Here is a 54706-nt window from a genome sequence, read left to right as displayed (position 1 = left end):
CGGAGCGTCCGGTCGTCGGCCTGTGCACGGCGTCGGATCCTGAGGATCCCGCCGTGCTGGACTCGATCGACAGCGATGATGCGGGCGCAGCATCAGCCCTCACCCGGCACCTGCAGCGGATCCATCATCATGACGTGGTGCTGCTGGGCCGCGAGGCGGAGCTGCCCGACACCTTCCTCGACGAGCTCGCCCGTTCCTTTCCCGACGCGCCCGTGCTCCGCCCCGAGGCCCGTCCCGGATCTCGCTCCACCCACGTCGCCGATCGCGCGGCCGGTCGGGCGCTGGCAGCACTCGCCCTGGAGCGGCATCCCTGGGCCCGGGCACTGGTCTGCGCCGATGACGAGCTCGCGATCGGCGCTCTGTCGCTGCTGCATGACAGGGCGCTCGAGGTCCCAGCCCAGGTCGCTCTGACCGGTTACGGCAACATCGACGACGGACGGTTCTCCACCCCCTCCCTGACCACTGTCGACCTCGACCTGCCCGAGATCGCCCGACGCGCCATCGAGCTGATCTCCCGGCGCACCGCCGGGGATCGCAGCGCGCCGCAGCGTGCCGTGGTGCCGACCACCCTGCTCCGTGCGGAGTCGACCCTCGGGGCCAGCCATGTCGAGCACTGGGGGTCGAGATGACGCAGGTGACCCTCGCCGATGTCGCCGCGGCCGCGGGGGTCTCCACGGCGACCGTCTCCCATGTGCTGCGTGCACCGGAGCGCACCGACGGGACGATCCGGGTCTCCGCGAGGACTCGGGAGACGGTGCATCGCGTTGCGCGCGAGCTGGGTTATGTGCCCTCGGCCGCAGGGCGCGGACTGGCACTGGGCACGGCCGAGCGCATCGCGATCATGGTGCCCAATCTGGTCCAGCCGTACTTCGCGAGGATGGCCGAGGCGCTGATCCTCGCACTCGAGGAGCGCGGCCTGAGCACCACCCTGCGGCTCGCCCTCGATGCCGCGGCGGAACGGGATGCAGTGCTGGGCCGCACCACCCAGGATGTCGCCGGCGTGATCATCTGCCCGCATTTCCTCTCCGGGGAGCTTCTCGCCGGCGCAGCCCCCGCGCTGCCGACGGTCCAGGTGGGAGGCGCGCCCACCCCGGGGATCGATGCCGTGGTGATGGCAGAGCAGGAAGGGTTCCTCACGGCGACCAGGCATCTGATCGATCGCGGCCGGCGACGGATCGCCTATGTGGCCGACCCCTGGCTGCCCTCCCACGAAGGGCTCCGCTATCTCGGATATCTCGAGGCCCACACGGAGCGTGGCCTCGAGGTCGACGATGCCCTGGCCATCCAGGGCACGGACTGGGACCGCCGCGAGACCGGGCTGGAGGCGATGGTCGGCCTGCTGCGCTCCGGCGCCCCGTTCGATGCGGTCATGTGCATCAATGACGCGGCCGCCGTCGGCGCGATGCGCGCCGCCTCGCTCGCCGGCCTCCGGATCCCGCAGGACGTCGCCTTCACCGGCTTCGACAACACGGAGGAAGCCGCCTTCACCACCCCTCCTCTGACCTCGGTGGACCCGGGGGTGCCGGAGATGGCGCAGCGGGCGGTCGCGATGCTGCTCGCACGGTTGGAGGGCGAGAGCGGTCCGGCCCGGCGCGAAAGCGCACCGCTCGAGCTGATCGTCCGCGCATCCACCGGCGACTGACCCCGCCCTCCGGGGCCCGCGACCCCGAGGAGCGGATACCGACCGGACAGGATCTCTTTTCAACGTTGTGTCTCCTATTGACATCGCTTAATCTCGCGTTCAGGATGGCCTGCATCACATCTCGATGAGGAGTCCTCCGTTGCCTGTCCTTCCCCCGCGCTCCACCCGTCGTCCGGCGCCCGCCCTCCCTCGTGCCGAACGCCATGAGGGGCTCCGCCCGCTGGATCTCTCCGAGGTGGTGCTGCACCCGCGAGGCAGCCTCGGCGCCTGGCAGGAGCTGAACGCCTCCGCCACCATCCCCCACTGCATCGAGCAGCTCGAGAGCTCCGGGGTGATCGACAACTTCCGGCGGCTGGTCGGGGAATCCGGCGCGAAGCATCGCGGCTTCGTCTTCGCCGACTCGGACCTCTACAAGGTCATCGAAGCCGTCGCCTGGGAGATCGGCCGCTCCGGCACCACCGCGCACAACGCCTGGCTCGACGAGATGATCGCGCTGATCGCCCGGACCCAGGAGCCCAGCGGCTACCTGCACACCTGGATCCAGGGCGTGCAGCCGGAGAAGAAGTTCTCGGAGCTGCACTGGACGCACGAGCTGTATGTGCTCGGCCATTGGCTGCAGGCGGGGATCGCGCTGGCCCGCACCACCGAGCGCACCGAGCTGCTCGACCTCGCGGTGCGCTTCGTGGACCTGGTGGACCGTCGCTTCGGGCCCGGCCGCGAGGACGGCATCCCGGGTCACCCCGAGATCGAGACCGCCCTGGTGGAGCTGTACCGCCACACCGGTGAGGAGCGCCATCTGGAACTCGCCCAGCACCTGGTGGATCAGCGCGGACGCGACATCCTCCCCGGCGGGGGCTTCGGCTCCCACTACTTCCAGGACCATCTGCCGGTACGGGAGGCCGTGGATCCCACCGGTCACGCAGTGCGTCAGCTGTACCTGAACGCGGGCGTGAGCGACCTCTTCCTCGAGACCGGCGAAGCCGCACTGGGTGAGGTCATGGACGAGCAGTGGGATCGGGTCCACACCCGCAAGATGTACCTCTCGGGGGCCTTCGGGTCGCGTCACCGCGATGAGTCCTTCGGCAACGACCACGAGCTGCCCTCGGACCGTGCCTACGCGGAGACCTGCGCGACCATCGCGGATCTCCACTGGACCTGGCGCATGATGCTCTCCGGCGACGATCCCCGCCACGGAGACGTCATCGAGCGGGAGATCCACAACGCGCTGGCCGCCTCCCTGGACGCGACCGGCACCCGCTTCTTCTACTCGAATCCGCTGCAGCGCAGGCCGGACCGGTTCGACGAGGAGAACGCACCGGCCGAACGACGCCCGTGGTACTCCTGCGCCTGCTGCCCGCCGAACATCGCCCGCACCATCGCCCAGCTCGGAGCCTATGTCGCCGCCTGGCGCTCAGGGGACGCGGGGCCGAGCCTCGAGTTGCTCCAGCTCACTGACATGTCCATCACCCTCCCTGCCGAGCTGGGTACCGGCACCCTCCACGTGGAGACCGACTATCCCGCCTCCGGCGTCCTCGGCCTGCGCCTGTCGCCGCTGACCGCCGCCGCTGGCGCGCGCCTCGGGGTGCGGATCCCGGGCTGGGTGCGCAGCGGCTCGGTCTCCTCGGCCGACGGGGTTCAGCGCCCTCTGCGCGACGAGGAGCTCTCGGCCCAGCGACTCGAGCTCGCCCTCGAGGACGTCGACGGCATGACGCTCACCCTGGATATGCCCCCGCGCTGGACGACCTCGCACCCCCGCGTGGATGCCACCCGTGGATGCGTGGCTCTCGAGCGAGGACCGATCGTCCACTGCCTCGAGCAGGTCGATCTGCCGAACGGGATCGGGGTCGATGACCTCGTCGTCCCCGCCGAGGCGACGGCGAGCGCGAGGGATGACGGGAGCCTCGAGATCTCGCTGCTGCACCGGCCCGACGGCGGGGAGCTCTACCGCTCCGCCGACGGCGCGCACCTGCCCCGCCCCGGCGAGAAGCAGATCACCGTCGCCACGACGCCCTTCTCCCGCTGGGGCAATCGCGGGTCCGGCGCCATGCGCATCTGGCTCCCGCGCGAGCACTGAACCCCTCCGTCCCATCCATCCCACCCCACCCCACCCCTTCAGGAGACAAAGATGTCGATCCACCGCCCCACCCCTGCCCGTCGCGGCCCCCGTCGGCGCACCGTCCTCGGCGGGCTCGCCGCCACCGCTGCCGTCGGCAGCACGCTCGGTCTGAGCGCCTGCGGCGGGAATGCCAGCAGCAAGGAGGGTGAGCTGCGGATCCTCGTCGTCAAGCACGCCCTGACCAAGCCCATGGCCGAGATGGGCTGGACCGCCGCCCTCGAGGAAGCCGCCGGGATGCCGATCGTGTGGGAGGAGGTCTCCGCGGACTGGGACCAGAAGAAGTCCACGATGCTCGCCGCCGGCGACATCCCGGATCTGGTCGTCGGCACCCAGGCCATCAACGACACAGATCTCGCCACCTACGGCTCACTCTTCGCGAATCTCGCCGAGTCTCTCGACGCCCTCCCCAATGTGACCGCCATGCTGGAGGAGAAGCCGGAGCTGAAGGCACTGGCCACCCAGCCCACCGGCGAGATCTGGTCGGTACCGGGATACAAGCGGTTCTGGCCGCCCACCGTGCAGCACCAGTACATCAACGCGCAGTGGTTGGACACGCTCGGCCTCGAGATGCCCACCAGCTGGGATGAGCTGTTCGACGTGCTCGTCGCCTTCAAGGAGGGCGATCCGACCGGCACCGGCGCCGAGGTGCTGCCGATGGACTGGAGCCCGGTGGGCACCGGCGGCTTCGGCTACTTCCAGTCGATCCTGCTGCTGGGCAGCATGGGCCTTCCCCTCGCCGGCGGCGGTGGCCAGGGCTACTACCTGCAGGACGGTGTGGTCGGCAACTTCCTCACGGATGATCGCTACCGCGAGGTGGTCACCTTCCTCGCCCGCTGCCAGGAAGCCGGACTGCTCTCCAGCGAGGTGATGACCCAGGACTACTCCGCGTATCAGTCGGTGGCCCGTGGCCCCGGTGATGGCGTGGCGAGCGTCGGCTTCACCTGGGGCTGGACCCGCTCGGACAGGTTCGGACCCGAGATCTACGAGCAGTACGAGGCGATCGGGGTGCTCGAGCACGCGGCAGGCCAGTCCGAACCGGTCACCTGGAGCTTCGACCAGTACGGCGAGAATTTCCCGGGCAACCAGGTGGCGCTCTCCGCGAACTCCAAGAACAAGGATGCCGCGCTCAAGGTCATCGACACCTTCTACGACCAGGAGATCTCGATCCAGGTCCTGTTCGGGGACATCGGCCCGAACATCGAGAAGACCGGTGAGAACTCCTACAAGGTGCTGCCTGCGGCTGATGGCACGGACCCGTCGACCTGGAAGTGGACCTCGACCCTCGCCGACAACGGGCCCCTGTGGATCCGGGACACGATCGAGGTCGAGCTGCCCACCGACCTCCAGGAAGCGGTGGACGAGTCCGTGCCGCTGCAGCCTGCGATCGACAACATGGATCTCGAGGCCGACGTCTACCCGGGCCTGTTCATCAAGATGAGCAAGGAGGACCTCAATGCCATGAGCTTGGTGGACACCACGCTGATGAACACCGCGATGACCCGATTCGCCGAGTGGGTCACCTCAGGCGGCATCGACGAGGGCTGGGACGAGTACGTGGCCACGATCGAGGAGACCGGCGTGGCCGAGAACATCGCGACGCGGCAGAAGTACTACGACGACTACATGAAGTCCACGTCGTGAGCGCCCGGACCACCATGGATGCGGTGTCGGAGTCGGCCGGCCCGCGCAGGCAGCGGCCCGACGGCGCCCCGTCCTCCGCGGAAAGAAAGTCCCGAGCGCGCTCGAAGGTGCGTCGCCACCTGGGCCGGTACTGGCAGTTGTGGGTGATGCTGGCGCCCGCGCTGGGGTTCCTCATCGTGTTCGCCTATGTGCCGATGTACGGGATCCAGCTGGCATTCCGTGAATTCGACTTCGCCAAGGGGCTCACCGGTGGAGAGTGGGTGGGGCTGAAGTACTTCATCCAGTTCTTCGAGAGCCCGCTGTTCGGTGACCTCATGCGCAACACGGTCATGATCAGCTTGGCCACGCTGGTGCTGGGCTTCCTCACGCCGATCGCGCTGGCGCTGGTGATCAACCAGATCCTCCACTCGCGGCTGAGAAGGATCGTGCAGACGGTGACCTACCTGCCGCACTTCATCTCGATCGTGGTGATCGTGGGGATGCTGCAGGTGTTCCTCTCCCCCAGCACCGGCCTGATCACCCGCTTCCTCGCCTTCTTCGGCCTGGAGGACGTCAACTTCCTCGGGAGCACCAGCGCCTTCGTCCCCGTGTACGTGCTCTCGGACATCTGGCAGCACACCGGCTGGAACAGCATCATCTATCTCGCGGCGCTGGCCGGGGTGAACACCCAGCTGTACGAGGCGGCACGCATCGACGGCGCCTCACGGCTGCAGATCATCCGCAATGTCGACATCCCGGCCCTGGTGCCCACGATGATCATCCTGCTGATCCTGAACATGGGCGGTGTGCTGAACACCGGCTTCGAGAAGGTGTTCCTGATGCAGAACACGCTGAACCTCCCGGTCTCGGAGGTCATCGCGACCTACACCTACAAGATCGGCATCCTCTCCAGCCAGTTCAGCTACTCCACGGCGATCGGGCTGTTCAACACCATCATCAACTTCGCGTTCCTGGTGATCGCCAACCAGATCTCCAAGCGCGCCTCCGACACGAGCCTGTGGTGAGGGGCCCCATGACCACCGAGACGACTGAGACGACTGAACGCGCTGCCGCCCGCAGCTCCCCGCGCCGTCTGGGCCGGCGCCTGACGGGCAATGACATGGTCTTCACCGTCGTGATCGCCCTGATCTGCGCGACGGTCCTGTTCGCGACGCTCTACCCGCTGTACTTCGTCATGATCGCCTCCATCAGCGATCCGACGGCAGTGGCAACCGGGAGGGTCTCCTTCCTGCCCAAGAACATCAGCTTCTTCGGGTACCAGCAGATCTTCGAGGACACACGGATCTGGGTCGGCTACCGCAACACACTGGTCTACAGCGTGGTCGGCACAGCGCTGAACCTGGTGGTGACCCTCCCTGCGGCCTATGCGCTCTCGCGGCGTGAGTTCCGGCCCCGGCGCCCGCTCATGCTGATCTTCGCCTTCACCATGTTCTTCAACGGCGGCCTGATCCCCACCTACCTGCTGTACCGGGACCTGGGCCTGCTGGACAACTGGCTGGTGTTCATCCTCCCCTCGGCCCTGAACGTGTTCAACCTGATCATCGCGCGGGCCTTCTTCGAGAATTCCCTGCCCGAGGAGCTCTTCGAGGCCGCCATGATCGACGGCGTGGACTACTTCCGCTTCTTCACCACCATTGCGCTGCCGCTGTCCAAAGCACTGATCTCCCTGATCGGCCTGTACTACCTGGTGCAGCACTGGAACGACTTCTTCACCGGGCTGATCTTCGTGCGGGACTACGACAAACAGCCGCTCCAGATCGTGCTGCGAGACATCCTGCTGTCCAACCAGGCCTTCTCCGGGGGCGCCGGGGGCGCTGGCGGCTCCGGCGGCGCCTACGGGCAGCGCTACGCGGATCAGATCAAGTACGGGGTCATCATCGTCTCTACGCTGCCCGTCATCATCCTGTACCCCTTCCTGCAGAAGTACTTCGAGAAGGGCGTGCTGATCGGGTCGGTGAAGGGATGAGCATCGCGACACCGGCGCGACCGGGGAGGCTGATGCCTCAGCTGGTGCGCTGGCACCTGGTGCTCGGGGAGCTGGCGCTGCGGCTGTTCCTGCTGCAGCTGCTGTGGGTGCTCGGCGCTCTGGCAGGCGCCGTGGTGTTCGGCGCGCTGCCCGCGACGGCAGCGCTGTGCACCGTGCTGCGGGAGGACCGGCTCGAGCAGATCGCCGAGGAGACCGGTGAGCGCCCTCGCGCCCGGCCCGGGCTCTGGACCGAGTTCTGGGGTGCCTGGCGCACGGAGTTCTGGCGGGCCCACCGCCTGGGCGGGGCGCTGCTGCTGGGATGGCTGCTGCTCGCCCTGGACCGCGCGGTGCTGACCGGCGTCGCACTGGGGTCCATCGCTCCGCTGGTGAGCGGGCTGGTGGTGGTGCTGACGGTGGTGCTGGTGCTGCTGAGCTCCGTGGTGTGGCCGCTGGCCGCCCATTTCACCGATCCGGTCGGTCGCCTGCTGCGGATGGGTCTGGTGCTGCTGGTGCGGCGGCCGACGGTCGCACTGCTCACCGCCATCGTGCTCGCCGCCACGATCTGGGTGGCTCAGACTGTTCCCGGCCTGGTGCCGGTGTTCGGCATCGTCCTGCCGGCGTGGGCGGTGACGACGTTGATGTGGCGGTCCGGTGCGATGCCGCTCAGCGCTTGATCAGCCGTCGAGCCAGCGCGGCTCCACCAGTGTGATCCGTGGCCCGGCACCCTCGATCTCGAGCAGGCGCACCAGCTCCCCGACGGCGAGCTCGCTGATCTCCACCCGGCGGGGGTCGATCTGCGGGACCGCGACGAGGAGCGGGCTGATGTCTGCCAGGTCCTCGCCGCTGAGGCCGATGAGCAGGCGGGTCTCGTCCACCAGTGCGCCGGTGGCGGCCATCGCGAACAGCACCTGCCGCACCCCGGTGATGCCGAACAGGGCGGTGCGCTGGTTGGGGAGGGTGATCCGCAGCGCCCGGTCCGGCACGTTGGCGAGCTCTCCGGCGTCGAGCACCACGTCCAGCTCCTCCTCCTCGGCTGCGGCTTCGATCCCGGTGAGGAAGCGGGAGACGTCATTGCGGGAGCGCCGGCGGCCCGGCGCGCCGAACAGCAGCAGCCGATCACAGCTCTCCTCGACGGCCCGCTCCACGACCATGTGACCGAGCATCTCGAAGTCGAGGTCCACGACGGATCCCTGGGGGAACTCCTCGGGCTTGCCGATCGTCACGAAGGGCAGCCCGGACTCGATCACCGGGGCGACGCGTTCGTCGTATCGGTCCAGCTCCATCAGGATCAGGCCCTCGCACACCCCGGTGCGGACCACCCGGCGGATACCTGCCGCGCCTTCCTGCGCGGTGACCAGCAGGATGTCGTAGCCGTGCAGGCGGGCCTCGCGGGCGATCGCACCGATGAAGACCATCAGCACGCCGTCATCGGCCCCGGTCTCGGGGACCATCAGGCCGATCACGCCGCTGCGCCGCGAGCGCAGGGTGCGGGCGCCGGAGTTGGGGTGATATCCGAGCTTGGCGATCGCCTCCTCGACCCGGGCGCGGGTCTCCTCGGAGATCGGCCGGGAGCCGGTGAGCACGTAGCTCACGGTGGATTGAGAGACCCCGGCCAGCCGAGCGACGTCCTGGCTCGTCGGCGCCTTCTTCCTCGCCGCCATCTTCCTCACCGCCATGCCAGGTCCCCTTCCCCGGCTGTGCTCACCCGATGCTCAGCCCTGAGGTTCCAGTGTTCCACGAGAGCAGTGCTGAGCTGCGCCCGTCGGCGGAGTCCAGGGCACGCGCTGCGGCGAGCGCCTCCTCGAGGAGGTCCGCGAGCTGCACCCGCGTCCCGGTGTCTGCGGCGTGCACGGCCGCCTCGACGATCGCCTGGGTCCACACGTTCGCATGGACCTCGGAGTCCGGCACCGGGCCGCCCCGCAGCGCCGCGCAGAATCGATCGAGTGAGTCTGCCAGCTCCCAGCGCGCGTCCGGGTCCGGCGCGCGGCCGAGGACAGCCTCTGCCGCCTCTGCCCCGGCCGCGTGGGAGGCCGGCGGCGTCTCGCCGTCCCAGAGCACGCTCCCCAGCTCGCAGCTGATCCGCCAGTCGCCGTTCCAGCTGGTCTCGGCGCCCGGTGCGGCCCAGGAACCGGCGAAGGTGTGCACCGCGCCGCTGTCATAGGTGATGGTGACCGTCGCGGCAGTATCTCCGGCGTACCAGCTCCAGGAGGGGTTGTAGGAAGCGGCGGTGACGGCGACCGGATTGCCGTCGATCAGCACCCGCCCGGCGTCGAAGGCGTGGATGGCCATGTCCACGATCAGCGGATGCTCCATCTCATCGCGGAAGCCGCCGAAGCGGGGAGCCTTGTAGAAGCGGGTGTCCACGATGCCCGCGCCGCCGAGCTCGTCGGCCAGTCGCCGTGCCTCGTGCAGGTTCGGGTTGTTGCGCCGCGACTGGGAGACCATGAACAGTCTCCCGGTGGCCTCCGCATGGCCGGCCAGGGAGACGGCCTCGGCGAGGGTCGCTGCGCAGGGCTTCTCCCCCAGCACCGGGAATCCGGCGTGCAGGGCATCGGCGGTGACGGCGTGGTGAGCGGCGGGGATCGTCACGTCGATGACCGCCTCCGCCCCGGAGCGCCGTGCGACGTCGAGGGCATCCGTCCCGGTGACGAGTCCGGCCCGCTGCTCCTCTGGGACGACCTCGGCGATCGCGCGCTCGGCGGCGCCCTCGAGCACGTCGGCCACCCCGACCAGCCGGGCGGCGTCGCTGCGCAGCACGGTGCCGATCCAGGCCCGTCCCATGCCGCCGGCTCCGATCACGACGACCGGGACGGGAGCGGCGTCCGTCGCGCTCATTCGCCCTTCCCCGCAGCCGCTGCGTCGCCCACGCCCTGGCCGACGGCGCCGGTGGTGAACCACTCGGTCTCGTACCGGTCCAGGAAGGGCGCCTCGCGGTCGGTGACGGCGGGCCTCGCCCACCGCACGCTGTTGGCGATGACGCGCCGGACATCCTGATGCTGGTAGACGGGGTAGTCCTGATCCCCGGGGCTGAAGTAGAAGATCTTGCCCTTGCCGCGCCGGAACGTGCAGCCGGAGCGGAACACCTCTCCCCCGCTGAAGGAGGAGACGAAGACCAGCTCGTCGGGGACCGGGATGTCGAAGTGCTCCCCGTACATCTCCTGCTCCGGGATGACGATCGGGTGCGGCACGCCCTCGGCGATCGGGTGCGAGGGGTTCACGGTCCACACCAGCTCACGGTCGGCCTCATTGCGCCAGCGCAGCGTGCAGGTGGTGCCCATCAGCCGGATGAACGGCTTGGACCAGTGGCCGGAGTGCAGGACCACGAGGCCCATGCCGGCCAGCACATGCTTCTGCACCCGCTCGGCGACCTCGTCGGAGACCTCGTGGTGGGCCATGTGGCCCCACCAGGTGAGGACATCGGTCTGGGCGAGGACCTCTTCGCTGAGCCCATGCTCGGGATCATCCAGGAGGGCGAACCGAGTGGTCACCTCGTCGCCGAGGTTCTCGACGATCCCGTCGCGGATCGCGGAGTGCATCCCCTCGGGATAGAGCTCGCGCACGCGCGGGTCGCGCTGCTCGTGGCGGTTCTCGCCCCAGACGGTGACGCGCAGGGGGCTGGTATTCATGGGCATGGGTGTCCTTGGGTGGGGTGAGGGGAGTCGTGGGTCATCCCGTGACAGCTCCGACGGTGAGGTCTGACTTCGTCGTCTCATATCTGAGAAGACTCATCGATTCGAATCAACTATGAGCGGAACGTCGGGTGCCCGAAATCATGTCCGACGTTCGCAGGCCATGCAAGCCCCATGGCGCATCACCGCCGGCAGCTCTCCTGAACGACTGTCGATTCGTATCCCGTCCGAATCGCGCCGGAAGTGCGACTCTGCTCCGATCGACTCCCGCGCGCTCCCGGAGCCACATCGAGGCGCCCCCGCATCTTCGCAGCGGGACGGTGCTAGCGTGCCGGGGTGACCGTTCCGGATGTTCGTCCCAGCTCCCCGTCCGCCGCTGCCGCGATCGGCTTCGATCGCGAGAAGTACATCGAGCTGCAGTCGCGGCACATCCAGCAGCGCCGCGAGGAGATCGGCGGAAAGCTGTACCTGGAGATGGGCGGCAAGCTCTTCGATGACCACCACGCCGCGAGAGTGCTGCCAGGCTTCACGCCGGACAACAAGATCGCGATGCTGCATCGGCTGAAGGATGAGCTGGAGATCCTGGTGTGCCTGAACGCCAAGGACCTCGAGCGGCAGAAGGTCCGCGCAGATCTGGGCATCTCCTACGAGGACGACATGCTGCGCCTCATCGATGTGTTCCGTGAGCATGGCTTCCTGGTGGAGAACGTGGTGCTCACCCAGCTGGAGGACTCCAACCACGTCGCGCATGCCTTCATCGAGCGGCTGCAGCGGCTGGGCCTGAACGTCGCCCGGCACACCGTGATCCCCGGCTACCCGCAGGACACCGAGCGGATCGTCTCCGCGCAGGGCCTCGGGGCGAACGAGTACTCGCACACCACCCGGGACCTGATCGTGGTGACGGCGCCGGGGCCGGGCTCCGGCAAGCTCGCCACCTGCCTCTCGCAGATCTACCACGACCATCAGCGCGGGATCAGCTCCGGATATGCGAAGTTCGAGACCTTCCCGATCTGGAACCTGCCGCTCGAGCACCCGGTGAACCTCGCCTATGAGTCAGCGACGGCAGATCTGGACGATCTGAACCTCATCGACCCCTTCCACCTCGCGACCTACGGCAAGCAGGTCACCAGCTACAACCGGGACGTCGAGGTGTTCCCGCTGCTGCGCACACTGCTGGACCGGCTCACGGGCGAATCCCCCTATGCCTCCCCCACCGACATGGGGGTGAACCTCGCCGGCGACTGCATCGTGGATGACGCGGTGTGCCGCGAGGCGTCGCGCCAGGAGATCATCCGCCGCTATTACAAGGCGCTCATGCATGAGCGGATCAACGACGAGGAAGACGTCGTCTCCCAGCGGATCGGGATGATCATGTCCAAGGCGGGCTGCTCGCTCAGCGACCGCGCCGTGGTGGAGCCCGCCCTCGCGGTCGAGGCCCGCACCGGAGAGCCGGGCGCCGCGATCCAGCTGGCCGACGGCACGATCGTCGCCGGCAAGACCTCCCCCCTGCTGGGCTGCTCGGCGGCGATGCTGCTGAACGCGCTCAAGCACCTGGCCGGGCTCGAGGACTCCGTGCAGCTGCTCTCCCCCTCCTCGATCGAGCCGATCCAGACTCTGAAGACGGAGCATCTGGGCTCCCGGAACCCCCGCCTGCACACCGACGAGGTGCTGATCGCGCTATCGGTCTCGGCATCCACCGATGAGAACGCGCGTCGGGCGATCGACCAGCTGCGCAGCCTGGCAGGCTGCGATGTGCACACCACCACGATCCTCGGCACCGTCGACGAGGACATCTTCCGCAACCTCGGGATCTCGGTGACCTCCGAGCCGAGATTCCTGCACAAGGCGCTCTACCACAAGCGCTGAGCCGGCTGAGTGCTCAGGCCGGCGTCATGACCTCGAGGCGGTTACCGAAGGGGTCCCGGGCGTGGAAGCGGAGGAATCCGTCGAAGGTGTCGCGCTCAGCCCAGGAGACCTCGCAGCCGATCCCCTCGATGCCGGCCGCCATCGCCTCGAGCTCGGACAGGTCGTCCACCACCAGTGCCGGGTGCGCCTTCCGTGCCGGGATGAAGGGGTGGTCGATGCCGAGGTGGATCTCGGCGACCACCTGTTCGCCGTCGAAGGCGCGGAACCAGCAGCCACCGCGTCCGGCGAGCGCGGCGGGCTTGTCCACCTCGGTGAGGCCGACCGCCTCTGCGTAGAAGCGTCGTGCAGCGGCCTCCGAGCCTCGGGGCATCGAGACCTGAACGTGGTGCAGCTTCACAGCATCTCCTAGGTTATCTTGACTTCAAGATAACATGGCCGAGACCGTCCCTGCCGCACCCCCGTGCGATCGCCTCGCAGCGCCCGCCCAGCGCATGGAGATCGACGGCGATCTGGCTCTCCAGCTCGGCCCGGAACTGCTCCGCATCCGGACCTGTCCACTCCAGCGTCGAGGCCGAGGTGAGCAGCTCCTGCGTGAGATCGCCGATCCGCGTGCCGGCCCCTTTCACGATCTCGGCGGAGGAGAGGAGCTGGTCGGTGTCCGCCCCGTATCCGGCACCGGTGCGGGATACGGTGAACGCTAGATCACCCCGTCGCGACCCGCCATGGGGAGAAGGACCCATCCACCAGGAGAAGCCATGCAGCGTCCCCTCGCCCTCCGCACGGGCAAGGCCCTGGCGCTGCTCGCGGTGGTGGTGCCACTGGCCGCCTGCGGCATCGGCACCACCACTCTGCCTGCCTCCGAGGCCGTCACGCACTACGAGAGCCTCGTGGGAGCGCTCGGTGACGCGCTCGGTGACGACGGCGCCACCTGGCAGCAGGCACCGGAGACCCGAAAGGTCGCGGGCGAGAACGGGGCCTGCCTCTTCACGCCGGGCACCTGGGACCCCGAGGCCCCGTTGCCGGCTCCGGACGGCGACGACGGCTGGACCGACCGCATCACGAGCGTGAACGCCGTGGTGGAGGGCTACGGGTTCGCGTCGATCGAGGACGTCACCGAGCAGGGCTCGCGGTCCTTGCTGGAGACTGCCGACGAGCATGGTGCAACGCTGCTGATCACCGCTGAGGGCCAGATCCGGATCCAGCAGGCCGCGGTGGATGCCGCACCCTGCTCTCCGAAGTCCCTCGGGATCGGCTGACCCGCGCCTGCGGGGCCGCTCGAGCAGCCGGGTGAAGGTCCTCGCGCTCGCTCACGCGCTGTGGCTGTGGGAACCGTCGACGGTTCAGCCCTCGACGGTGCGGAGCATCCGCGCTGGCGAGCCGACCATGAGCGCCCTCGCAGGAACGTCCTTGGTGACCACCGACGCCGCCGCGATCACGGCATCGTCGCCGATCGTGACCCCGGGCAGGATCGTGACGTTCGCGCCGATCCAGACGTTCTTGCCGATCACCACCGGGGAGGGATGCAGGTCCCCGCGGCGGCTGGGGGCGAGGTCGTGGTTCAAGGTGGCGATCACGGTGTTGTGGCCGATGAGGCAGTCGTCGCCGATCTCGAGCCCTCCCTGGTCCTGGAAGCGGCAGCCGGCATTGAGGAACACGCGCTTTCCCAGGCGGATGTTCTTGCCGAAATCGGAGGTGAACGGCGGGAAGAGGGTGACGCTCTCGTCGATCTCGCGCCCGGTGAGCTCGGCGAGCAGCTCCCGCACCCGCACCGGCTCATGGTACTTGCCGTTGAGCTCCCCGGTGAGCCGCAGCGCTTCCTGGCTGGTCTCATGCATCACGGCGTGCAAGGGAGAGTTCGCCGGCACGGTCTCGCCGGAGTCGAGAGCATGGAGCAAGTCGGTGAGAGTCATGGAGCCGCCTTCTACGGGATCACTGCGCCGACATCACGCGGCGCGCTGATCCAGGGTAGCCATCGTGCGACGTGTCCAATGAGGGAGACCCGACGTGAGAGAATTTTTCGGTCTGCGCGCCGGATCGGGGATATCCGGCGCGCGGCCATCACCGTGCCCGTCGACCGTTGCGGAATGCCGTGCTCTACTGGGCAGATGACAACGGATCTCTCCCACCGCCGCCGGATGACCCGCATTGAAGCATTGGGCTGGAATCCAGACTGGTCCGTCGGGGACATCCGCCTGATCGGCGAGAACTTCGATCGGGTGGAAGCGGTGAGCTTCTACCGCACTGCGTCCAACGGCAGCGTCACTGCGCAGGATGGTGAGGGGCGTTCGGTGATGTACCTGTACCCGGGTTACGTCGAGTTCCGCAAGGGGCTCGCACCCGAGGACCGTCCTGAGCCGGACTGGCATGGGCTCGCACTGTCTTCCTTCCGCCCGCGCTCGGCCACCACGACCAAGGGCGAGGAGCGGCTCAGCTTCTGCCCGAGCTGCTTCTACGCACTGCCGGCGACCGGGGTGTGTGACACCTGCGATTGAGCCGGACTTGGTGCGGAGGCTTCCAGCCCTCCCTCACATCAGCTCATCGGCGAGTTCCAGCTTCAGCATTCGGCCGAGCGATCGCACCTCGGCGTGCACGGCGCGGGTGACGCTCGGCGCCCAGTCGGTCGAGGGTCGCAGCGAATGGACCTCGAGCACTCCATGGGCGTGGTCGGCCTCGAGATCAGCCGTGCCGATCAGCGCATCGCCGTGCAGGATCGGCAGTGCGTAGTAGCCGAAGCGGCGCTTCGCCGCGGGCACGTACATCTCCAGCGCATAGTCACTGTCGAAAAGTTCCTTGAGCCGGTGCCGATCCAGGACGAAAGGATCGAAGGGCGACAGCAGCGCGGTGCGTCCGCGGAAGGATGACTTCTCCAGCGGCGCGGGGTCCACCCGCCAGCGTCCGCGCACGCCCTGGATCATCACCTCCTCCCCCACCGTGCCGACGCCGGGGTCGCAGTCGGGGCCGGAAGCCCGGGCGATGCCCTGCACCCTGAGCCGGCCCTCGTTGCGGAGGCGCTCGGCCTCCGCGGACGGTACGGCCGTCACCTCCGGGAATACCCGCTCGGCAAGATCCCAGACGCGCTGGCGCCCTTCGCGATGGGACACGGCGACCTGGCCTCTGTCGGCGAGGCGCTCGAGCATCATCACCACGCTCTTGTCGTTGTTCCAGCCGCTGGAGCGATGGGGGACGGGAAAGGAGACCTCCAGCTCCTTCGGCGGCAGCGGACCCTCCGAGCGCAGAGTCTGCAAGATCTCCTCCGCCGCAGCTCGGTTCGCCTCGACCCAGCGAGCCTGCTGGGCGGCGAACGGCGTTGCAGGCTCACCGGGCCAGGCCTCCATCTGCGCACGATGCAGCGCATACCGTTCGGCGCGCTGGAGGTTGCCGGCGATCTCGACGAGGAGGCGGTGCGTGCGCAACGAGTCGAGCTCTGCGGGGTCGAAGCGTCGGCCCAGACGCGACCACAGCACGAGCTCGGGGCTCGGGCAGAGGTACGTCGTGAGATCCAGGCGGATCGGCCCCACCGCGCCGATCGCCTCGCGCAGAGTGGTGGGGCGGGGAGAGCCGAGTCCCGCGGCTCGCACGGCGATGCGGCGCGCCTGCTGGAGGGTGAGCTCACGCATGGTCAGATCTCCTTCGGTCATCCGACGAAGGAGTGCCCTGCCTCGGATGCGCTTGATTCTGGCATTGAGCTCCGACGTCTGCAGTGCGCTCTCTGCGGTCCCGCGCGTAGCAGACTCGATAGCCTGGCCTCACCAGCGACGACGCCGGACAGACCTTGAGGAGCTCCATGCCGATCATCCACCCCGCGCAGCCTGACTTCGCCTCGACAGCCGAGGAGAGGGTGTGGGAGCACCTGCGCGATCAGCTGCCGGACGATGCCGTGATGATCGCCGGGCAGCGCCTCACCACCGGCGGTGAGGAGATCGAAGCGGATCTGCTGGTGCTGTGGCCGGGAATCGGCATGGCGGTGATCGAGGTCAAGGGCGGCCGGATCTCCGTGCAGGAGGGGCGCTGGTATCAGGAAGACCGCAGTGGGCGGCGTGAGCTGAAGAAGTCCCCGATCGATCAGGCGCAGACGGCGAAGCATCACCTGATCGGCTACCTCAACAACGCCTCCTCCACACCCATCGGTCGCGCTGTGCACCTGGTGATGCTCCCCTACACGGAGCTGCCACCGGCATGGGAGGTGCCGGAGGCTCCTCGGGAGATCACGCTGGACGTCACCGACCTTCCGCGACTGGCGGATCGGATCGTGCACGCCCTGAATGCGCAGTCGCATATCGGTTACGCACCGCTGGATCCGACCCAGTGCAGCTATGCGGTCAAGGTCCTGCGCCGCACTCATCGCGCCATCGAGAACCATCAGCTGCTGGCCCGTGAGATCGCCGACGCCGGCAATGCACTCACCCGCGAGCAGGAGCGGGCGATCGCGCTGCTGCGCTTCCAGCACCGGGCGCAGATCATCGGCGGAGCCGGTTCGGGCAAGACTCATCTGGCGATGATCAAGGCCCGCACCCTGGCCCGGGAGGGATTCCGCACCGCCCTGCTCTGCTATTCGCGAGGGCTGGCCCGCCACTTCCAACTGCTCGCTGCGACCTGGCCCGAGGAGGAGCGTCCCGCCTATGTCGGCCTCTTCCACGAACTCCCGGTGCGATGGGGCGCAGAGACCGAGGAGCAGTTCGACGGCGATCCCGCCACCTATTACGAGGAGCACCTGCCCCGCCGGCTCGCGGAGCTCGCCGCCGCTCAGCAGCCGGAGGAGCTATTCGACGCGATCGTGGTCGACGAGGCGCAGGACTTCGCCGATATCTGGTGGGACGGGCTGCAGCCGTGCCTGCGGAGTCCTGCGGACGGTGTGCTCTTCGTCTTCACCGACGAGCACCAGAGCGTGTTCGATCGAGAGGGCCGCGCCCCGATCACCCTGAACCCCTTCCCGCTGGACGACAATCTGCGCAACACGAAGGCGATCCCCCGCACCTTCGCGCCGCTGACCCCGCTCACGCAGAACCCACGGATGGACGACGGTGCCCCGGTCCGCTATGTCCAGGCCGCCACGCAGGATGCAGTTCCCGCTGCCGACGACGTGGTCGAGCAGCTCATGGACGAGGGCTGGGAGCCGGGCCAGATCGCTCTGCTCTCCACCCGCAGCCGCCACCCGGTCCAGAAGGAGCAGGTGGAGCAGTACGGCTATGACGGGTACTGGGATGAGTTCTTCGCCGCGACGGACGTCTTCTACGGGCACGTGCTGAACTTCAAGGGCCTGGAACGGCCCGTGGTGGTGCTCGCCGTGAACGGTTTCGGCTCCGCGGAGCGGGCTGCGCAGCTGCTGTACGTGGGCCTGTCGCGGGCACGTTCGCTCTTGGTCGTGGTGGGCGACGGGGGCGAGATCTGGGACGCTGGCGGCGGCGAGGTATGGGAGCGGATCAGCTCGCCCGCCTGAGCATCAGAGCGACACGATCAGCAGCGTCCCTGCGTAGACCATTCCGGAGGCGATGAGCACGATCGTGGTGTAGCCGAGGATGTCGCGCATCTTCAGCCCGGCGATGGCCAGCAGGGGGATCGCCCAGAACGGCTGGATCATATTCGTCCACTGGTCGCCGTAGGAGACCGCCATGATGGTGATCGCCGGGTCCACACCGAGCTCGGCGCCAGCATTGAGCATGATCGGGCCCTGGACCGCGAACTGCCCCCCGCCGGAGGGGACGAAGAAGTTCACCAGGCCCGCCGAGAGGAAGGCGAACAAGCCGAAGGTGGTGGTGGTCGAGATCGACACGAAGGCGTCGGAGAGGACCTGCACCAGCCCGGAGCCGACCATCATCCCCAGGATCCCGGCATAGAGCGGGAACTGCAGCAGGATCTCGCCGACGTTGGAGGCGGCGTTCTTGGTGAGGTGGACCAGCTCGAAGGGGTTCTTCACCAGCAGCAGGATCAGGGCCAGGAAGGACCAGTTCACGGTGTCCAGGGTCAGGGTGCCGCCGCGGGTGAAGTGCAGCACCAGGTAGGCGACCAGGGCGAGGCCGGTCAGCCCGGTCACCAGGCGGCTGGCGTCGAGCCGGTCGGCCGGGGTCACGATCTCCTCCTGGCCGTCCTCCGCCGCCACGCGCGCGTCGATGGACAGCTCCGTGATGCTGTCCCCCTTGCGCGGGGCGACCAGGAACAGGGCGACGGCGACGAAGAGAATGGTGACCACCGCGGCGATCATGTTCCAGCCGGAGAAGACCGTCTCGGACATGGGGACGGTCTGGCCGCCGAGTGACTCCGCGAGGAACGATCCCTCGGTCGCGGCGGTGAGCGGGCCCGAGGCCGAGTAGCCCATGTGCCAGACGACGAAGCCGCCGAAGCCCGCGGCCACCAGCATCGGGAAGTGGAGCTTGAGCCCGCGCTCGCGTCCCTGGTAGGCCACCTCGCGGGCCAGCAGACCGCCGACCACCAGGCCCAACCCCCAGGTGATGAGGGACGCCGCAGCCGCCACCACGAAGACGAAGACGTAGGCCGTCAGCTCGGTCTTCGGGATCGAGGCGAGAAAGGCCAGCAGCTTCCGCACCGGTCCGGTGTTGGCCAAGATGTGGCCCAGCAGCAGGATCAGCGCCATCTGGGTCATGAAGGCCAGCAGTCCGGCAAGTCCGTCTCCCCAGTGCACGACGAGATCGGCCGGCCCGGTATCGGTGAGGATCAGGCCCAGGATCGCCACGATGAAGGTCAGGACGATCGAAAACACCAGGGCGGAGGGGATGAAACGCTCCACCACATGGTTCAGAGGGCGCATGGCGCGTGAGATCGCCGTGCCCTCCTTCCTGGTGCTGCGGGTTTCGGGCGCGCTGGACATCGGGGGTGCTCCTCAGGGGGAAGTGGGGCCGGTCTGCACTGCTCTGTGCAGGTGACGGGGCCCTCAGCGGTTGTGGCGTGAACCACCATAGAACGAATCGGGTCATGGCGTGGCGCGATTCCCACGCCCGTGCGTGCGCTCAGGTGGAGCGGGTCAGGTGACGGACAACTGCGAGCGTGAGCAGCGCAGACAGCACCGGGAGCACGGTCCCGAGGGCGAGGAATGCTCCGAAGCTTTCGGTGTAGTCCTGCATCCAGGCGAAATTCATGCCGAAGAAGCCGGTCATGAGCGTGAGCGGGAGGAAGATCATCGCGACCAGGGTCAGCCGCTCGGAGACGAGCACTCCCTGCTCGGCGAGGAGGTCTCCGAGCATCGCGTAGAGACGGGAGGACGCTGAACGATTCGCGTCGAACACCGCTGCCGCTCGTCCCAGCCCTCGCTGCTCCGCCTCGGGCACCGGTTGTGCGAGCTCCTCGTCCGGAGAGGTCAGACGATGAAGCACCGCCTGGATCTCCTGGATCCGGAACAGGTCCGAGCGGAGACGCCCCAACACCCGGCACTGCGGTGAGGAGGTGAAGCCGGTCGTGCGGTCTTCGAGTTCCTCGCCCTGCAGACCCTCTCGATGCTCATGCACATCATTCGTGGTCTCAGCGATATCCATCGATCCCACACCTCCTCGACGCTCAGACAGGTGGCGGTGGTGACGCCATACGCTCCATATTCGTCGATCCGAGCGAGCTGCATGCAGTCTGGCCGAGATCAGCCGTGCCAGCACCCCATGCCCTTCCTGCTGGTGGGTCTCGGCAACGCGCTGATCTGGGGGCCGTTGTCGCTGACGGCGACCCGCAACTTACCTCCGTCGCAGGCCGGAGCGGGATCCGGGGTGTACAACGAGACCCGCCAGGTCGGTTCGGTGCTGGGAGCGGCGGGGATCGCGACCGTCATGAGCGACCGCATCACCGTGCGCTTCAGCGAAGTTGTCGGGGGTGATCCTGGGGCGGCGATGTCCTCCGGAGGTGGCTCCTCGAGCGCAGACCTGCCACCGCTCCTGCTGGAGCCCTTCGCCTCTGCCATGGCGGACGCGATGCTGCTTCCGGTGATGCTGTCGCTGGTGGGCGTGCTCGTGTCCTTCGCGATCGGCAAGCCGGTGGATTCAGGGGCGTGGGAAGAAGACGCCTGAGCAAGCCGTTGCGCGGACGTACCTGGTCAGCGTTCAGGAGGTGCGGCTGTCCACAGGCGCTGCGCCTGGGTCACCGCCCCGCGGCCCACCCGAATACAGTGGCGGTCATGACCTCTTCGCGCGCCGCCGATCCGCTCTCCGCACTCCGTGAGGGTGAAGCCGGGCAGGGGGACGCAGCGCTGGAGATCCTCTCGACCGTCTTCGGCTATGACTCCTTCCGCGGCGATCAGGCCGCGATCATCGAGCAGGTCGCCCGCGGTGGGGACGCGGTGGTGCTGATGCCCACCGGTGGCGGCAAGTCGCTGTGCTACCAGATCCCCTCACTGCTGCGCGAGGGAACCGGCATCGTGGTCTCGCCGCTGATCGCGCTGATGAGCGACCAGGTCGCGGCGCTCGAGGCCGTCGGACTCCGCGCCGCCTACCTGAACTCGACCCTGGACTTCCATGAGGCGCAGGCGGTCGAGCAGCAGCTGCTGGCCGGTGAGCTGGACCTGCTGTACATGGCGCCCGAGCGACTGGTCCTCCCCCGCACCCAGGAGCTGCTGCACCGAGCCCGGCTGGCTTTGTTCGCGATCGACGAAGCGCACTGCGTCTCGCAGTGGGGGCACGATTTCCGTCCCGACTACCTGGGACTGTCGGTGCTCGCCCAGACCTTCCCCGCCGTGCCGCGGATCGCGCTGACCGCGACCGCCACCGAGGCCACCCATCGCGAGCTCACCGAGCGGCTGCAGATGCAGGAGGCGGAGCACTTCGTCTCCAGCTTCGACCGTCCCAACATCCAGTACCGCATCGAGCCCAAGGCCTCGCCCCGCGAGCAGCTGCTGCGGCTGATCACCACCGAGCACGAAGGCGAATCCGGCATCGTGTACTGCCTGTCCCGCAAGAGCGTGGAGCAGACCGCCGAGGCGCTGGTCGCGCGGGGCATCCCGGCGCTGCCGTATCACGCGGGTCTCGATGCGGCGGTGCGCCAGGACCACCAGGAGCGGTTCCTGCGCGCCGATGGCCTGATCATCGTGGCGACCATCGCCTTCGGGATGGGCATCGACAAGCCCGACGTCCGCTTCGTCGCCCATCTCGACCTGCCCAAGTCGATCGAGGGCTACTACCAGGAGACCGGCCGTGCGGGCCGCGACGGGCAGCCCTCCACCGCCTGGATGGCCTACGGCCTGGGCGATGTCGTCAGCCAGCGCAAGTTCATCGACACCGGAGAGAGCAGCGAGCTCTTCAAGCGCAATGCCCGTTCCCACCTGGACGCGATGCTCGCCCTGTGCGAGACGGTCTCCTGTCGCCGCGTGCAGTTGTTGAGCTACTTCGGCCAGGAGGCGGATTTCGAGGCCTGCGGGAACTGCGACACCTGCCTGAACCCGCCGCAGACCTGGGACGCCACCGTCGCCGCGCAGAAGCTGCTCTCGGCACTGATCCGGCTGGACCGTGAGCGGGGCCAGAAGTTCGGCTCCGGGCAGGTCGTCGAAGTGCTGCTGGGACGGGAGAACGAGCGCTCCGGCCAGTCCCGCCACCAGGAGCTGAGTGTCTGGGGCATCGGCGGCGAGCTCAGCGAGAAGGAATGGCGCACAGTCATCCGCCAGCTCCTGGCCCGCGGCATCGTGGAGGCCGAGGGCGAGTACGGGGTGCTGGTCCCCGGGCCCCAGGCCGGCCCGGTGCTGCGCAGCGAGGTCTCCGTCGAGCTCGCGGTGGACCGCACCCCGAAGCGCCCCGCACGCGGAGGCGGCCGACGCACTGCCGGCGCCTCCCGTGCGGCCGACAGCCTCGAGCCGGCGCAGCGGGAACGCTTCGAGGCGCTGCGCACCTGGCGCACCGCCGTGGCCACGGCGAAGCAGATCCCGCCCTACATGGTGTTCTCCGACGCCACCCTGGTGGGGATCATCGACGCCCGCCCGGAGTCGGTCTCTCAGCTCGGAGCGGTCAGCGGCGTCGGCGCGAAGAAGCTCGCCGAGTACGGGGAGGACGTGCTGGGCGCGCTGACGGGGCCTGCGGCGGACTGAACGAGCGGGTTGAACGGGCTGGTTGAACGGGCTGGTTGAACGGGCTGGGCTCCGAACGTCGCACCTCCGCGGGAGACTGTCCCCATGAGCTACGAATGGGTGCGCGGCACCTGCCCGCGCTGCGGCACCGACCAGGTGCTCCACCACGAGATCGGCATGCCGATGCTCGAGGCCTACGAGTCCTCCCCGTCATGGGTGATCTGGGAAGGATGCACGGGCCTGGGCCCGGACCGGGAGTGCCAGGACTGCGGGCACGCCTGGCAGTCCGGCGACGTCGGCTTCGCCGAGGAGCCCGAGCCCTGGTATGACTCGCGCACGGACGAGGAGCATCCCGGCGCTCCCGCGCCGCTGCGCGTGGTCGGTGCGGTGATCGTGCGTGGCGACCAGATCCTCGCCGCCCGTCGCGCACCGGGCAGGAGCGCGGCAGGCCTCTGGGAGTTCCCCGGCGGGAAGGTCGAGCCGGGCGAATCCCCGCAGCAGGCCCTGCGCCGGGAGGTGCGGGAGGAGATGGGCGTCGAGGTGGAGATCGGGTGGCTGATCGGCCGTGGTGAGGCTGACGCCGGTGACCGCGACCTCCACCTGGACTGCTATTGGGCGCGTCTGGAGGCGATGGAGCCCGTCAGCAGCACCGATCATGACCGGTGGGAGTGGGTGGACCGTACCCGTCTGCAGGGCCGCGATTGGGCGGGCCCCGACGTGCCGATCGTGGAAGCCATCGTCGGCGGGGCCGTGCCGCGGTTCCAGACCGGCTGAACCCGCAGCCCGACCGCGAGCTCACCCGAGCGTGCCCGGAATCATCCGAGCGTGCCCCGCCCCCACTGCGCCTGGAACGCCGCGCGCCGCTTCTCCTGTTCGATCGGATCCGGCACCGGCAGCGAGGCGATGAGCTTGCGCGTGTACTCGTGGGAAGGTCGCTGCAGCACGTCCGGGCCGTGGCCGTCCTCGACCAGGTCCCCGCGGAAGAGCACCCCGATGCGATGGGCGAGGGAGTCCACCACCGCGAGGTCGTGGCTGATGAACAGCGCGGCGAAGCCCAGCCTCGCCTGCAGCTCGCGGAACAGGTCCAGCACCGTCGCCTGCACCGAGACATCCAGCGCGCTGGTCGGCTCGTCGGCGATCAGCAGCTCGGGCTCGAGCACCAGGGCGCGGGCCAGGGAGATGCGCTGGCGCTGGCCGCCGGAGAGCTCATGGGGATAGCGCTCGGCGTAGGCGCCCGGCAGCTCGACCGCCTCCAGCAGCGAGCGCACCCGGGTGCCGCGCTCGGTGGGGCTCAGCTGCTGCTCGTGCACGATCAGCGGTTCGGCGATGCACTGCTCGATGGTCAGGTGCGGGTTGAAGGAGGTCGCCGGGTCCTGGAAGACGAACCCGATCCGTCGGCGCAGGGGTTTGAAGGACTTCTCCCGCATCCCGTTCATCTCGTGCCCCAGCACGGAAAGGCTGCCGCCGGTGGTGCGCTCGAGACCCGCGATCGCGCGGCCGATGGTGGTCTTGCCGGAGCCGGACTCCCCCACCAGGCCGTACACCTCACCGGCGCGGATCTGGAAATCCACGCCCTTGACCGCGCGGAAGGCGGGCTTGCCCATCCGTCCCGGATACTCGATGACGAGGTCCTTCGCGACCACCACCGGCTCCGCGGCCTCGATCGTCTGCTGCTGCTCGGTGCTCAGCGCGGTCCAGGCCGAGTTCCGGCCCAGGTGCGGCACCGCGGCGAGCAGCTTCTGCGTGTACTCCTCGCGGGGGTTCGCGAACAGCTCCTTGACCCCGGCCCGTTCGATGATCCGCCCGTGGTGCATCACGGCGACGGAGTCGGCGAGATCCGCGACCACGCCCATGTTGTGGGTGATCACGATGATCGAGGTGCCGTGGCTCTCGCGGATGTCTCGCAGCAGGCCGAGGATCTCGGCCTGCACGGTGACGTCCAGGGCGGTGGTGGGCTCATCCGCGACGATCAGCTCGGCGCCCAGTGCGAGCGCCATCGCGATCATGATGCGCTGCTTCTGCCCGCCGGAGAACTCGTGAGGGTAGCGGTCGATCCGCTCGGCTGCGTCCGGGATCCCCACTGATTCGAGCGCGCGGACCGCTTCGGCGCGGATCTCCTTCCTGGTGATCTTCGGGCGGTGCGCGCGCAGCCCCTCGCCGAGCTGCCACCAGATGGGGAAGACCGGGTTCAGGGCGCTGCTGGGCTCCTGGAAGATCATTGAGACGTCCTCGCCGCGCAGGGCGCGCATGCGCGCGGCGGACAGTCCCACCAGATCGGTGCCCGAGACGATCACGGCGCCGGAGGACTCCGCCGTCTCGGGGAGCAGCCCCAGCACGGCGCGCGCCGTCACGGACTTCCCCGACCCGGACTCGCCGACGATCGCGAGGATCTCCCCGGGGGCGACCTCGAGGCTCACCCCGTCGACCGCGTGGACGTCCCCGGCGTCGGTCGCGAAGCGGACATCGAGATCCTGGATCGCCAGGCGCGGATCCTGGTTCTGCGTGGCGGTCATGCCGTCACCTGCTTCTGCACATTCCTGCGCTGCTTGCGGCGGCGGCGGCGGGTGCGCAGGCGCGGGTCGTTGAGGTCGTTGATGGACTCGCCCACGAGGGTCACACCGAGCACAGCCAGGGCGATCGCGATGCCCGGGAACATCCCGGTCCACCAGATCCCGCTGGTCGCATCGGCCATCGCACGGTTGAGGTCATAGCCCCACTCGGAGGCACTGGTGGGCTCGATCCCGAAGCCCAGGAACCCCAGCGCCGCCAGGGTGAGGATCGACTCCGAGGCGTTCAGCGTGAAGATCAGCGGCAGGGTACGGGTGGCGTTGCGCAGCAGGTGCGTGCCCATGATGCGGCGGTGCCCGGTGCCCACCACCTTCGCGGCCTCGACGAACGGCTCGGCCTTCAGCCGCACCACCTCGGCGCGGATCACCCGGAAGTACTGCGGGATGAACACCACGGTGATGGAGATCGCGGCGGCCGCGATCCCGCCCCAGGCGTTGGACTGCCCGCCGGAGATCACGATGGACATGACGATCGCGAGCAGCAGGGAGGGGAAGGCGTAGACCGCGTCGGCCACCATCACCAGCAGCCGGTCCAGCCAGCCTCCGACATATCCGGAGAGCAGCCCCAGGGCGACTCCGATGAACAGGGAGGCGGCGACCGCACAGGCCATCACCGCGACCGCGGTGCGGGTCCCCCAGATCACCCTCGAGAGCACATCGAAACCGGTGACGGTGGTGCCCAGCGGATGCGCGGCCGACGGCGGCTGCTGGGTGCCGAAGCGGGTCCCGTCGACTCCGGTCTCGGCGAAGCCGTAGGGCGCGAGCAGCGGGGCGAACAGGGCGGTGAGCAGCAGGATGCCGACCAGCACGGTGCCGGTGAGCAGCATGCCGCGCTGCAGGCCGACGCTGCTGCGCAGGTGGCTGATGATCGGCAGTCGCAGGTACCAGGGGGTCCCCCGTCGGGCGGCGACGGCGCCTGCCTCAGCGGCCAGGGCGGTCGCGGCCGGATCACCCTCGCCGACGGGTTCGGGGTTCGAGAGCGTCATCGCAGTTCCTCACTCATCTCAGTACCTCACTCGCGGGTCGATGAGCGCGGCGATCACGTCGACCACGAAGTTCGAGACCGCGACGATCACGGCGAGCAGCATGACGATCCCCTGCACGGCGACGTAGTCGCGGGCCTTCATGTACTCGGCGAGCATGTAGCCCAGGCCGTTCCACTCGAAGGTGGTCTCGGTGAGCACCGCACCGCCGAGCATCAGCGCGACCTGCATGCCCATCACGGTGATGATCGGGATCAGCGCCGGTCGCAGCGCATGCCGGGTGGTCAGCCGGCTCTCGGCCACACCGCGGGAGCGCGCCGATTCGATGTACTGCATCTCCTGGGTGCCGATCATGTTCGTGCGCACCAGGCGCAGGAAGATGCCGCCGGTGAGGATGCCGAGCGCCACGGCCGGCAGGATCGCGTGCCGGACCACATCGCCCAGCAGCTCCATGTCACCCAGTCGCAGCGCGTCCAGCAGGTAGAGCGGAGTGGGGTTCAGGATCTTGCTCATGGTGATCTGCCCGCCGGTGGACAGCCTCCCGGCCACCGGCAGCCAGCCCAGTCCCACGGAGAACACGAGCTTCAGCAGCAGACCCACGAAGAACACGGGAGTGGCATAGCCGAGGATCGCGATGATCCGCAGCACCGCGTCGGGCCAGCGGTCCCGGGTGCGGGCCGCGACCATCCCCAGCGGCACGCCCAGCAGCAGCGCCACCACGAGGGCGTACATGACCAGCTCAAGGGTGGCCGCCCCATAGGTGGTCAGCACCTCGGAGACCGGGGTGTTGTCGGAATAGGTGGTGCCGAAGTCTCCGCGCAGCACCCCGCCGAGATAGTCGAAGTACTGCACGATCAGCGGCCGGTCATATCCGGCCGCTGCACGGCGCTCGGCGAGCTGTGCGGGGGTGAGGCGTCCGCCCAGGGCCGCCGTGAGCGGGTCCCCGGTGATCCTCATCAGGAAGAACACCATCGTCATCAGGATGAAGATGGTGGGGATGATGAGGAGGAAGCGGACCAGGATGTAGCGGCCGAGACCGCCCCCCGACCCTCGCGGGCGCGGGCGTCGGGAGGCGCTCTCGGCCTCGGGCTCGAGGGCGGTGGTCACTTCGAGATCGGCGAGATGCGGAACTTGAACGAGGAGTCCAGGGTGACGCCCTGGACCTCCGCGGTGGAGACCGCGATCTGCGCGCCCTGCAGCAGCGGCAGGGTGGAGATCTCCTCGGCCACGAGATCCTGGATCTGCACAAACAGCTCCTCGCGCTCCGCCGGGTCCTGGGTGCCGCGCTGCTGCGAGATCAGCCCGTCCACCTCAGGGTTCGTGAAGTGGTTGGCCAGGAAGTTCTCCGTGGCGAAGAACGGCGAGAGATAGTTGTCCGCATCCGAGTAGTCCGGGAACCAGCCCAGCTGGTACGCCGGGTAGACGTCCGCGACGCGGTCCTTGGAGTACTGGACCCACTCGGTGGACTTGAGGTCTACCGCGAACAGCCCGTCGTCCTCCAGCTGCCCCTTCACCGCGGCGTACTCGTCACCGGAGGAGGCGCCGTAGTGGTCCGGGTTGTACTGCAGGCTCAGCTGCACCGGGATCTCGACGCCCGCATCCTCGAGCCGCTTCCGGGCACGCTCGGGATCAGGGCCGCCGGCACCGTCGCCGTAGAGGTCCTGGAACTGGGTGCCGGAGCCCGGCAGCCCCTCGGGGATGTACGAGTACAGCGGGGTATAGGTGCCGTTGTAGACGGACTCGGAGATCGCCGCGCGGTCCAGCAGGTCCGCTGCGGCCTGGCGCACCGCTCTCGCCTTGTCGGGGTCCGGATCCTCGGTCGCCTCACCGTACGGGTTGGTGTTCATGTTGAACACGATGTAGCGGATCTCGCCGCCGGGCCCCTCATGCACGGCGACCGCGTCATCGCTCTGGAGATCGGCGATGTCGGTGGCGGACAGCGAGCGCCACACGCAGTCGATGTTGCCCTCCTGGATGTCCAGCTTCATGTTGTTCTGGTCCGCGTAGTACGACATCACCACGCTCGAGGTGGCGGGGGCGCCGAACAGGCCCTTGTAGTCCGCGAAGGCCTCGAAGGTGACCAGCTCGTTGATCTTCCAGCTGGTGATCTTGTACGGGCCGGAGAAGGCTTCGGCGGCGACGATCTCGTTGTCCGGCAGCGCGGCGTCGGCGGGGAACACCTCGGCATCGACGATCGGCCCCACGGGGCTGGTCAGCACATACGGGAAGGTCTGGTCATTGGGTTCCTTGAGATGGAACTCGACGGTGAGATCGTCGATGATCTCGACCTTCTCGAGGTTTCCCAGCAGGCTCGAGGGGCCGTTGGGGTCTGCGATCGCGAGCTGACGGTCGAAGCTGTGCTTGACGTCCTCGGTGGTCAGCTCGTTGCCGTTGGCGAAGGTGAGGCCTTCCTGGAGCTTCACGGTGAAGACCGTGTCGCTGGTGAACTCCGCGGTCTCCGCGAGGTCGGGCTCGGGCCTGCCGTCCTCCGAGCCGATCGAGGTGTTCAGGAGGTAGGAGTAGCACTGGGTCCACACCGTGGAGGAGCCGTTGTCGTAGGCGGCCGCGGGGTCCAGTGCGGTGACCTTGTCGGTGGTGCCGACGGTCAGGGTGTCGGCACCGCCTCCGCCGTCGGAGCCGCCGGAGCCGCCGCCGTCCTCGGTGGTCTTGGCGCAGGCGGTCAGCAGCACGGGAACACCGGCCATCGACAGCAGCACGGCGCGGCGTCTGGGGGTGAATGCGGCATCGAACATCGGATCCTCCTGGGGGTGAGGGAGGCGCCGCGCGGGTCACGGCGTCGTGGACGGGGGCCATCACATGTGACGTGGGGCACCACCGGATCTCTGCAACCTAACAGCGTCCCGCCGCGGCACCTACCTCCCCGCCCGGCATGGCGTCCCCCGTGACTGAACCGTGACAACCGTGACCGGGGCGCTCAGGCGTCGTTCCACCACCGCAGCACCCGCAGCCCCTGCAGGGTCAGCCAGGGCGAGGGATCGCCGACGGGCACGTCGACCTCGAACCACACCGCCCCGGGCAGCGCGTGCTGCTGCAGCCAGGTGCCGTCGGGCTGCTGAGCATCCTGGACCAGCTCTGCCGCCTCCAGCATCCGCGGATCGCGGCGCCCGGCGAGCCGGAAGTGCTCCAGGGCGCGCAGGGCGGAGTAGATGTGCCGCGGCGGGTAGAGGAAGTGGTCCACCCAGGGGCCGACGAGCTCACCCGTCGTGCGCCGCCGGGTGAGGTTCCGCTCGAGCAGGTACTCCTCCCCGGCCGCCCGCGCTGCGCGGGTCGCCTCGGTGCCGCCGGTGGCCTGCTCGTGGAGCAGCAGGGCCCGCAGGGCGTTGAGCGTGGAGTGGAAGCTCGCGCGTCGCGAGCCGTTCTCCGCTTCGCAGTTCCATCCGCCCTCCTCCATCTGATGGGAGACGAACCAGCTCACGAGCGGCTCGACGTCGGCGCCGAGCCACAGGCCGTTGGCGAGGGTCATCGCGTTGATGCAGACATCCGACTCGCCTCCCCAGTACGGCAGGGTCGGGTCGTGCTCCCAGCGGGCGTGCTCGGCGAGCCTCGTCGCGGTGCCCCGTGCACGCAGCGGCGCGGCGTCCATGCCCCATTCGCGCAGGGTGGTGAGCGACCAGGTGGTCGCGGTCCACGGCTGGCCGGGCAGGTCCTGATTCGCGGGATCGTCGAAGAAGCCGGCGGGGAAGAATGCGCCGCCGGCCCACATCCCGGTGGCCGGGTCCTGGTGGGCGAGCAGCGCGGCGCCGAACCCCTCCTGGGAGATGCGGGCACGGGTGGCCTGCCAGGTCTCCTCCGGGGCATCGAGCAGATCGCGCTGGACCTGCCAGCGCAGAGCGGGATCGGTGTCCAGGAGCCAGGGGATGACGTCATCGGGGGTCATCACCCGATCCTCCTCGCGAACAGCCGCGCGGACAACCCCGCGCCCGGCCTAGGGTGCGCCCATGCTCCGTCCTCTCACCGCCGGGATCGTGTCCGGCCTGGTCGCCTTCACCAGCTCCTTCGTGGTGGTGCTGACCGGGCTGCACGGGGTGGGCGCCTCGGCGGGGCAGGCGGCCAGCGGGCTGCTCGCGGTGAGCGTCGGGATGGGGCTGGCCTCGATCCTGCTCGCCTCGTGGACCCGGCTTCCGATCACGATCGCCTGGTCGACACCGGGTGCGGCGCTGTTGGCGACCACCGGCGCGGTCGAGGGCGGCTGGCCTGCCGCAGTGGGCGCGTTCCTGCTGGTGGGCGTGCTGGTCGTGCTCACCGGGCTGGTGCGTCCGCTGGGGCGGCTGATGGCTCGCATCCCCACCTCGATCGCACAGGCGATGCTCGCCGGGGTGCTGCTGCAGCTGTGCCTCGGCCCGGTGCTCGGGGTGGCGGCGAATCCGCTCGCGGTGTTGCCGGTGGTCCTGGTCTGGGTGATCGCCCAGCGGGTCGCTCCGCGCTGGGCCTCCCCGCTCGCCTTCGTCGCCGCCGCGGTGGTGATCGGGGTGGAGATGGCTTCCTCCGGGGCGAGCCTCGCCTCGATCCCGCTGCGGCCGGTGGTCGAGCTCACCGCGCCGGTGCTGACTCTCGGCGCAGTGCTGGGGATCGCCCTGCCTCTGTATCTGGTCACGATGGCCTCGCAGAACGTGCCCGGGGTCGCGGTGATGAAGGGTCTGGGCTATGAGGTGCCGTGGCGGCGCACGATGGTGGTGACTGGGCTCGGGAGCCTCGCGACGGCTCCGGCCGGCGGGCACGGGATCAACCTGGCCGCGATCACCGCCGCGCTGGCCGCTGGTCCGGAGGCCGGCGAGGACCGGGATCGGCGCTGGATCGCGAGCGTCACCTCGGGGGTGCTGCTGGTCCTGCTCGGGCTCGGCGCCGCCGCCTGTGCGCAGCTGATCGCGCTGGCACCCGTGGGCGTGATCCCGGCGGTGGCGGGCCTGGCGCTGATCGCGACCTTCGTGGTCTCCCTGCGCGCCGCCCTCGAGGAGCGCTCCGAGCAGCTGCCGGCCGGAGTGACAGTGCTGATCGCGGCGTCGGGCATCTCCGCGGGAGGGGTCAGCGCGGCGTTCTGGGCACTGCTGGTCGGTCTCGCGCTGCGGGCCCTGCTGCGTCCGCGCAGTCGTCGACAGCACGGCTGAACGGTGCAGAGGTCATAGCGGGTAGGGGCCGAACCTCGACCAGGCCACGAACACCGAGCAGAGGGCGAGCACGATCGAGGGCAGTGCGGCGCGAGGACCGTCCCCACGCCGGATGTGCACGAGCGCGGCGAAGACCATCGTGATCGCCAGGCCCGCTGCCGCCAGCGGGACCAGAACCGTGGCGAACCCGGTCAGCGCCGGAATGATCAGACCCAGGGCTCCGAGGATCTCGAGCACGCCGATCCCACGGATCACGATCTGCGGGAAGTCCTCGACATAGGGCGTGCGGTTGATCTGCTGGTCACGCGTACCGATCAGCTTCGCGATGCCCGCCCCGAGGAACACCACGGCGAGCACGAAGGCGAGGATCCAGAGCAGCAGGTTCATGGGAGGTGCCTCCTTCGACGGGGACCTTCAGTATCCCCCTGCGACGTGGCGCGTGTCACGGTTTCGCTGCAGCAGACGGATCAGTCCTTCGCCCGGACCAGCCGCTCATGTCCGCTCTCCTCGAGCTCAGCGATGTCCGCATTGGCCTTGAGGAAGTCGTTGAAGGACTTGAAACCGATCGCCTTCTCGCTGAAGGAGGAGTCCATCCGGCGCATGTGGGACTTCACCGCGGAGGCGTGCAGCCAGTCGCTGTCCCCGCGGTCACCGAGCTGCAGAGCACGCTGCAGCAGCTGGGTCGCCGCCTCGCGAGGATCCTCGCCGGGATCCTCATCCTCCGCCTCCTCCGCGGCGTCGGCGGCCTCCTCCGCGGCGGCCTCGGCGGCGCGGGCCTTGGCATCGGCGTCGGCCGAGCGCCGGGAGCGGGTGCGCTGGCTGCCGCCCTCACCGCTGGCGGTGCCGGTGCCAGCGGCGGTGCTGGTGGTGTCACCAGAGCTCTGCGAGGCGGCGAGACTGCCTCCGCGTCGCGAGCGCGATCGCTGCGAGGCGACGGGTCGTTCCACACCCGGCAGGTTCTCGTAGGACTCGAACTCGTCGCAGGCCGCAGCCAGGGACTTCGCGGTGGAGCCCGCCACGCCCATCGCGATCACATAGCGGCCCAGGCGGCGGCAGCGCTGCGCGAGCGGGACGTAGTCGGAATCGCCGGCGACGATCACCACATGGGTGAGGTCGGGCATCAGGTAGAGGTCCTCGACCGTGTCCACGGCCAGGCGGATATCTGCGCCGTTCTTGGCATAGGCCGCGGCGGGGAAGAGCTGCACGAGGTCCACGGCGCGGGCCACCAGCTGGCTGCGGTAGATCGCATTGACCGGAGAGGACCAGTCCGCGTAGGCGCGGGTGAGCATGAGGGAGCCGAACGAAGCCGCATAGTCGATCACGGCGCCGACATCGACCGTCGCCTTCGCGAGCCGCTCGGCGATCTCGGGCTCGGTGGGGTCCTCGGCGATGCGCTGGCGGTCACGGCTGTACGCCTGCCGCCCATGCACTCGGTCGTACCAGGACATGACGATGTTGTCGAAGTCCAGATAGACGGCAACGCGGGAATCCTGTGAATCTGCCATGGGACCAGTCTGCCTGCTCTTTCAGGGTGCCTGCGACCTCAGGCGCCGCTCGGTCCACTCTGAATGCGCAGCGACTGCCGCCGGCGATGGACGGTCAGGTACTCCAGACCGTCCTCACCGGCCTGGAAGCCGCGCAGGGTGCGGCGGGGCAGCAGCGCGACATCACCCGTGCGCAGCGGCTCCTCGCCAGCCTCGGTGAGGAGGATGCCGTGACCGCGCACCACGTGGATGAGCGTGTCCACCTCCGCGCCGACATGGGCGGCGATGCTGTCGCCGGCGGGCAGACGGATCAGATTCGAGTCCAGCTCCCGCTCGGGTTCGGCGATGGACCAGACGGCGCCGCGGCGGGGCTGGTCGGACTGCTCTGCGGTGTTGGTGAGGATCGGCATGGTCCGAACCTACCCGCTGCGCCGCGAGGCGACCTCGACCAGCTCCGCGGCCGGTCCGCTGAGACGGCGCGGGCCGCTCCACACCGCAGTCAGGAGCCGGTTCAGCCGCGTGCCCGCGACCGGCACCCGGTGCAGCAGGCCGGCCTCGAGGGAGGACCGGACCGCGAGCATGCTCAGCACTGCCGGCCCCGCCCCCGAGGCCACCGCGACCCGCACCGCCGCATTGCTGCCGAGCTCCAGGACCGGAGGGGTCAGCGCCGCGTTCGGCAGCAGCTCCTCGAAGGCGTCCCGGGTACCGGAGCCGCCCTCTCGCACCACCAAAGGAGTCCGGGCGAGTTCGGCCGGGTCCAGCGGCTCCATGCCCCGCGACCGCTCGGCCCAGGGGTGCTCGGGGGCGACGACCACCACCAGTTCGTCCTCCCGCAGCGTCTTCGCGTTCACCCCGCGCGGCAGATGAGGGGTCTCCACGAAGCCCAGCTGCAGGTGCCCGTCGTGGACGCCTGCAAGCACCTGGGTGGAGTTCAGCACCTCCAGATCCACGCGCACGCGCGGGCTCAGGCGACGCAGTTCGGTGAGCCAGGCCGGCATCAGGTGCTCGGCGATCGTCATGCTCACGCCCACCCGGAGCTCTCGGGCGTCCCCATCTCGGCTGTGGCGCAGCCAGGCGGAGAATTCCTCCGCTGCCTCGAGCAGCTCCCGGGCATGGGCCGCATAGAGCAGCCCGGCCGAGGTCGGCCGGGAGCCGCGAGCGCCGCGCTCCAGCAGCGCCGTCCCGGCCTGCGCCTCGAGCTGGGCGATCATGCGGCTGGCATTGGGCTGGTGCATCTTCAGACGACGCGCACCCGCTCCGAGCCCGCCCTCGTCGACGACGGCGAGGAACAGCGCGAGGGCCTGCAGGTTCGGAAGGGCATCAGGCATATCAGAATCATATGCCGGGATCGCGAACTGCTGTCTACCGGGCGTTCACCGGAGGTGGGAAGGTGCATCTCATGTCCCTCAGCACCACATCCGCTCCCCCGCTCCAGCGTCACTCCCTCTGGCCCGGGATCGTGGTCTCCCTCGCGGTAGCGGCGGTGTCGATCCTGACGTCACAGGCGCTGCCGGGTGTGAGTGCGCTGATCATCGCGATCGTCGTCGGGATCCTGGTCGCAAATTTCACCACCCTGCCAGCCGCTCTCGCCCCGGGGATGTCCTTCGCCGCGAAGAGGCTGCTGCGGGTGGGGATCGTGCTGCTGGGTCTGCAGGTGGCGCTCGGCGATCTGCTCGCCCTCGGCGCCCCGATGCTGGCCGTGGTGGTGGTCGTGGTCACCGGCGGGACCCTCGGAACCGTGCTGATCGGCCGGGCGCTCGGGGTCGAGAAAGGGCTGACGATCCTGGTGGCCTGCGGCTTCTCGATCTGTGGGGCCGCAGCGGTGGCGGCCGCCGCGGGCGTCACGGACCCCGAGGAGAAGCACGAGCAGCGCACGATCACGGCGATCGCCCTGGTGGTGCTGTGCGGCACGCTGATGATCGCCGCGGTCCCCGCCGCCGCGGCGCTGCTGCAGCTGGAGCCCGAAACCGCCGGGCTCTGGGCAGGCGCGTCGATCCACGAGGTCGCACAGGTGGTCGCCGCCGGCGGCGCGCTCGGCGGCGCGGCGCTCACGGTCGCGGTGATCGTCAAGCTCGCCCGGGTGCTGATGCTCGCCCCCGTGATGGCCGTGCTCAGCCTGCAGCAGCGGCGCGAAGGGGCGGCCGACGGGAAGCGCCCGCCGCTGGTGCCCCTGTTCGTGCTCGGATTCCTGGCGATGGTGCTCCTGCGCTCCTTCGCCCCTCTGCCCGGCGGGTTCCTCGAGGTGGGCGCCCTGCTGCAGACCGCCCTGCTCGCCGCGGCGATGTTCGCTCTCGGCACCGGGGTGAAAGTGCGAAATCTGCTCCAGGTGGGGCCTCGCCCGCTCGCTCTCGCCGCATTGTCCACCCTGCTGGTCGCGACGCTCGCACTCGGAGGGGTGCTGCTGGCCGCTTGAGGCTCGAAAGGCCCGCATCTGCGCATGTATCATCGACTTCATGACGCAGATGCGAGTTCGTGACGCCGCGACCTTCCTCGGGGTCAGCGAGGACACGGTCCGGCGCTGGATCGAGAAGGGGACACTCGCGGCAGGCTCCGATGACGCGGGCCGGAAGGTTCTCGAGGGCACCGAGGTGGCGCGCCTGGCACGGGAGCTGGCGGTGTCCCCGGAGCTGCATGGCGCGACGACCTCCTCCGCCCGCAACCGCTTCGTGGGCCTGGTCACGAGCGTCGTGATGGACACCGTGATGGCGCAGGTCGAGCTGCAATGCGGTCCCTTCCGCGTGGTCTCCCTGATGAGCAGCGAAGCCGCCCGGGAGCTGGGCCTCGAACCCGGCACGGTGGCCACGGCCGTCGTGAAAGCGACCCAGGTCGTGGTCGAGACGCCGTGAGGATCCGCGCCCGGCTGATCGCCACAGCGGCAGGGATCGCCCTCCTCGTCGCAGGCTGCGGGAGTGCCCTCGTCTCGACCGGCGGGGCCGATCAGCCCACCACCCTGCAGGTCTTCGCCGCCGCCTCCCTCCAGGAGCCCTTCGAAGAGCTCGGCGACCAGTTCGAGTCCGAGCACGAGGAGGTCGCGGTGGAGTTCAACTTCGCCGGCTCCTCCACCCTGGTCCAGCAGATCCAGGAGGGCGCCCCGGCGGACGTCTTCGCCTCCGCGAACTCCTCGAACATGGACAAGCTCGTGGCCTCCGGACTCTCGGGCACCAACCCGGTGGACTTCACGACCAACACGCTGGTGATCGCGGTCCCGGCGGGCAACCCGGCCGGCGTGGCCGGCCTGGATTCCCTCACCGGGGACGCTCTGAACCTCGTCGTCTGTGCGCCCGAAGTCCCCTGCGGTGCGGCGACCGAAGCCATCGAGGAGGCAGCCGGGCTGGAATTCGCGCCGGTCAGCGAGGAGCAGTCCGTCACCGATGTCCTGAACAAGGTCACCAGCGGTGAGGCGGATGCGGGCCTGGTCTATGTCACCGACGCGAAGAAGGCCGGAGCAGCTGTGGCGAGCATCGAGTTCCCCGAGGCTGCGAGCGCTGTGAACATCTACCCGATCACCACGGTCAAGGACGCCGGCAGCGCGGAGCTCGGCCGGGAGTTCCTGGACCTCGTCCGGAGTGAGACCGGCCAGGAGATCCTGGCCGGATACGGGTTCGCCGCGCCATGAGATCCCTCCCCCGCTGGATGCTGATCCCGGCCCTGCTCGGCGGGCTGTTCGTGCTGCTGCCGCTGGTGTCGATGGCGCTGCGTGTGCAGTGGGGCAGCTTCGGTGAGCTGATCAGCAGCGAGTCCTCGCTCGCAGCGCTGCGGCTGAGCCTGCAGACCTCGACGATCAGCGCCGCGCTCTGCGTGCTGCTGGGCGTGCCGATGTCACTGCTGCTGGCTCGCGCTGAGTTTCGAGGGCTCTCGCTGCTGCGCTCGGTGGTGCTGATCCCGTTGGTGCTGCCGCCGGTGGTGGGCGGTATCGCGCTGCTCTACACCTTCGGCAGACAGGGCCTGCTGGGCCAGCAGCTCGAGGTGCTGGGGCTCCAGATCGCCTTCTCCACCACAGCGGTGGTGCTCGCACAGACCTTCGTGGCGCTGCCCTTCCTGGTGATCAGCCTCGAAGGTGCACTGCGCACCTCCGGCACCCGCTATGAGGTCGCGGCAGCCTCCCTCGGTGCCAGGCCCTCCCGGGTCCTGCTGCGGGTGACGCTGCCGCTCGTGGCACCGGCCCTGCTCTCCGGCACTGTGCTCTCCTTCGCGCGCGCGCTCGGCGAGTTCGGCGCCACGATCACCTTCGCAGGCTCCCTGCAGGGCACCACCCGCACGCTGCCGCTGGAGATCTACCTGCAGCGCGAGAGCGACCCCGAGGCCGCAGTGGCATTGTCCTTCGTGCTGATGATCATCGCGGTGCTGGTGATCGCGGCAGCCCGTCGGAGGGTGCCCGCATGAGCCTGTCCCTCCACGCCGTCGTCCCCGAGCGCGGGCTCGACCTCGAACTCACGGTCGCCGACGGCGAAACTCTCGCGGTGATCGGCCCGAACGGCGCCGGGAAGTCCACGGTGCTGTCCCTGATCTCCGGTGGCCTCCACCCCGCGAAGGGGCAGATCGTGCTGGACGGACGGGTGCTGACCGGCGAGGGCAGCTGGGTCCCACCCCACGCCCGCAAGGTCACCACCCTCTCCCAGGATCCGGTGCTGTTCCCCCACCTCACCGCGCTGGGGAATATCATCTTCGCGCTGCGCTCGCAGGGGGTGCCCCGGACCCGCGCCCGCCAGGGGGCCGAGCGCTGGCTCGCAGAGCTCGGCATCCCGGAGCTCGCGGACCGTCGGCCCTCACAGCTCTCCGGCGGACAGGCGCAGCGGGTCGCGATCGCTCGCGCTCTGGCCGCAGATCCCCGGCTGCTGCTGCTGGACGAGCCGATGGCCGCACTCGACATCGACGTGGCCCCGGCGCTGCGGGAGCAGCTGGGTCGCTTCCTGGCCAGGCGCACGGCGATCATCGTCACCCATGATGTGCTCGATGCGCTGACCCTCGCGGATCGGATCGCGGTGCTCGAGGATGGTCGCCTGGTCGAGCAGGGACCGACGCAGGAGCTGCTGAGCCGTCCCCGCTCCGCCTTCACCGCCCGATTCGCGGGACTGAACCTCGTCAGCGGACGCTGGGACGGCCGCGCCGTGGTCCTCGCTGACGGCGCCCGACTGCCGGCAGCTGCTGCGCACCACCCAGGCGACCAGGTCCATGCCGCCTTCCGTCCCGCCCAGGTGACGCTGGTGGAGACGGGCGGCCTCCCGCGCACTGTGCGCTCCCTCGCCCCCAGCGGAAACTTGGTGCGGGTGCGCACCGATGACCTCTCCGCAGATCTGCCCCCGCAGGAGATCGCCGCACAGCGGCTCGAGCCCGGGGTGTCCGTGCGCCTCGAGGTGCCGTCTGCGGCTGTGACAACCTATCGGGCATGATCGATCTGCGAGCCCTGCACCGCGAGCTCCGGGACCGGCACGGCCCACAGGGCTGGTGGTGGCCCGGCGAGGAGCCCTTCGAGATCGCCCTCGGCGCGGTGCTGGTCCAGCGCAGCCGCTGGGAGCAGGCCGCCTCCGCGATCGCGGCACTGCGCGGGGCGGGGCTGCTGGACGCCCCGACGCTTGCAGCGGCCGATGAGGAGACGGTGCGGGAGCTGGTCCGGCCCGCTGGCTTCCCGCGCACGAAGCCACGCCGCGTCCAGTCGCTCGCCCGCTGGTGGGCGGAGCACGCCGCGACGGCCCGGACGCTGAGCGACGAGCAGTTGCGCAGCGAGTTGCTCGGCATCGAGGGTGTCGGGGAGGAGACCGCCGATGCGCTCTCGATGTACTGCTTCGGGCGGCCCGCATTCCTCTGCGATGAATACGCCAGGCGCGTGCTGGGCGACCGCGGCGCGGAGGTGCCCGGCAGCTATCCTGCGTTCCGACGGGCCCTCGCCCCGGCGCTCTCCACCGCAGGGTTCGAGGTCTCCGAGCTCGCCGAGCTGCACGGACTGATCGTCGAGGAGGGCAAGGCCAGAGGACGGAATGCCTCCGCTCAGGTGGTCGAGCGGACCGCGAGTTCGGGACGGAGCACCACGGACTGATCGGTCTCCCGCCCGGCGATGAGGTCCAGCAGCAGCGTGGCCCCGAGCTCGGCGAGGCGCCGGCCCGGGTTCACGACGGTGGTGAGCGAGATCGTGTCGTCCGCCGCGGAGGCGATGTCGTCGAAGCCGATCACGGCGACGTCCTCCGGGACGCGCACCCCCTGTCCCTCGAGCTTCTTCAGGGCGCCGAGGGCCATCAGATCGCTGCTGGCGAAGAGCGCGTCGAAAGGCGTCTCCGATGCCAGCAGCGCGGCTGTCTCCCGTTCCCCCGAGGCGAGGGTGAAGTCGCCGAAAGAGAGCCATGCGGGTTCGATCCCTGCGTCGGCCAGCTCCTTCTCGAAGCCCTCCCGACGGTCGACCGCCGCGGGCATGTCCTGCGGACCGCAGATCATCGCGATCCGGCGCCGGCCCCGCTCGATGAGGTGGCGCGCGGCCAGGCGACCGCCCTCGATGTTGTCGAGATCCACGAACGAGGCGGTGAGCCCCTCGGGAGGGCGGCCGATGAACACCACCGGCACCGCGGCCTCCCGGAGCACCTCGACAGAGAGGTCTCCCTCATGGTGCGAGACCACCAGCAGACCGTCGGCATGCCCGCCCCGCAGGAAGCGACGCGTGCGGGCATGATCCTCCGGGCTGGAGAGCACCAGCAGCAGCTGCTTGTCGCTCGCGTCCAGCCCGGCCGTGACGCCGGAGATGGCGCTGACGAAGAAGGGATCGGTGAACACCCGGGACTCGTGCTCGGGCACGATCAGCGCGACAGCGCCCGTCTGCCGGCTGGCGAGGCTGCGCGCGGCGTTGTTGGGCACATAGCCCAGAGCGCGCACGGCCTCCTCGACCTTCGAGACCTTGTCCCGACGCACCTGCACGTCCCCGCGCACCACTCGGGACACGGTGGCCCGCGAGACTCCCGCGACCCGTGCCACATCCTCCAGAGTTGCGCCGCGGCCGTTCGCCGAGGTCTCCTCGAGCCCGTCGAGAATCGCCATGGTGGGCTCCCCTCTCAGCCCTTGACCGCGCCCTGCATGATGCCCTGGACCAGCTGTCGGCCAGCCAGGAGGAACAGCAGCAGCAGCGGGATCACGGAGATCACCACACCGGACATTATCAGGGAGTAGTCCTTGAAGTAGGAGGCCTGCAGCTGCTGCAGCGCCACCGGGAGGGTGAGGCTGTCGTCGCGCAGGATGATGAAGGGCCAGAAGAAGTTGGTCCACGAGCCCACGAAGGTGAACAGGAACAGCATCGCACCGGCACCGCGGGCGGCGGGCAGTGCGACATGCCAGTAGGTGCGCATCAGGTTGCAGCCGTCCACGCGGGCTGCCTCGATGAGCTCGAAGGGCAGGGCGTCCTCGAGGTACTGGGTCATCCAGAACACGCCGAAGGCGGTGACCAGGGCCGGGATGATCACGGCCTTGAGGTCGCCCACCCAGCCGATCTTCGCCATGATGATGAACAGCGGGATCACGCCGAGCTGGACCGGCACAGCCATGGTGGCGATGACGAAGACCAGCAGTCCGCGTCGGCCCCGGAAGCGCAGCTTGGAGAACGCGAAGCCGGCCAGGGTCGCGAAGAACACCACCGACAGCGAGGTCACCGTCGCCACGAAGATCGAGTTGAGCATCGCCGACCAGAAGTTGATGTCGGAGGCGATCACCTTGCCCATGTTCGACAGCAGGTTCCCCTGGGGCAGCAGGGAGGGCAGCGGATTGCGGGCGATGGCGCCGGCGTCCGAGGAGGCCAGCAGCAGCGCGTAGTAGAGCGGGAAGAACGAGATCACCAGGACGATGCCGAGGAGGACGTAGTTCCACCAATGGGGGCGGGCGTCGGCCCCTCCTCCGCCCTTGAGGCGACGGCGCGCGGCCCGGGCCGCACCCTTGCCGGCGAACTGTTCGATGGCAGCGGTCGATTGCATGGTCATTGCTCCTTACCGCGAGCTCTTGGCGGGGCCGCCGGCATTCGCGATGCGGCGAGTGATGAGGAAGTTGAGGACACCGAAGACGAGGATGATGAGGAACAGCAGCCAGGCGACCGCCGAGGCACGTCCGAAAGCCAGCTGCGGCCCCCAGCCGAGTTCGTAGAGGTACATCGTCAACGTCATCCATTGGCGGGAGGCACCGCCCTGCCCGCCGGTGTCGAACATGCGGGGTTCGTCGAAGATCTGCAGGCCGCCGATCGTGGAGGTGATCACGACGAAGACGATGGTGGGGCGGAGCATCGGCACGGTCACGTACCAGAAGCGCTTCATCCGTCCGGTGCCGTCGATGATCGCGGCCTCGTAGATCTCGCGCGGGACCGCCTGCATGGCGGCCAGGAAGATCAGGGCGTTGTATCCGGTCCAGCGGAAATTGACCATGGTCGCGATCGCGACGTGGGAGGCGAGCGCGTCCGAGTGCCAGCCGACGGCGGGCAGGTTGATCGCGGTCAGTGCACCGTTCACGATCCCGGAGCCGTCGGCGAAGATCTTCGCGAAGATCAGGGAGACGGCGACGGGGGCGACCACGAACGGCACCAGCACACCCATGCGCCAGAAGGTCTTCGCGCGCAGGTTCGCATCGAGCACGTAGGCGATGAGGATCGCGGCGATGACCTGCGGCACCGAGGACAGGATGAAGATCGAGAAGGTGTTGCGCAGCGCCTTGTAGAAGCTGTCGGTGCCGAGCACGAACTGGAAGTTCGCCAGGCCCACGAACTCACCCTGGCCACGGATGAGGTCCCAGTCATGCAGGGACACCCATGCGGTGTACAGGATGGGGAACAGCCCTGTGATGATGAACAGCACGAAGAACGGGCTGATGAACAGGAACGGCGTGAATCGCACGTCCAGCCGCGTCAGGGCGGAGCGCCAGGCGGGCCGCGGGCGGCGAGAGGCAGGGCCTGCGCCCGAAGGCGGGGCGGCCGAGCCGGAGCTCGCCTCAGGCCGAGGGGTCGGGCGTGTCGATGTGGTCACCGGGTTCCTTTCGGCAGGACCGCAAGCGGCGGCGGCTCCCTCAGGAGCGAGCCGCCGCCGCCTGCGGTCAGCGGGATGGCCTGAGTCAGAGACCCAGCTCGTCGTAGGCGGTCAACGCCTGCTCCCAGGACTCCGCGGGGTCCATGCCGTCGACATCCCACCGGGTGATCGCATCGGCGAGCACCGTGTTGATGACGAAGAAGTTCGGGCCCATGAACGGCTGCACGTCGATCGCGGTCGCACGCTCGGAGTAGATCTCACCGACGGGCGCGCTGTTGAAGAACTCGTTGACCGCGCTGGTCACGCCCTCGTCGGCGAGCGCGTCGACCTGGCTGGGGAAGGCACCGACGGCCTGGAAGGCCACCACCTGCTGCTCGGATGCGGTGAGCCACATGGCGAGCTTCTTCGCCGCCTCGATGTTCTTGCCCTGGCCGGGGACGGCCAGGTAGGAGCCGCCCCAGTTGCCGCCACCGCCGGGGAAGACATCGGCGATGTCCCAGCCCTCGACGCCGTCGGCATTGCCGGCCAGCGGACCCATCATCCACGGCGGGCAGAGCATGGTGGCGAAGCCGTCGGACTGGAACGCGGCGGTCCAGTCCTCCTCCCACTGCTTGAATCCGGCGGAGATGTCCTTGAACTCCACGAGGAGGTCGTAGATCGCCTTGACGTCGGCGTTGTCCTTGAGCGGGACCGGGGTGCCGTCGGCCGTCTCGTAGGGATGGGTCAGCTGCTGGACCATGCCGTTGAAGGTGCCGCCGGCACCGTCGAACCACGGGATGCCGGTGTCCTCGACGAACTGCCGACCCGCCTCGAAGTAGGTGCGCCAGTCGCCGGTGAGCTTCTCGGCGAGCTCGGCGCGGTCGCTGGGCAGCTCGCTCTTGTCGATGAGGTCGCCGCGGTAGGCGAGGGCCTCGGGGCCGATATCGGTGCCATAGCCGATGAGCTTGCCGTCGATCGTGGCCGCTTCGGTCTTCCAGTCCAGCCAGCGGCCCTCGACCGCCGGATCGGCGAGGTCCTCGAAGATGTCCGAGTACTCGGCGAGCTCGGCCCACCAGCCGACCTCGACACCCTCGACGTCTGCCAGGCCCGAACCGGCGGCGAGTCCGGTCATGAGGTTCGCGCGGGCGTCATCGCTGGTCGCAGCTTTCTTATGCGTGATCTTGACGCCGGGGTTCTCTTCCTCGTACTTCGTGAAGAGCTCCTCGTAGCCGAACTCGTTGAACGTGGCGACGGTCAGAGTGACCTCGTCGCCCTCGCCACCCTCACCTCCGCCGGAGCTGCTCCCGCAACCCGCGATCGCGGCGGTGGCGGCGGTCGCGGCCGAGGCGGCCAGGGCTGACCTGCGCGTGATCTTCATGGTGAACTCCTTCGTTCGTTGCTGCGATGTCGTTCTGAGAGCGCTCTCTTGGCGGATGCCGTTTCTGAGAGCGCTCTCAAAGGGGATGTTCGCCACAGTACACGAGAGCGGAGGATCCAAAGGTCTCAATACGGTCTCGCCCTGTTGCCCCCACCTCTCCCGCCCTGCCGCGCCCGACCCTCTCGTCCTGCCGCGCCTGCGTCGCTCGCCCTGCCAGCCTCCCCACAGCGCTCGCACGTCTGGAAGGATCGGGCCATGACGCTCCTGGACTCCCGCCTCCCCCTGGTCGCCGCGCCGATGGCGGGCGGACTCTCCACCCTCGCGCTCGCTCGGGCCGTCTCCTCGGCGGGCGCGTTCCCGTTCCTGGCCGCCGGGAACCTGACCCCGCAGGCGCTCGCAGCGGATATCACCGCCGTGCGGGGGCTCGGCATCGCCTTCGGCGTGAACCTCTTCGTGCTGCCGCCGCGGGAGATCGACGAGGAGTCCTTCGCCGCCTACGTCGAGGAGCTCGGCGCGGACGCCGCCCGCGCAGGGGTGGAGCTGGATCCCGTGCCACGGCGCGACGACGACTTCTTCCACGAGAAGCTCGCCCTGCTATTCGACGACCCGGTGCCGGTGGTCTCCTTCACCTTCGGCCTGCCCGCCGCGGAGCAGATCGCCGCCCTGCAGGCGGTGGGAACGACCGTGCTCGCGAGCATCACCGATCCCGAGGAGGCGCGGGCCGCAGCGCAGCTCGGCGTCGACGGCCTGGTGGTGCAGGGGCCGAGCGCCGGTGGGCACAGCGCCACCCACGATCCCTCCCGCACCCTCGCGCCACTCCGCACAGAGGACCTGGTGCGGCTGGTGCGCGACGCCGTGGACCTGCCGCTGCTGGGCGCGGGCGGGGTGGATGGCCCCGCCGCCGTACGACGGATCCTCAGCGCAGGCGCCGAGGGCGTGGTCAGCGGCACGATGCTGCTGCGTACGGAGGAAGCGGGCACCTCTGCCACGCATCGGGCGGCGCTCGCGGAGCGTTCCTTCCGCGAGACGGTGCTGACCCGCGCCTTCACCGGGCGGCCCGCCCGCTCGCTGCGCAACGACTTCGTGGACCGTCATCACGCCACCGCGCCGACCGGCTATCCGCAGGTTCACCACCTCACGCGCGAGCTGCGCCGCGCCGCGGGGGCGGCTGGCAATATGCAGAGCCTCCACCTGTGGGCCGGGACCGGGTGGCGCAGCGCGCCCGAGGGATCCGCGGCGGAGGTCATCACCTGGCTCGCGGAGGGGGTCTGACGGCCAGGCCGCCACCCCCACCCGGGCAGTTCCGAGCCGCGCCGTGCCCGGGACAGCAGAAGGGCCCCACCTCACGGTGGAGCCCTTCTGACGAGTCACTGTCTCACGGTTTCTCGAGTGGAGCTAAGGGGATTCGAACCCCTGACCTCTTCCATGCCATGGAAGCGCGCTACCAACTGCGCCATAGCCCCGTATCGGGTGCCGCCCGCAGGCGACTCGTCGATATTACCCCGCTCCGCAGCTCATATGAAATCGGGAGGCAGGTTGTGTGACACCAACCTCATCAGCCCGTTCGCCGGCTCCCCGACAACTGGTTCGAGCACGGAACGGTGACAGTTCTCGAGCCCCGAGAGGCCCCGGAAACCATTCGTGTCCAGGCCCAGCAGCGCTGTGATGCCCAAGGTGATCGCCGCGCCGTGGGCGACCACCATCACGGTGCCGCCGACGTGCTGCGCGACCAGCTCGCGGCAGGCAGCGGCCACCCGCTCCCCCACCACGGGACGGTCCTCGACCTCGAGCCCGAGGACCGGGCGGTGGGCACGCCAGTCGGCGTGCTCATCAGGCCATCGCCGCCTGATCTCCTCCCCGCGCAGCCCTTCCCAGAGTCCGAAGCCGCGCTCGAGGAAGGCCTCGTCGGTGGCGACGTCGAGACCGCTGTCGCGGGAGATGATGCGAGCGGTCTCCAGCGCACGTTCGAGCGGCGAGGCGACGATGACGTCCGGCGGATTCTTCGCCACCGATTCCGCGAGCGACTCCGCCTGGCGCAGGCCGGTCGGGTTCAAGGGGATGTCGACCTGGCCCTGCAGACGGCCCTCACGGTTGTAGTCGGTCTGTCCGTGGCGCACCAGGATCAGACGAGCACGGGGCTGCCTCACTCCGGGCGGCCCTCGACGATCTGCAGATCCAGGACGGGCGCGTCGCGCCACAGTCGTTCGAGCGCGTAGAAGGCGCGGTCCTCGGCGTGCTGGACGTGCACCACGATGTCTCCGTAGTCCAGCAGCACCCAGCGGGCATCACGCTCCCCCTCGCGGCGCAGCGGCTTGCGGCGGCGCTCCTTCAGCAGCGCCTCCTCGATACCGTTGACGATGGCGGAGACCTGCCGCTCGGAGTCCCCGCTGCACACGAGGAAGACGTCGGTGATCACCACCAGCTCGGAGACATCGAGGCCGATGACCTCCTCGGCGAGCTTGTCGGCGGCGGCCTGGCCGGCCACCCGGGCGAGGTCGAGAGATTCTTCAGGGGCGCTCACGCGGACATGTCCTCCGGGACGGAATGGGTGACGAACAGATGATCGAGCAGGGCGGTCTCCGAGGCGGAGGCCGCGCCGGGGCCGATGACCCCGGTCAGCATCAGGGCGAGCAGCACGATGAAGGCGACGGCGATGAGGGCCCACACCAGCCACACCAGCGCACGCCCTCCGGAGCGCTCCGGACGATGGAGCACCTTGCCGTCGAAGCGGGGCGCGGGGCGCGGCTCCGGCGCCTCGGCGACGGAGAGCTCGCCGAGCTCCACCCCGTCGTGGTCATGGGTGAGCGTGCTCACCGGGTGGTCTTCGACGGCCGCAGGCACAGCAGGATCTGCGTCCGGGCTCTCGGTCGTCTCCCCCTCGGCGAGAGCCGGCGCAGGGGCCTCGCTGAGCTCGATGATGCGGGCACGCCGGCCGAACTTGCGCAGAGCGGGCACAGCCGCCCCAGCGGTCGGCGGTGCGACGGCGCCACGCACTCCGGGTGCCGCCTGCTGCTGTGCGGGTTCCATCGCGGCACGGGCCTCCAGGGCGGCGCTCTCCTCGGGGCTCAGCTCCCGGGCGCGGCGTCCGCGCCGCGGAGTGGTCTCCGGCTCGGTCATCGACCGTCACCTCCTGTGTAGAGGGCGTACTTGTTGATGTATTGGACGACGCCGTCGGGCACCAGGTACCAGACAGGTGCTCCGGCCGCGACCCGGGTGCGGCAGTCGGTGGAGCTGATCGCCATCGCGGGGACCTCGATCAGGGTGACGCCGTCCTCCGGCAGCCCGGAGGTGTCGAGCTCGTGGCCGGGCCTGGTGACTCCGACGAAGTGGGCGAGGTCGAAGATCTCCTCGGTGTCCTTCCAGGTCAGGATGTTCTGGAGGGCATCTGCACCGGTGATGAAGAAGAGATCGGCCTCAGGCTGCTCACGATGCAGATCCCTCAGGGTGTCGATCGTGTAGGTCGCTCCCGGCCGATCGATGTCGACCCGAGAGACGGTGAACACCGGGTTCGCCGCGGTCGCCACCACCGTCATCAGGTAGCGGTCCTCGGGATCCGAGATCTCTCGATCCGCCTTCTGCCAGGGCCGACCGGTCGGCACGAAGATCACCTCGTCGAGCGCGAAGACGCTTTGGACCTCGCTGGCGGCGACGAGGTGGCCGTGATGGATGGGATCGAAGGTCCCGCCCATCACGCCGATCCGGCGTCGCTGCAGCTCCACCGGGTCAGTCGTCAGAGCCGGTGGTGTTCTTCTTGTCCAGGCTGCGGTGATGCGCGCCGCCGACGAGCCAGGTGAGGCCCAGCAGCGACATCAGGATGATGAACATCCCGATACCGACCGCGGGGGCGGGGAGCCCCTCGCTGGCAAGGGTGCCGGACTCGGCAAGGATCATGAGCTGATCAGTCATGTTCTTGATGACCTTTCCACGGGTGACCGAGCCATCATCCCACAGCAAAGTGCGCGCTCATGCTCCGGCGCGCATGATGGGAGTGGGGTCACGGCCGCACCTGCCCCTGGCCCACCACCAGCCATTTGCTCGCGGTGATCTCCCGCAACCCCATCGGCCCGCGGGCGTGGAGCTTCTGGGTCGAGATGCCGATCTCTGCACCGAAGCCGAACTCGCTGCCGTCGGAGAAGCGGGTGGAGGCGTTCGCCATCACCACCGCGGAGTCGACCTCGTTCAGGAACCGCTGCTGGCTGCGGGCGTCGCGGGTGAGGATCGATTCCGTATGGCCGGTGGAGTGCTCCCGGATGTGGGCGAGCGCCTGGTCGAGATCCTCGACCACCTTCACCGCGAGCTCGAGCGCCAGGTACTCGGTGTCCCAGTCCTCCGCGACGGCCGGGATCACCTCGGCCTCGGTGCCGGCCGCGGCGAGGATCTCGGAGGCTCTCTCATCGGCGTGCAGGCGCACGCCGGCCGCGGCCAGAGGTGCCGCAAGGCGTGGCAGCGCCTGCTCGGCGATGTCCTGGTGGACCAGCAGCGTCTCGAGCGCATTGCACACCCCGATCCGCTGCAGCTTGGCATTGGCCACGATGTCGACCGCCTGGGCGAGGTCGGCGCTCGCGTCGACCAGCACATGGGTCTTCCCGGTGCCCGTCTCGATCACCGGGACCAGGGAGTTCTCCACCACTCTGCGGATCAGACCGGCGCCGCCGCGCGGGATCAGCACGTCCACCAGCCCGCGGGCGCGCATGAGCACGTCCACGCCCTCGCGGCCGTGCTCGTCGATCCCGGTGACCAGAGCCTCGGGGAGATCATGATCGACCAGCACCGAGCGCAGCACCGCGATCAGGGCGGTGTTGGAGTGGAGGGCGGCCGAGCCGCCGCGCAGCACCACCGCGCTGCCGGCCTTGAGCGCCAGGCCTGCGGCATCGACGGTGACATTCGGCCGTGCCTCATAGACCATGCCGATCACGCCCATCGGCACCCGCACCTCACGCAGCTCGAGGCCGTTCTCGAGGACTGAGCCGCGCACCACCTCGCCGATCGGATCAGGCAGAGCCGCCGCGTCCCGCAGCTGCTCGGCGATCGCCGCGACCCGCTCGGGGTCCAGGGCGAGCCGGTCCCGGAGCCCGGGGGCGATGCCGGAGGCGTCGGCCGCTGCGAGATCCCGCGCGTTCGCGTCCACAACCTCTGCGGCCCGCTCCACCAGCGCGTCGGCCATGGCCAGCAGCACCCGGTCCTTGGTGCCGCGGTGCAAACGCGCCAGCGCCGGCTGTGCGTCCTTCGCGGCGCGGGCTGCGGCGAGGACTGCGGTGGTCACAGGAGATTCCATGCCTGGAGTCTACGAGCGCCGCACCCCTTCGGTCAGGTGCCGTCCGACCAGCAGACGCCGTCTCCAACCCCCATCGTTCAGAGCATCACCAGCTGGTCACGGTGGATGGCGGGGCGGCGGAACCTCTCCCCCAGCTGCTCACGGGCCTCGTCGGTGCCACGGCCGGCCATCACCCGCAGCTCGTCGCTGCTGAAGGAGGCGATCCCGCGGGCGATCACCGCACCGTCCGGGGCGATCACGTCGACCGGGACTCCGGCCGGGAAGGTGCCCTCGACGCGCGAGATGCCGACGGCCAGCAGCGAGCGGCGGCGGCTGCGCACGGCTTCTGCCGCGCCCTCGTCCAGGTGCAGGGTGCCCGCACCTCGGGTCGCGAAGCGCAGCCAGACCAGACGGGAGCGGCGACGGCCATGGTGGGCGGGGAAGAAGGTGCCCACGTCCTGCCCCTCGATCGCGGCGGAGAACTGCTCGGCGGAGGTCATCAGGGCTGCGGTTCCGGTGGTCGCGGCGAGCTGCGCCGCTGAGAGCTTCGTGACCATCCCTCCCGTGCCCACCTTCGAGCCCACCGGACCGATGTTCACCCCGGCCAGCCGTGCCACGTCGTCCACCTGGGCGATGCGCTCGGCGCCGGGCTCTCGCGGCGGCGCGGTGTACAGGGCGTCTACGTCGGTGAGCAGGATCAGTGCGTCGGCGCCCAGCAGCTGTGCGACCAGCGCCGCGAGGCGATCGTTGTCGCCGAAGCGGATCTCGTGGGTGGCGGTGGTGTCGTTCTCGTTGACGATCGGCACCGCCCCCAGGTCCAGCAGCGACTCGAGGGCGCTGCGCACATTGCGGTAGGTCTGGGGGCGGATCACATCGGACTCGGTGAGCAGCACCTGACCGGTGATCAGATGGTGCGCGGCGAAGGCGCTCGACCAGGCGCTCGCCAGCAGTGCCTGGCCCACGCTCGCGGCCGCCTGCTGGAGCTCGACCGCGGCGGGCCGCTCGGGCATTCCGAGCGGTCCCAGCGCGGCGGCGATCGCACCGGAGGAGACGATCACCAGCTCGGTGCCCCGGCCGGCCAGGGCCGCGGCGGTGTCGGCGATCTGTCGGATCCGGAGCTGGTCGAGGCGTCCACGCTCATCGGTCAGGCTCGAGGAACCGATCTTGACCACGATCCGACGGGCCGTCGCGAGCGTCTCCCGAGAGGTGAGCCGCTCCGGTTGGCGCAGCTCGGCGGTGCTCACCGGGCCTCGTCCTGCGAGGCGGGGTCGGCCCAGTGACCGGCCCGTCGCTCCTCCTCCATCGCGGAGATCCGCTGCATCCTCGCCTCGGTGCGGGCGCGCTGCAGCTCCCGCTTCGTCTCGCGGGTGGGACGGGAATGATCCTCGAACCGGTCATCGGTGCCGCGGCGGCCCAGCATCTCGGCGCCGCCGACCATCGTCGGCTCCCAGTCGAAGACGACCGCGTCCTCCCCGGGACCGATCAGCACCGTCGAGCCCGCGACCGCGCCCGCGGCGTACAGCTGATCCTCGACGCCGAGCTTCGCCAGGCGGTCGGCGAGGTAGCCGACGGCCTCGTCGTTGGTGAAGTCGGTCTGACGCACCCAGCGCTCGGGCTTGTCCCCCTTGACGCGGAAGGCGGTGTGCCCGTCGTACTGCTCGGTGACCACCTCGAAGCCCTTCTCGTCGACTGCCTTGGGGGTCAGCACGATCGGGGCGGCCTCCGGCTCGGGGAGCTGTGCTCGCGCCTGCTCGACCAGCTCGCCGAGCACGAAGGACAGCTCGCGCAGGCCCTTGCGGGAGACGGCCGAGATATCCAGGATCGGGATCTCGCGCTCGGCGAGCTGCGCGCGGACCATGTCGGCCATATCCGCCCCATCGGGCAGATCCGTCTTGTTCAGCACCACCACGGTGGGCCGCTCCATGAGCGGCACCCGGCTGCCGGCCTCCTCGTCGAGGCTTGCTGCGTAGGTGGCCAGCTCGTTCTCGATGGTCGCGAGGTCCCCGACGGGGTCGCGATCCGATTCGAGGGCAGCGGCATCCAGCACGTGCACGATGACGTGGCAGCGCTCGATATGGCGCAGGAAGTCCAGGCCCAGGCCCTTGCCCTGGCTGGCTCCGGGGATGAGGCCCGGGACGTCGGCGATCGTGTAGCGGTGCTCCCCTGCCTCGACCACGCCGAGGTTCGGCACCAGGGTGGTGAAGGGGTAGTCGGCGATCTTGGGGCGGGCGGCGCTCATCGCGGCGATCAGGGAGGACTTGCCGGCGCTGGGAAAGCCCACCAGCGCGACGTCGGCGACCGTCTTCAGCTCGAGCACCAGGGAGCGCTCCTGGCCGGGCTCGCCGAGCAGGGCGAAGCCCGGGGCCTTGCGCTGGGCGGTGGCCAGTGCCGCATTGCCCAGTCCCCCGCTGCCGCCGCGGGCGGCGACGAAGCGGGTGCCGATGCCGATCATGTCGATCAGGACCGTGCCGTCCTCGGCCGTGACCACGGTGCCGTCGGGGACCGCGAGGATGAGGTCCTCGCCGCCGGCGCCGTGCCGCAGATCGCCCTTGCCGAAACCGCCGCTGGTCGCCTTCTGATGCGGCTTGTGGTGGTACTCCAGCAGCGTGGTGGTCGAGCCGTCGACCTCGAGGATCACATCGCCGCCGCGACCGCCGTTGGCACCATCGGGACCGGCCAGGGGCTTGAACTTCTCGCGACGGATCGAGGCGGCGCCGTTTCCGCCCGATCCCCCGGCGACCTGAAGCTGGACGCGGTCGACGAATGTGGCCATGGGTTCACTCCGATGATGGTGAGAAAAAGCATCGAGGGGCGGAGCGTTCGGCTCCGCCCCTCGAAGGACGCTATGTGCCCCGGGATCCGGGGCGAGCGATCAGACCGTCTCGACGATGCTGACCACGCGACGGTCGCGCTTGCGACCGAATTCGACAGTGCCCGCGGTGAGCGCGAACAGGGTGTCGTCGTTGCCGCGACCCACACCGTCACCGGGGTGGATCTTGGTGCCACGCTGGCGCACGATGATCTCGCCTGCGCCGACGTTCTGGCCGCCGAAGCGCTTGACGCCGAGGCGCTGGGAGTTGGAATCGCGCCCGTTCTTGGAGGAGCTGACGCCCTTCTTAGATGCCATCTGGGATCAATCCTTGTCTGTTCGGGGGATCGCTCAGGCGATTCCGGTGATCTTCAGCCGGGTGAGCTCCTGGCGGTGGCCCTGGCGCTTCTTGTAACCGGTCTTGTTCTTGTAGCGGAGGATCCGGATCTTCTCGCCGCGGAGGTCTTCGACCTTCTCGGCGGTGACCTTCACCTTGGCAAGCTCGTTCTGTGCGGAAGTGACCTTGTCACCGTCGACCAGCAGCACGGGAGCGAGATCGACGCTGTCGCCAGCCTCGCCTGCCACGCGGTTGATCACGATGGTGTCACCGACCGACACCTTCTCCTGACGACCGCCTGCGCGGACGATTGCGTACACCACGTCAATGCTCCATCTTGTGAATCGAATTCGAGACATGCTCCCTGCCGGGTGTCATCGCGGACCTGCGACCGTCAACCGGACCTGAGCCCCGTACGAACGGGGTCAAGCGGGAGATGCGGTCGCGCGATGCCCACCGGAAGCACGACTGCGGCACGTTTTGCGCCAGGGAACAGCTTACGATCCCGACACCCGCCGGTCAACCACCGGACACGTTCCGACCTGCGAGAACGCGGTCACACCCTGTGGAACACGTCACCCCTGGCCGGGGGCGTCCTGCTCCCAGGTCGAGCTCGAGGGCTCGCTCGCGGAATCCGTCGCCGTTTCAGCGGGGTCGTCGGACCCCGAAGACTCGCTGCGCTCTGCCGGAGTTGCCGCGTCCACGACCTCACCGTCGACGGTCACCTCGGGCTGCGTATGCGCCCCGGAGGCCGCCGCGATGGAGGCGATGGTGGCGCGAGCCAGGGCACGGCTGTCGGCGTCGTCCTCGAGACGATGCACATCGGCCTGCGACTCCTCGGTGCCGCTGTCGCCGCTCTCGGCCTCTTCCTTGGCACCGCCGCGCGTGCGTCGCCCGCGCCGTCGCGAGGACTTCGAGGAGTCGTCCCCGCCGTTCTCGCCGTGACCGGCGCTGCCGCCTCCGTTCCCGCCGTTGCCCCCACCGTTCGCAGTGCTGCCGCCGCCGTGGCTGTGGGTGCCGTCGACGTCGACGACCAGGCCGCGTCCGTTGCAGTGCTCACAGGTGTTCGAGAAGGTCTCGACCAGGCCCTGCCCGACCCGCTTGCGGGTCATCTGCACCAGGCCCAGCGAGGTGACCTCGGCGACCTGGTGCTTGGTCCGGTCTCGGCCCAGGCACTCGACCAGGCGCCGCAGCACCAGGTCCCGGTTGGACTCGAGCACCATGTCGATGAAGTCGATGACGATGATGCCGCCGATGTCGCGCAGCCGCAGCTGACGCACGATCTCCTCGGCGGATTCGAGGTTGTTCTTGGTGACCGTCTCCTCGAGCGAGCCGCCGGTGCCGGTGAATTTGCCTGTGTTCACATCGACCACGGTCATCGCCTCGGTGCGATCGATCACCAGGGAACCGCCGGAGGGCAGGTAGACCTTGCGATCCATGGCCTTGAGGAGCTGCTCGTCGATGCGGTGCTTCGCGAAGACGTCCTTGTCGCCGACATGGCGGGTCAGGCGCTCCAGCAGATCCGGGGCCACGTCGCTGATGTAGGCGTGGACGGCATCGTGGACCTTGTCCCCCTCGACGATCAGGGAGGTGAAGTCCTCGTTGAAGACGTCACGCACCACCTTGATGGCGATGTCCGGCTCCTGGGAGAGGGCCACCGGGGCGGACTTGCTCTTCTGCGACTTCTCGATCTTCTCCCACTGGGCGCGCAGGCGCTCGACGTCGTGCGTCAGCTCCTCCTCGCTCGCGCCCTCGGCGGCGGTGCGCACGATGACGCCCGCGTCCTCGGGGATGATCTCGCGCATGATCTTCTTCAGCCGCGCACGCTCGGTGTCGGGCAGCTTGCGGGAGATGCCGGTCATGGAGCCGCCGGGCACGAACACCACATAGCGGCCGGGCAGGGAGATCTGGCTGGTCAGCCGGGCACCCTTGTGACCGATCGGATCCTTGGTGACCTGCACCAGCACCGGATCGCCGCTCTTGAGCGCGAGCTCGATACGACGCGGCTGACCCTCGAGGCCCACAGCGTCCCAGTTGACCTCACCGGCGTAGAGCACCGCGTTGCGGCCCTTGCCGATATCCACGAACGCAGCTTCCATGGAGGGCAGCACGTTCTGGACCTTGCCCATGTAGACGTTGCCGACCATCGAGGTCTGCGTCTTCTGGGCGACGTAGTGCTCGACCAGCACATCGTCCTCGAGCACCGCGATCTGGGTGCGGCCGGCGCGCTCGCGCACCACCATCGAGCGCTTGACGGACTCGCGGCGGGCCAGGAACTCGGACTCTGTGATGACGTTGCGGCGACGACCGGCGTCACGGCCCTCACGGCGGCGCTGGCGCTTGGCCTCGAGGCGGGTCGAGCCCTTGACGGCCTTGACCTCGTCGCGCGCTTCTCGGGCGTCGCGCACCTTGACCACAGTGTTCGGCGGATCATCCGGGGAGGTCGATTCGTCCCCGCTGCTCCCGGAGCGGCGCCGACGCCGGCGACGGCGTGAGCTGGAGGAGCTGCCGGAACCGGACTCGGATCCCTCTCCGCTGCGGTCCTCGTCCTCGGCATCGTCCTGCGCGGAGCTCTCCGCGCCGTTGTCCTCGCTGTCGGTCTCGCCGTAGCCCGTGCCGTCCTCGGATCCCGAGCCGTCGTCGTCGCCGCGACCGCGACCGCGTCGGCCACGACCGCCTCGTCGACGCCGCCGGCGGGAGTTCGAGCTCGAGCTGTCGGAGGAGGAGTCCTCGCTGCTATCGCTGTCGTCGCTGTCGCCATCGCTGCCGTTGTCCTCAGACTCGGAGCCCGCGGCGGCGGAGTCGGAGCTGGCCGCGCCGGAGGTGCGCTGGGAGGAGCGTCGCGAGCGGCTGCGCCGGGAGCGCGAGGGCTGCTCCTCATCAGTCTCGGAATCAGTCTCGGACGACACCTCGTCGTCGTCGTCGGAACCAGCGGCGAAGGAGAGGCCGGCGCTGCCGACCGGGGC

The 54706-nt window shown here is 69.2% G+C and carries 55 protein-coding genes and 1 tRNA gene (2 of these 56 cut by a window edge); 22 read left to right on the top strand and 34 right to left on the bottom strand.

The window, feature by feature from the left end:
* The 7 genes from ACT3SQ_RS09955 to ACT3SQ_RS09925 all read left to right on the top strand — a co-directional run.
* Nucleotides 1-629, top strand: partial view of a LacI family DNA-binding transcriptional regulator gene (locus tag ACT3SQ_RS09955; RefSeq protein WP_441444563.1) — the 3' portion only. It extends 406 nt beyond the left edge of the window; 629 of the gene's 1035 nt are visible here — the last part of the coding sequence; its start codon lies beyond the left edge, outside the window; it ends in the stop codon at nucleotides 627-629.
* On the top strand, nucleotides 626-1642 hold the full coding sequence (locus tag ACT3SQ_RS09950) for a LacI family DNA-binding transcriptional regulator (protein ID WP_441444564.1): 1017 nt from the start codon (nucleotides 626-628) through the stop codon (nucleotides 1640-1642). The genes ACT3SQ_RS09955 and ACT3SQ_RS09950 overlap by 4 nt, the downstream gene beginning before the upstream one ends.
* Before the next feature lie 139 nt (nucleotides 1643-1781).
* Entirely contained in the window at nucleotides 1782-3716 is a 1935-nt protein-coding gene (locus ACT3SQ_RS09945) for a glycoside hydrolase family 127 protein (RefSeq protein WP_442332340.1), read from the top strand.
* Nucleotides 3717-3767: 51 nt separating this feature from the next.
* Entirely contained in the window at nucleotides 3768-5399 is a 1632-nt protein-coding gene (locus ACT3SQ_RS09940) for an ABC transporter substrate-binding protein (RefSeq protein ID WP_442332339.1), read from the top strand.
* On the top strand, nucleotides 5396-6403 hold the full coding sequence (locus ACT3SQ_RS09935; protein ID WP_441444567.1) for an ABC transporter permease: 1008 nt from the start codon (nucleotides 5396-5398) through the stop codon (nucleotides 6401-6403). Before ACT3SQ_RS09940 ends, ACT3SQ_RS09935 begins: the two co-directional genes overlap by 4 nt.
* A gap of 8 nt (nucleotides 6404-6411) precedes the next feature.
* Nucleotides 6412-7365: a carbohydrate ABC transporter permease gene (locus ACT3SQ_RS09930; protein ID WP_441444568.1), complete on the top strand. Its 954-nt coding sequence runs from the start codon at nucleotides 6412-6414 to the stop codon at nucleotides 7363-7365.
* A complete protein-coding gene (locus tag ACT3SQ_RS09925; RefSeq protein ID WP_444599425.1) occupies nucleotides 7362-8039 on the top strand; it encodes a YesL family protein in 678 nt (225 codons plus the stop codon). Before ACT3SQ_RS09930 ends, ACT3SQ_RS09925 begins: the two co-directional genes overlap by 4 nt.
* Here ACT3SQ_RS09925 and ACT3SQ_RS09920 read toward each other — a convergent pair whose 3' ends face one another.
* From ACT3SQ_RS09920 to ACT3SQ_RS09910, 3 genes are read right to left on the bottom strand one after another with little or no spacing between them, the layout of a single operon-like run.
* Nucleotides 8040-9041: a LacI family DNA-binding transcriptional regulator gene (locus tag ACT3SQ_RS09920; protein WP_442332337.1), complete on the bottom strand. Its 1002-nt coding sequence runs from the start codon at nucleotides 9039-9041 to the stop codon at nucleotides 8040-8042.
* A gap of 25 nt (nucleotides 9042-9066) precedes the next feature.
* On the bottom strand, nucleotides 9067-10200 hold the full coding sequence (locus tag ACT3SQ_RS09915) for a Gfo/Idh/MocA family protein (RefSeq protein ID WP_442332336.1): 1134 nt from the start codon (nucleotides 10198-10200) through the stop codon (nucleotides 9067-9069).
* Complete coding sequence (locus ACT3SQ_RS09910) at nucleotides 10197-10997, bottom strand: ThuA domain-containing protein (protein ID WP_444592341.1); 801 nt, start codon at nucleotides 10995-10997, stop codon at nucleotides 10197-10199. Before ACT3SQ_RS09910 ends, ACT3SQ_RS09915 begins: the two co-directional genes overlap by 4 nt.
* 333 nt (nucleotides 10998-11330) lie before the next feature.
* Here ACT3SQ_RS09910 and ACT3SQ_RS09905 point away from each other — a divergent pair, with 333 nt between their 5' ends.
* The gene (locus ACT3SQ_RS09905; protein WP_444601083.1) at nucleotides 11331-12860 is read left to right on the top strand and encodes a DUF1846 domain-containing protein; all 1530 of its coding nucleotides are present in this window, start codon (nucleotides 11331-11333) and stop codon (nucleotides 12858-12860) included.
* 13 nt (nucleotides 12861-12873) lie between these two features.
* On the opposite strand, the gene ACT3SQ_RS09900 is transcribed toward ACT3SQ_RS09905, so the two are convergent.
* Nucleotides 12874-13257 (bottom strand): VOC family protein, encoded by a 384-nt coding sequence (locus ACT3SQ_RS09900; RefSeq protein WP_345079517.1) that lies wholly within the window; start codon nucleotides 13255-13257, stop codon nucleotides 12874-12876.
* A gap of 13 nt (nucleotides 13258-13270) precedes the next feature.
* Nucleotides 13271-13600 carry a hypothetical protein gene (locus ACT3SQ_RS09895; protein ID WP_444601082.1) on the bottom strand — a complete coding sequence of 110 codons (330 nt, stop codon included), beginning with the start codon at nucleotides 13598-13600 and terminating at the stop codon, nucleotides 13271-13273.
* Nucleotides 13601-13615: 15 nt separating this feature from the next.
* On the opposite strand from ACT3SQ_RS09895, the gene ACT3SQ_RS09890 reads away from it, so the two are divergent.
* Nucleotides 13616-14116: a hypothetical protein gene (locus tag ACT3SQ_RS09890; RefSeq protein ID WP_442332333.1), complete on the top strand. Its 501-nt coding sequence runs from the start codon at nucleotides 13616-13618 to the stop codon at nucleotides 14114-14116.
* A gap of 84 nt (nucleotides 14117-14200) precedes the next feature.
* On the opposite strand, the gene ACT3SQ_RS09885 is transcribed toward ACT3SQ_RS09890, so the two are convergent.
* A complete protein-coding gene (locus ACT3SQ_RS09885) occupies nucleotides 14201-14770 on the bottom strand; it encodes a DapH/DapD/GlmU-related protein (RefSeq protein ID WP_442332332.1) in 570 nt (189 codons plus the stop codon).
* 195 nt (nucleotides 14771-14965) lie between these two features.
* Here ACT3SQ_RS09885 and ACT3SQ_RS09880 point away from each other — a divergent pair, with 195 nt between their 5' ends.
* Nucleotides 14966-15352 (top strand): hypothetical protein, encoded by a 387-nt coding sequence (locus ACT3SQ_RS09880; protein WP_345079508.1) that lies wholly within the window; start codon nucleotides 14966-14968, stop codon nucleotides 15350-15352.
* A 33-nt stretch (nucleotides 15353-15385) separates the two neighbouring features.
* On the opposite strand, the gene ACT3SQ_RS09875 is transcribed toward ACT3SQ_RS09880, so the two are convergent.
* A complete protein-coding gene (locus ACT3SQ_RS09875; RefSeq protein ID WP_442332679.1) occupies nucleotides 15386-16477 on the bottom strand; it encodes a DNA glycosylase AlkZ-like family protein in 1092 nt (363 codons plus the stop codon).
* Between the two features lie 167 nt (nucleotides 16478-16644).
* On the opposite strand from ACT3SQ_RS09875, the gene ACT3SQ_RS09870 reads away from it, so the two are divergent.
* Nucleotides 16645-18297 carry an NERD domain-containing protein gene (locus tag ACT3SQ_RS09870; protein WP_444601081.1) on the top strand — a complete coding sequence of 551 codons (1653 nt, stop codon included), beginning with the start codon at nucleotides 16645-16647 and terminating at the stop codon, nucleotides 18295-18297.
* Nucleotides 18298-18300: 3 nt separating this feature from the next.
* On the opposite strand, the gene ACT3SQ_RS09865 is transcribed toward ACT3SQ_RS09870, so the two are convergent.
* Together ACT3SQ_RS09865 and ACT3SQ_RS09860 are read right to left on the bottom strand one after the other, a co-directional pair.
* On the bottom strand, nucleotides 18301-19683 hold the full coding sequence (locus ACT3SQ_RS09865) for a short-chain fatty acid transporter (protein WP_444601080.1): 1383 nt from the start codon (nucleotides 19681-19683) through the stop codon (nucleotides 18301-18303).
* A gap of 139 nt (nucleotides 19684-19822) precedes the next feature.
* Nucleotides 19823-20344, bottom strand: coding sequence for a CorA family divalent cation transporter (locus ACT3SQ_RS09860; protein ID WP_442332682.1), 522 nt, complete (start codon nucleotides 20342-20344; stop codon nucleotides 19823-19825).
* Between the two features lie 117 nt (nucleotides 20345-20461).
* Here ACT3SQ_RS09860 and ACT3SQ_RS09855 point away from each other — a divergent pair, with 117 nt between their 5' ends.
* From ACT3SQ_RS09855 to ACT3SQ_RS09845, 3 genes are all read left to right on the top strand, one after another.
* The gene (locus tag ACT3SQ_RS09855; protein ID WP_441444586.1) at nucleotides 20462-20863 is read left to right on the top strand and encodes a hypothetical protein; all 402 of its coding nucleotides are present in this window, start codon (nucleotides 20462-20464) and stop codon (nucleotides 20861-20863) included.
* Nucleotides 20864-20970: 107 nt separating this feature from the next.
* Entirely contained in the window at nucleotides 20971-22866 is a 1896-nt protein-coding gene (recQ, locus tag ACT3SQ_RS09850) for a DNA helicase RecQ (protein ID WP_442332683.1), read from the top strand.
* Nucleotides 22867-22950: 84 nt separating this feature from the next.
* Entirely contained in the window at nucleotides 22951-23619 is a 669-nt protein-coding gene (locus ACT3SQ_RS09845; RefSeq protein WP_442332684.1) for a (deoxy)nucleoside triphosphate pyrophosphohydrolase, read from the top strand.
* A gap of 41 nt (nucleotides 23620-23660) precedes the next feature.
* Here ACT3SQ_RS09845 and ACT3SQ_RS09840 read toward each other — a convergent pair whose 3' ends face one another.
* From ACT3SQ_RS09840 to ACT3SQ_RS09820, 5 genes are all read right to left on the bottom strand, one after another.
* On the bottom strand, nucleotides 23661-25358 hold the full coding sequence (locus ACT3SQ_RS09840) for an ABC transporter ATP-binding protein (RefSeq protein ID WP_444592338.1): 1698 nt from the start codon (nucleotides 25356-25358) through the stop codon (nucleotides 23661-23663).
* A complete protein-coding gene (locus ACT3SQ_RS09835) occupies nucleotides 25355-26398 on the bottom strand; it encodes an ABC transporter permease (protein WP_444592337.1) in 1044 nt (347 codons plus the stop codon). The genes ACT3SQ_RS09840 and ACT3SQ_RS09835 overlap by 4 nt, the downstream gene beginning before the upstream one ends.
* Nucleotides 26399-26416: 18 nt before the next feature.
* The gene (locus ACT3SQ_RS09830) at nucleotides 26417-27502 is read right to left on the bottom strand and encodes an ABC transporter permease (protein WP_444601079.1); all 1086 of its coding nucleotides are present in this window, start codon (nucleotides 27500-27502) and stop codon (nucleotides 26417-26419) included.
* Nucleotides 27499-29148 (bottom strand): ABC transporter substrate-binding protein, encoded by a 1650-nt coding sequence (locus ACT3SQ_RS09825; RefSeq protein WP_441444592.1) that lies wholly within the window; start codon nucleotides 29146-29148, stop codon nucleotides 27499-27501. The genes ACT3SQ_RS09830 and ACT3SQ_RS09825 overlap by 4 nt, the downstream gene beginning before the upstream one ends.
* A 182-nt stretch (nucleotides 29149-29330) precedes the next feature.
* Entirely contained in the window at nucleotides 29331-30293 is a 963-nt protein-coding gene (locus ACT3SQ_RS09820) for a squalene cyclase (RefSeq protein WP_442332186.1), read from the bottom strand.
* Between the two features lie 61 nt (nucleotides 30294-30354).
* Here ACT3SQ_RS09820 and ACT3SQ_RS09815 point away from each other — a divergent pair, with 61 nt between their 5' ends.
* Nucleotides 30355-31521: a benzoate/H(+) symporter BenE family transporter gene (locus ACT3SQ_RS09815; RefSeq protein WP_442332185.1), complete on the top strand. Its 1167-nt coding sequence runs from the start codon at nucleotides 30355-30357 to the stop codon at nucleotides 31519-31521.
* Between the two features lie 12 nt (nucleotides 31522-31533).
* Here ACT3SQ_RS09815 and ACT3SQ_RS09810 read toward each other — a convergent pair whose 3' ends face one another.
* The 4 genes from ACT3SQ_RS09810 to ACT3SQ_RS09795 all read right to left on the bottom strand — a co-directional run bounded on the left by ACT3SQ_RS09810 (nucleotide 31534) and on the right by ACT3SQ_RS09795 (nucleotide 34333).
* Nucleotides 31534-31908: a DoxX family protein gene (locus ACT3SQ_RS09810; protein WP_345079460.1), complete on the bottom strand. Its 375-nt coding sequence runs from the start codon at nucleotides 31906-31908 to the stop codon at nucleotides 31534-31536.
* Between the two features lie 80 nt (nucleotides 31909-31988).
* Nucleotides 31989-33026 (bottom strand): NYN domain-containing protein, encoded by a 1038-nt coding sequence (locus ACT3SQ_RS09805; protein ID WP_442332184.1) that lies wholly within the window; start codon nucleotides 33024-33026, stop codon nucleotides 31989-31991.
* Nucleotides 33027-33064: 38 nt separating this feature from the next.
* Nucleotides 33065-33415: a cupin domain-containing protein gene (locus ACT3SQ_RS09800; RefSeq protein ID WP_442332183.1), complete on the bottom strand. Its 351-nt coding sequence runs from the start codon at nucleotides 33413-33415 to the stop codon at nucleotides 33065-33067.
* A gap of 9 nt (nucleotides 33416-33424) precedes the next feature.
* A complete protein-coding gene (locus ACT3SQ_RS09795) occupies nucleotides 33425-34333 on the bottom strand; it encodes a LysR substrate-binding domain-containing protein (protein WP_345079451.1) in 909 nt (302 codons plus the stop codon).
* Nucleotides 34334-34404: 71 nt separating this feature from the next.
* On the opposite strand from ACT3SQ_RS09795, the gene ACT3SQ_RS09790 reads away from it, so the two are divergent.
* From ACT3SQ_RS09790 to ACT3SQ_RS09765, 6 genes are read left to right on the top strand one after another with little or no spacing between them, the layout of a single operon-like run.
* Nucleotides 34405-35418 carry a YeiH family protein gene (locus ACT3SQ_RS09790; RefSeq protein WP_442332182.1) on the top strand — a complete coding sequence of 338 codons (1014 nt, stop codon included), beginning with the start codon at nucleotides 34405-34407 and terminating at the stop codon, nucleotides 35416-35418.
* 40 nt (nucleotides 35419-35458) lie between these two features.
* A complete protein-coding gene (locus tag ACT3SQ_RS09785; RefSeq protein ID WP_442332181.1) occupies nucleotides 35459-35851 on the top strand; it encodes a TOBE domain-containing protein in 393 nt (130 codons plus the stop codon).
* Nucleotides 35848-36621: a molybdate ABC transporter substrate-binding protein gene (gene modA / locus ACT3SQ_RS09780; RefSeq protein ID WP_442332180.1), complete on the top strand. Its 774-nt coding sequence runs from the start codon at nucleotides 35848-35850 to the stop codon at nucleotides 36619-36621. Before ACT3SQ_RS09785 ends, modA begins: the two co-directional genes overlap by 4 nt.
* A complete protein-coding gene (locus tag ACT3SQ_RS09775; RefSeq protein ID WP_442332179.1) occupies nucleotides 36618-37388 on the top strand; it encodes an ABC transporter permease in 771 nt (256 codons plus the stop codon). The genes modA and ACT3SQ_RS09775 overlap by 4 nt, the downstream gene beginning before the upstream one ends.
* Nucleotides 37385-38395 (top strand): sulfate/molybdate ABC transporter ATP-binding protein, encoded by a 1011-nt coding sequence (locus ACT3SQ_RS09770; protein WP_442332178.1) that lies wholly within the window; start codon nucleotides 37385-37387, stop codon nucleotides 38393-38395. Before ACT3SQ_RS09775 ends, ACT3SQ_RS09770 begins: the two co-directional genes overlap by 4 nt.
* Nucleotides 38392-39039 (top strand): endonuclease III domain-containing protein, encoded by a 648-nt coding sequence (locus ACT3SQ_RS09765; protein WP_442332177.1) that lies wholly within the window; start codon nucleotides 38392-38394, stop codon nucleotides 39037-39039. Before ACT3SQ_RS09770 ends, ACT3SQ_RS09765 begins: the two co-directional genes overlap by 4 nt.
* Here ACT3SQ_RS09765 and ACT3SQ_RS09760 read toward each other — a convergent pair.
* From ACT3SQ_RS09760 to ACT3SQ_RS09745, 4 genes are all read right to left on the bottom strand, one after another.
* Nucleotides 38991-40025: a LacI family DNA-binding transcriptional regulator gene (locus ACT3SQ_RS09760; protein WP_442332176.1), complete on the bottom strand. Its 1035-nt coding sequence runs from the start codon at nucleotides 40023-40025 to the stop codon at nucleotides 38991-38993. The genes ACT3SQ_RS09765 and ACT3SQ_RS09760 overlap by 49 nt on opposite strands.
* Nucleotides 40026-40039: 14 nt before the next feature.
* Complete coding sequence (locus ACT3SQ_RS09755; RefSeq protein ID WP_441444608.1) at nucleotides 40040-40948, bottom strand: carbohydrate ABC transporter permease; 909 nt, start codon at nucleotides 40946-40948, stop codon at nucleotides 40040-40042.
* 12 nt (nucleotides 40949-40960) lie between these two features.
* Nucleotides 40961-41983, bottom strand: a complete 1023-nt coding sequence (locus ACT3SQ_RS09750) for a carbohydrate ABC transporter permease (RefSeq protein ID WP_441444609.1) — start codon at nucleotides 41981-41983, stop codon at nucleotides 40961-40963.
* A gap of 85 nt (nucleotides 41984-42068) precedes the next feature.
* Nucleotides 42069-43340, bottom strand: coding sequence for an ABC transporter substrate-binding protein (locus tag ACT3SQ_RS09745; protein ID WP_442332175.1), 1272 nt, complete (start codon nucleotides 43338-43340; stop codon nucleotides 42069-42071).
* A 255-nt stretch (nucleotides 43341-43595) separates the two neighbouring features.
* Between ACT3SQ_RS09745 and ACT3SQ_RS09740 the strand changes: the two genes are divergently transcribed.
* Nucleotides 43596-44612, top strand: coding sequence for an NAD(P)H-dependent flavin oxidoreductase (locus ACT3SQ_RS09740; protein ID WP_444502264.1), 1017 nt, complete (start codon nucleotides 43596-43598; stop codon nucleotides 44610-44612).
* Between the two features lie 118 nt (nucleotides 44613-44730).
* On the opposite strand, the gene ACT3SQ_RS09735 is transcribed toward ACT3SQ_RS09740, so the two are convergent.
* The 12 genes from ACT3SQ_RS09735 to ACT3SQ_RS09680 form a co-directional block, all read right to left on the bottom strand.
* A tRNA-Ala gene (locus ACT3SQ_RS09735) sits at nucleotides 44731-44803 on the bottom strand.
* A gap of 51 nt (nucleotides 44804-44854) precedes the next feature.
* Nucleotides 44855-45487 (bottom strand): histidine phosphatase family protein, encoded by a 633-nt coding sequence (locus tag ACT3SQ_RS09730; protein ID WP_441444612.1) that lies wholly within the window; start codon nucleotides 45485-45487, stop codon nucleotides 44855-44857.
* Nucleotides 45484-45861, bottom strand: a complete 378-nt coding sequence (gene rsfS, locus ACT3SQ_RS09725) for a ribosome silencing factor (RefSeq protein ID WP_441444613.1) — start codon at nucleotides 45859-45861, stop codon at nucleotides 45484-45486. The genes ACT3SQ_RS09730 and rsfS overlap by 4 nt, the downstream gene beginning before the upstream one ends.
* Nucleotides 45858-46457, bottom strand: coding sequence for a hypothetical protein (locus tag ACT3SQ_RS09720; RefSeq protein WP_444592334.1), 600 nt, complete (start codon nucleotides 46455-46457; stop codon nucleotides 45858-45860). Before ACT3SQ_RS09720 ends, rsfS begins: the two co-directional genes overlap by 4 nt.
* Complete coding sequence (gene nadD, locus ACT3SQ_RS09715) at nucleotides 46454-47029, bottom strand: nicotinate-nucleotide adenylyltransferase (protein ID WP_442332188.1); 576 nt, start codon at nucleotides 47027-47029, stop codon at nucleotides 46454-46456. Before nadD ends, ACT3SQ_RS09720 begins: the two co-directional genes overlap by 4 nt.
* 34 nt (nucleotides 47030-47063) lie before the next feature.
* Complete coding sequence (locus ACT3SQ_RS09710; protein WP_441445483.1) at nucleotides 47064-47246, bottom strand: hypothetical protein; 183 nt, start codon at nucleotides 47244-47246, stop codon at nucleotides 47064-47066.
* Nucleotides 47247-47334: 88 nt separating this feature from the next.
* Nucleotides 47335-48615: a glutamate-5-semialdehyde dehydrogenase gene (locus ACT3SQ_RS09705; RefSeq protein ID WP_442332173.1), complete on the bottom strand. Its 1281-nt coding sequence runs from the start codon at nucleotides 48613-48615 to the stop codon at nucleotides 47335-47337.
* Between the two features lie 77 nt (nucleotides 48616-48692).
* On the bottom strand, nucleotides 48693-49838 hold the full coding sequence (gene proB / locus ACT3SQ_RS09700; RefSeq protein WP_444502265.1) for a glutamate 5-kinase: 1146 nt from the start codon (nucleotides 49836-49838) through the stop codon (nucleotides 48693-48695).
* Nucleotides 49835-51367, bottom strand: a complete 1533-nt coding sequence (gene obgE / locus ACT3SQ_RS09695) for a GTPase ObgE (RefSeq protein ID WP_441445486.1) — start codon at nucleotides 51365-51367, stop codon at nucleotides 49835-49837. Before obgE ends, proB begins: the two co-directional genes overlap by 4 nt.
* A gap of 99 nt (nucleotides 51368-51466) precedes the next feature.
* On the bottom strand, nucleotides 51467-51721 hold the full coding sequence (gene rpmA / locus ACT3SQ_RS09690; RefSeq protein ID WP_299303813.1) for a 50S ribosomal protein L27: 255 nt from the start codon (nucleotides 51719-51721) through the stop codon (nucleotides 51467-51469).
* Nucleotides 51722-51754: 33 nt separating this feature from the next.
* On the bottom strand, nucleotides 51755-52063 hold the full coding sequence (gene rplU / locus ACT3SQ_RS09685; protein ID WP_089063991.1) for a 50S ribosomal protein L21: 309 nt from the start codon (nucleotides 52061-52063) through the stop codon (nucleotides 51755-51757).
* 252 nt (nucleotides 52064-52315) lie between these two features.
* On the bottom strand, nucleotides 52316-54706 hold the 3' portion of the coding sequence (locus ACT3SQ_RS09680; protein WP_444592333.1) for an Rne/Rng family ribonuclease. 600 nt of this gene lie beyond the right edge of the window; the window shows 2391 of its 2991 coding nt (coding positions 601-2991); its start codon lies off the right edge, out of view; the stop codon is at nucleotides 52316-52318.

Origin of the sequence: Brachybacterium sp. AOP42-C2-15 (genome assembly GCF_052377065.1) — a bacterium.
In the GTDB taxonomy this organism is placed as follows: domain Bacteria; phylum Actinomycetota; class Actinomycetes; order Actinomycetales; family Dermabacteraceae; genus Brachybacterium.
This window is presented reverse-complemented; position numbering and strand designations above follow the sequence as displayed.

Excerpts from the sequence above, each read along its gene's own strand:
- ACT3SQ_RS09870 (WP_444601081.1), top strand. The coding sequence starts at position 16,645 with ATGCCGATCATCCACCCCGCGCAGCCTGACTTCGCCTCGACAGCCGAG.
- ACT3SQ_RS09895 (WP_444601082.1), bottom strand. The coding sequence starts at position 13,600 with ATGGGTCCTTCTCCCCATGGCGGGTCGCGACGGGGTGATCTAGCGTTC.
- ACT3SQ_RS09855 (WP_441444586.1), top strand. The coding sequence starts at position 20,462 with ATGCCCTTCCTGCTGGTGGGTCTCGGCAACGCGCTGATCTGGGGGCCG.
- ACT3SQ_RS09815 (WP_442332185.1), top strand. The coding sequence starts at position 30,355 with ATGCTCCGTCCTCTCACCGCCGGGATCGTGTCCGGCCTGGTCGCCTTC.
- ACT3SQ_RS09865 (WP_444601080.1), bottom strand. The coding sequence starts at position 19,683 with ATGTCCAGCGCGCCCGAAACCCGCAGCACCAGGAAGGAGGGCACGGCG.
- ACT3SQ_RS09920 (WP_442332337.1), bottom strand. The coding sequence starts at position 9,041 with ATGGCGGTGAGGAAGATGGCGGCGAGGAAGAAGGCGCCGACGAGCCAG.
- ACT3SQ_RS09745 (WP_442332175.1), bottom strand. The coding sequence starts at position 43,340 with ATGAAGATCACGCGCAGGTCAGCCCTGGCCGCCTCGGCCGCGACCGCC.
- ACT3SQ_RS09875 (WP_442332679.1), bottom strand. The coding sequence starts at position 16,477 with ATGCGTGAGCTCACCCTCCAGCAGGCGCGCCGCATCGCCGTGCGAGCC.
- ACT3SQ_RS09755 (WP_441444608.1), bottom strand. The coding sequence starts at position 40,948 with ATGCAATCGACCGCTGCCATCGAACAGTTCGCCGGCAAGGGTGCGGCC.
- ACT3SQ_RS09890 (WP_442332333.1), top strand. The coding sequence starts at position 13,616 with ATGCAGCGTCCCCTCGCCCTCCGCACGGGCAAGGCCCTGGCGCTGCTC.
- ACT3SQ_RS09765 (WP_442332177.1), top strand. The coding sequence starts at position 38,392 with ATGATCGATCTGCGAGCCCTGCACCGCGAGCTCCGGGACCGGCACGGC.
- ACT3SQ_RS09795 (WP_345079451.1), bottom strand. The coding sequence starts at position 34,333 with ATGCCTGATGCCCTTCCGAACCTGCAGGCCCTCGCGCTGTTCCTCGCC.
- ACT3SQ_RS09710 (WP_441445483.1), bottom strand. The coding sequence starts at position 47,246 with ATGACTGATCAGCTCATGATCCTTGCCGAGTCCGGCACCCTTGCCAGC.
- ACT3SQ_RS09810 (WP_345079460.1), bottom strand. The coding sequence starts at position 31,908 with ATGAACCTGCTGCTCTGGATCCTCGCCTTCGTGCTCGCCGTGGTGTTC.
- ACT3SQ_RS09805 (WP_442332184.1), bottom strand. The coding sequence starts at position 33,026 with ATGGCAGATTCACAGGATTCCCGCGTTGCCGTCTATCTGGACTTCGAC.
- recQ (WP_442332683.1), top strand. The coding sequence starts at position 20,971 with ATGACCTCTTCGCGCGCCGCCGATCCGCTCTCCGCACTCCGTGAGGGT.
- obgE (WP_441445486.1), bottom strand. The coding sequence starts at position 51,367 with ATGGCCACATTCGTCGACCGCGTCCAGCTTCAGGTCGCCGGGGGATCG.
- ACT3SQ_RS09800 (WP_442332183.1), bottom strand. The coding sequence starts at position 33,415 with ATGCCGATCCTCACCAACACCGCAGAGCAGTCCGACCAGCCCCGCCGC.
- ACT3SQ_RS09940 (WP_442332339.1), top strand. The coding sequence starts at position 3,768 with ATGTCGATCCACCGCCCCACCCCTGCCCGTCGCGGCCCCCGTCGGCGC.
- ACT3SQ_RS09950 (WP_441444564.1), top strand. The coding sequence starts at position 626 with ATGACGCAGGTGACCCTCGCCGATGTCGCCGCGGCCGCGGGGGTCTCC.
- ACT3SQ_RS09775 (WP_442332179.1), top strand. The coding sequence starts at position 36,618 with ATGAGATCCCTCCCCCGCTGGATGCTGATCCCGGCCCTGCTCGGCGGG.
- ACT3SQ_RS09760 (WP_442332176.1), bottom strand. The coding sequence starts at position 40,025 with ATGGCGATTCTCGACGGGCTCGAGGAGACCTCGGCGAACGGCCGCGGC.
- ACT3SQ_RS09705 (WP_442332173.1), bottom strand. The coding sequence starts at position 48,615 with ATGGAATCTCCTGTGACCACCGCAGTCCTCGCCGCAGCCCGCGCCGCG.
- ACT3SQ_RS09770 (WP_442332178.1), top strand. The coding sequence starts at position 37,385 with ATGAGCCTGTCCCTCCACGCCGTCGTCCCCGAGCGCGGGCTCGACCTC.
- ACT3SQ_RS09925 (WP_444599425.1), top strand. The coding sequence starts at position 7,362 with ATGAGCATCGCGACACCGGCGCGACCGGGGAGGCTGATGCCTCAGCTG.
- ACT3SQ_RS09885 (WP_442332332.1), bottom strand. The coding sequence starts at position 14,770 with ATGACTCTCACCGACTTGCTCCATGCTCTCGACTCCGGCGAGACCGTG.
- ACT3SQ_RS09820 (WP_442332186.1), bottom strand. The coding sequence starts at position 30,293 with ATGACCCCCGATGACGTCATCCCCTGGCTCCTGGACACCGATCCCGCT.
- ACT3SQ_RS09860 (WP_442332682.1), bottom strand. The coding sequence starts at position 20,344 with ATGGATATCGCTGAGACCACGAATGATGTGCATGAGCATCGAGAGGGT.
- rpmA (WP_299303813.1), bottom strand. The coding sequence starts at position 51,721 with ATGGCATCTAAGAAGGGCGTCAGCTCCTCCAAGAACGGGCGCGATTCC.
- ACT3SQ_RS09720 (WP_444592334.1), bottom strand. The coding sequence starts at position 46,457 with ATGACCGAGCCGGAGACCACTCCGCGGCGCGGACGCCGCGCCCGGGAG.
- ACT3SQ_RS09930 (WP_441444568.1), top strand. The coding sequence starts at position 6,412 with ATGACCACCGAGACGACTGAGACGACTGAACGCGCTGCCGCCCGCAGC.
- ACT3SQ_RS09740 (WP_444502264.1), top strand. The coding sequence starts at position 43,596 with ATGACGCTCCTGGACTCCCGCCTCCCCCTGGTCGCCGCGCCGATGGCG.
- ACT3SQ_RS09880 (WP_345079508.1), top strand. The coding sequence starts at position 14,966 with ATGACAACGGATCTCTCCCACCGCCGCCGGATGACCCGCATTGAAGCA.
- ACT3SQ_RS09835 (WP_444592337.1), bottom strand. The coding sequence starts at position 26,398 with ATGACGCTCTCGAACCCCGAACCCGTCGGCGAGGGTGATCCGGCCGCG.
- ACT3SQ_RS09825 (WP_441444592.1), bottom strand. The coding sequence starts at position 29,148 with ATGTTCGATGCCGCATTCACCCCCAGACGCCGCGCCGTGCTGCTGTCG.
- ACT3SQ_RS09915 (WP_442332336.1), bottom strand. The coding sequence starts at position 10,200 with ATGAGCGCGACGGACGCCGCTCCCGTCCCGGTCGTCGTGATCGGAGCC.
- ACT3SQ_RS09910 (WP_444592341.1), bottom strand. The coding sequence starts at position 10,997 with ATGCCCATGAATACCAGCCCCCTGCGCGTCACCGTCTGGGGCGAGAAC.
- ACT3SQ_RS09845 (WP_442332684.1), top strand. The coding sequence starts at position 22,951 with ATGAGCTACGAATGGGTGCGCGGCACCTGCCCGCGCTGCGGCACCGAC.
- nadD (WP_442332188.1), bottom strand. The coding sequence starts at position 47,029 with ATGGGCGGGACCTTCGATCCCATCCATCACGGCCACCTCGTCGCCGCC.
- ACT3SQ_RS09785 (WP_442332181.1), top strand. The coding sequence starts at position 35,459 with ATGACGCAGATGCGAGTTCGTGACGCCGCGACCTTCCTCGGGGTCAGC.
- ACT3SQ_RS09840 (WP_444592338.1), bottom strand. The coding sequence starts at position 25,358 with ATGACCGCCACGCAGAACCAGGATCCGCGCCTGGCGATCCAGGATCTC.
- ACT3SQ_RS09790 (WP_442332182.1), top strand. The coding sequence starts at position 34,405 with ATGTCCCTCAGCACCACATCCGCTCCCCCGCTCCAGCGTCACTCCCTC.